Consider the following 55,394-nt stretch of genomic DNA (forward strand, 5'->3'; position numbering starts at 1 on the left):
CGATGTTCGTGCGGTCGATGTAGCTGACGACGTAACACAGCACCAGCAGCGGCATGACGCGCCGGGCGATCGTGCGATAGGTCGCTTTGCGGTCGCCACAACGCACACCGGCCCGCCCCGAAAGTCATGGGGGCGGGCCGGTGTGCGTTCAGGCGAGACTCAGTCGTCGTCTCCGCCGCCGAGCGCGGTCTTCGAGACCTGCATCAGGAATTCGATGTTGGTCTTCGTCTTGCGCAGACGCGAGATCAGCAGGTCGATGGCCTGCTGCGAGTCCAGCGCGTGCAGCACGCGGTGCAGCTTGTGCGTGACCGCGAGCTCGTCCGGCGAGAGCAGCAGCTCTTCCTTGCGGGTGCCGGACGGGTTGACGTCGACCGCCGGGAACACGCGGCGCTCGGAGATCTTGCGGTCCAGCTTGAGCTCCGCGTTGCCGGTGCCCTTGAACTCCTCGAAGATCACCGTGTCCATCGTGGACCCGGTCTCCACCATCGCGGTCGCGAAGATGGTGAGCGAGCCGCCGTTCTCGATGTTGCGCGCGGCGCCGAGGAAACGCTTCGGCGGGTACAGCGCGGTCGAGTCGACACCACCGGACAGGATCCGGCCCGACGCGGGCGCGGCCAGGTTGTAGGCCCGGCCGAGACGGGTGATCGAGTCGAGCAGGACGACCACGTCGTGACCCATTTCGACCAGGCGCTTGGCCCGTTCGATGGACAGCTCGGCGACCGAGGTGTGGTCGGACGGCGGGCGGTCGAAGGTGGAGGCGATGACCTCGCCCTTCACCGACCGCTGCATGTCGGTGACCTCTTCCGGGCGCTCGTCGACCAGCACGACCATGAGGTGGGCCTCAGGGTTGTTCGTGGTGATCGCGTTCGCGATGTCCTGCATGATCGTCGTCTTACCGGCCTTGGGCGGGGACACGATCAGCGCTCGCTGGCCCTTGCCGACCGGCATGATCAGGTCGATCACACGGGTGGTGAGCTTGTGCGGCTCGGTCTCGAGGCGCAGCCGCTCGTTCGGGTACAGCGGGGTCAGCTTGGTGAAGTCGGGACGGCGCTTGGCCTCGTCCGGCTCCAGGCCGTTGATCGAGTCGACGCGCACCAGCGGGTTGAACTTCTGCCGCTGCTGCTCACCCTCGCGCGGCTGGCGCACGACACCGGTGATCGCGTCGCCGCGGCGCAGGCCGAACTTGCGGACCAGCGACAGCGACACGTACACGTCGTTCGGCCCGGCGAGGTAGCCCGAGGTGCGCACGAACGCGTAGTTGTCGAGCACGTCCAGGATGCCGGCGACCGGCAGCAGGACGTCGTCCTCGCGGATCTCGGTGTCCGGCGCGCCGCCCTCGCGCTGGCCGCCACCGCTGCCCCGGCGGCGACGGTCGCGGAAGCGACGGCCGCGGCGGCCGCCTTCCTCGTCGTCGTCCTGCGGGCCGTTGTTCCGGTTGTCGCGGTTGTCCTGCTGGTTCCGCTGCCGGTTGTCGCGGTCCTGCCGGTTGTCCTGACCGCCGCGGTTGTCGCGGTTGTCCTGCCGGTTGTCGCCGCCGCGGTTGTCGCGGTTGTTCTCCCGGTTGTCGCGGCCGCCGTTGTCCCGGCTGTCGCGGTTGTCCCGGTTGTTGTCGCGGTTGCCGCCCTGGCGGTCGCCGCGCTGGCCGTCGCCCCGGTTCGCGCCGCCGCGACGACGGCGGTTGCGGCCGCCTTCCTCGGACTGGCCGTCGGACTGCTGGCCCTCGGAACGGTCGTGGCGCTCCGGGCGCTCCTGCGCGGCGGGCTTGCCGTCCTGCGCGGTCTCCGCCTTCGGGGCCTCGGCCTTGGGAGCCTCCGCCTGCACCGGCTCGGCCTTCGGCTCCGCCTGGGGAGCGTCCGCCTTCGGCGCGTCGGCCTTGGCCCGGCGAGCGGGTTTGTCGGCCTTCTCCGCCTTGACCGGCTCGCCGACGCCGTCGAGCGGCAGCGTCTCGGCCGTCGCGGCGGTGCGCTTCTTGCTCTTGCCCTGGCGCTCGCGGATCGCGGCGATCAGGTCCCCCTTGCGCATGCCGGTGGTCTCGCCCACACCCAGTTCGCCCGCCAGCTGGCGGAGCTCGGCGATGACCATTCCGGACAGGCCCCCGGTGCGGCGCTTCGGAGCGGCCGCGGCCCCATTGGTCTCAGCGGCCGCGGCGGGGGTCTCCACGTCGCCGCTCAACAGATCGGTGTTGCTCACACATGTCCTTCCTGACCGATCCACGTTCCAGGTGGATCAGCGGACTGCCGCCGGTAGCGAGACGGCTTCTGCCTCCGATGCGGACGGCTCGCGCCCAGCCGTGCGAGACACAGCGAAGCGCCGCCAGCACAGGGTGTTTGCCCCCTCCGGACGGAGAAAGCGGAATTCGGCACCGCCGGAACCGGAAACCCGCCTGCGTCCCTCCGCCTCCCGCGTGCCGGGCGGTGCGGAATCGGCGGATCGACGAAGGATGCGGACCGGAGCCGCCGCTAGGGGCGAACAGGCCCGGCATCGGGTGCGGAAACGCACGGTGATCGAACGCCCCCGAGGGTAGACCGCGCCCTGTCCGGGTGCAACAACCACCCCCCGCGTGGCGCACGCTGCCGTCCAGCCTGTGACCAGGTCGTCACCTGGCCACAACCTGCACGCCATCGCGGTCGACGGGCAATTCGGCGACGTCGAAGCCCGTAACGTCCACGCCCGCCGGGAGTATTCCCGTCAGCGTGAGAGCGAGCACAGTCGGACCGGCCCCGGAGATGGTCGCGGGAACGCCGTGGGCACGCAGCGTGCGCACCAATTCGGTGCTCGCCGGGTACGCCTCGGCGCGGTAATCCTGGTGCAACCGGTCCTCGGTCGCGGCCATCAGCAGTTCCGGCCGCTCGGTGACGGCCAGCACGGCGAGCGCCGCCCGTCCCGCGCTGTGCGCCGCGTCGGCGTGCGGGACCTGGGGCGGAAGCAGGCCGCGCGTCGTGTTGGTGGACGACTTCTCCGCGGGCACCGCGACTACCGGCCGGATCGCCGCGTTCGGCTCCACGCGTTCGGCACGGAACCGGCCGTTTTCCGACCACGCCACCACGAGCCCGCCGAACAGGCTCGCCGCCGCGTTGTCCGCGTGGCCCTCGAACTCGGCTGCGAGCTGGATCGCGTCGGCGTCGAGCGGACGCTCCGCCAGCGCGTAACCCAGCGCCACGCCGGTCACCACCGCGGCCGCCGACGACCCAAGGCCGCGCGCGTGCGGAATGCTGTTGTGGCAACGAAGGTGCAGACCGGGCGGCCGGACGTCCAGGTGCTCGCAGGCCCGCCGGAGCGCGCGGACCACCAGGTGAGACTCGTCGGTCGGCACGTCCTCGACGCCGCCCGCTCCTGCGTCGAGCACTTCGATTTTCAGGCCGCCCTCGGTGACCTGCAGTTCGACCACGTCGTAGCGGGCGAGGGCGAGGCCGAGCGCGTCGAATCCCGGGCCGAGGTTGGCGCTCGACGCCGGGACCGTCGCGCGGAATCCGCTCAGCGCCGTCACGACCGCGCCCCAATGTGGCGTTCGGTGCGTGAGATCGCCCCAATGTGGCATTGGGTGCATGCGACGCACCCAATGCCACATTGGGGCGCTGTGATCGGGGCGAGTGGCGCGCGGGTCATCGCAGGTCCAGCGCCGCCGCCACGGCCGTCGGGTCGACCGCGAGCGGTTCCACCTCGACGTTGCCTTCCAGCGCCGTGGCCGGGTCTTTCAGGCCGTGCCCGGTGACCGTGCAGACGACCTTCGAGCCCTTCGGCAGCCGTCCGTCCGCCGCGGTGGCCAGCAGGCCGGCCACGCTCGTCGCGGACGCGGGCTCCACGAAGACGCCCTCGCGACGGGCCAGCAGCCGGTACGCCTCAAGGATCTTCTCGTCGGTGATCGCGTCGAACAGGCCGTTGGATTCGGCGCGCGCGTGCACCGCGCCGTCCCACGAAGCGGGGCTGCCGATGCGGATCGCGGTCGCGATGGTGTCCGGGTCCGAGACCGGTTCGCCGTGCACCAGCGGCGCGGCGCCGGCGGCCTGGAAACCGAACATCCGCGGGGTGTTCTTGACCACACCGTCGGCCGCGTACTCCGAATAGCCCTTCCAGTACGCGGTGATGTTGCCCGCGTTGCCGACCGGGAGGCAGTGCACGTCCGGGGCCTCGCCGAGGACGTCGCAGATCTCGAACGCCGCGGTCTTCTGCCCGGCGATGCGCACCGGATTGACCGAGTTGACCAGGGTGACCGGATAGTCCGCCGCGGTCTTGCGGGCGAGTTCGAGGCAATCGTCGAAATTGCCGTCGACCTGGAGGATCCGCGCGCCGTGCAGCACCGCCTGGGCGAGCTTGCCCATCGCGATCTTGCCTTGCGGCACCAGCACCGCGCAGGTGAGCCCGGCCCGCGCGGCGTACGCGGCGGCCGAGGCCGAAGTGTTGCCGGTGGACGCGCAGATCACCGCTTTGAGGCCGCTTGCCAGCGCGTGCGTGATCGCCACGGTCATCCCGCGGTCCTTGAACGAGCCGGTCGGGTTCGCGCCCTCGACCTTCAGGTACACCTCGGAACCGGTCAGCTCCGACAAGTGCGCGGCGGGCAGCAGCGGCGTGTTGCCCTCGCCGAGCGTCACTACGTGAGCCCCGTCGGGGACCGGAATCCGGTCGCGGTACGCCTCAATGATCCCCGGCCAGGAACTCATGCGTCTTCGCCTTCCACCCGCATCACGCTGACAACCTCGTGCACCACATCGAGTTTCGCGATTTCGTCCACAGTGGACTGCAAGGCCGCGTCCGGCGCAAGGTGCGTCACCACGACGAGGCTCGCCGTGTCGTTCGCGTCGCGCTGGCGCACCGCGGCGATGCTCACGCCGTGCGCCGCAAACGCTTGCGCCACCTGGGCGAGCACACCCGCGCGGTCCGCGACGTCGAGGCTCACGTGGTAGCGCGTCGGCGTCTGGCCCATCGGCCGCACCGGCAGCGCGGCGTGCGCCGATTCGCGCGGGCCGCGGCCGCCGAGCACCTGGTTGCGCGCCACCGCGACGAGGTCGCCGAGCACCGCGCTGGCGGTCGGCGCACCACCGGCGCCCTGGCCGTAGAACATCAGCTCGCCAGCAGCGTCCGCCTCGACGTAGACCGCGTTGAACGCGCCGCCGACGCCGGCCAGCTGGTGGCTGCGCGGAATCATCACCGGGTGCACGCGAGCGGAGACCGACTCCGCACCGTCGTCCGCCGTCACCCGTTCGCAAATCGCCAACAGCTTCACCGTGCGGCCAAGCGTGCGCGCGGCGGCCAGATCGGACGCCGTGACGTCCGCGATGCCTTCGCGGTGCACGTCTTTCGCGGTGACCCGGGAGTGGAACGCCAGCGAGGCAAGGATCGCGGCCTTCGACGCGGCGTCGTAGCCGTCGACGTCGGCCGTCGGGTCCGCCTCCGCGTAGCCGAGGCGGCTCGCCTCGTCCAGCGTTTCGGCGTAGCCCGCGCCGGTGGCGTCCATCGCGGAAAGGATGTAGTTGGTGGTGCCGTTGACGATCCCCATCACGCGGGTGATCCGGTCGCCCGCCAGCGATTCGCGCAGCGGGCGCAGCAGCGGGATGGCCCCGGCCACGGCGGCTTCGAAGTACAGATCGACGCCCGCCGCGTCGGCCGCCTCGAACAGCTCGGCCGAATGCTCGGCGAGCAGCGCCTTGTTGGCGGTGACCACGGATTTGCCCGCGTTCAGCGCGGTGACCAGCCAGCTGCGCACCGGGTCGATCCCGCCGACCAGTTCGACCACGACGTCGACGTCGTCCCGCGCCACCAGCGCGGCGGCGTCGTCAGTGAGCAGTTCGGCGGGCAGCTCCGGGTGCTTGTCCGGACGCCGCACGGCGATGCCGACCAGTTCCACCGGCGCGCCCGCGCGGGCGGCCAGTTCCCCGGCCTGTTCGGTGAGCAGCCGGGCGACCTCGCTGCCGACCGTGCCGCAGCCGAGCATCGCGACCCGGATGGGCGCACGGTCCGCCGGAGACAGGCTTTTTGGAGACACTGTGGACACTTCTCAAACCTCCAGGCGCAGCATGTCGTCCGTCGTCTCCCTGCGCAGCAGCAGCCGGGCGGCGCCGTTGCGCACGGCGACCACCGCGGGCCGCGGCAGCCGGTTGTAGCCACTGGCCATCGCGTAGCAGTAGGCGCCGGTCGCCGCGACGCCCAGCAGGTCGCCGGGAGCCAGCGTGTCTGGCAGCCAGCAGTCTCGGACGACGATGTCGCCGGACTCACAGTGTTTTCCCACCACGCGAGACAACGCCGGGGTCACCGGCTCGTCGCCGTCGGAGGCGGACCGCGAAACCACGCGGCAGTCGTACACCGCGTCGTAGAGCGCCGTGCGGATGTTGTCGCTCATGCCGCCGTCGACGCTGACGTACCGGCGGGCGGTCTCGTCGCCGAGCGCGACGTCCTTGATCGTGCCCACTTCGTACAGCGTGAACGTGCCCGGACCGGCGATCGCGCGGCCGGGTTCGCCCGCGATGCGCGGCACCGGAAGATCGGCGTACGCGCATTCCTTGCGGACGATCTCGCGGATCTGCGTGATCATCTGCGAGGGTGGCGGCGGGTTGTCCTTTTCGGTGTAGGCGATGCCGAAACCGCCGCCGAGGTCGACGACGTTCATCTGCTCCAGCAGTTCCGGGCCGTGCTCCTTGGCCAGTTCCGCGAGCAGGCCGACGACGCGGCGCGCGGCCACCTCGAACCCGTCGGCGTCGAAGATCTGCGAACCGATGTGGCTGTGCAGGCCGATCAGTTTGAGCGACGGAGCGTTCAGCACCCGGCGCACGGCCTCGGCGGCGTCGCCGGAAGCCAGCGAGAAACCGAACTTCTGGTCCTCGTGCGCGGTCGCGATGAACTCGTGGGTGTGCGCCTCGACGCCGACCGTCACCCGGACGAGGACCTTCTGCTCGACCTCGTGCGCGGCGGCGACTTCGGCGAGCCGGGCGATCTCGTAGTACGAGTCGACCACCACGGTGCCGACGCCCGCTTCGACGGCCGCGTCGAGTTCGGCGACCGATTTGTTGTTGCCGTGGAACGTGATCCGCTCCACCGGGAAGTTCGCGCGCTGCGCGACGGCCAGTTCGCCGCCGCTGCAGACGTCGAGGCTCAGCCCCTGTTCGGCCACCCAGCGGGCGACCTCGACGGACAGGAACGCCTTCGACGCGTAGTGCACGAGCGCCGGGTCGTCGAACGCCTCGGCGTAGTCGGCGCAGCGGGACTTGAAGTCCGCCTCGTCGACCACGAACAGCGGCGTGCCGTACGTCTGCGCGAGGTCGCGCACGTCGACGCCGGCGATCCGCACGACGCCGTCCGCGGCGCGATATACGTTGCGCGGCCACACTTTCGCGGGCAGCTGGTCGAGTTCGCCCGCACTCGCGGGCGGGAACCCGGAGGCGTCGGCATGGGGGTAGACGTCGGCGTGGCGGGGGCCCGCGGGGTGCGCCATTGTTTACATCCGTTCCGGAGCGGAGACACCGAGCAGCGACAGGCCGTTCGCCAGAACCTGGCGCGCGGCTTCACACAGAGCGAGCCGGGCGTACGTGAGGGGGGTGGCCTCCTCGTCGCCCTGCGGGAGGACCCGGCCCACGGTGTAGAACTTGTGGTACGCGCCGGCCAGTTCCTCGAGGTAGCGGGCCACGCGATGCGGTTCGCGCATCTCCGCCGCCCGCCGCACCACGGCGGGGAATTCGCCGATGGTGCGGATCAGGTCGCCTTCTGCAGGCAGGGTGAGCAGTCCGAAATCGACGTCCTCGCCGGACCCGTCGGTCTTCAGGCCGAGGTCCGCCGCGCCGCGCCGCAGCGACGACAGCCGGGCGTGCGCGTACTGCACGTAGTAGACCGGGTTGTCGTTGGAATGCTTGCGCAGCAAGTCCAAATCGATGTCCAAAGAGGAATCGACGGAGTAGCGGATCAGCTCGTAGCGGGCCGGGTCGACGCCGACCGCCTCCACGAGGTCCTCGAGCGTGATCACGGTGCCCGCTCGCTTGGACATCCGCACCGGTTTGCCGTCGCTGACCAGGTTCACCATCTGGCCGATCAGCACCTCGACCGTGGCCGGGTCGTCGCCGAACGCCGCGGCGGCCGCCTTGAGCCGCGCGATGTAGCCGTGGTGGTCCGCGCCGAGCATGTAGATGCACAGGTCGTGGCCGCGGTTGCGCTTGTCCTTGAAGTAGGCCAGGTCGCCCGCGATGTAGGCGGTGTTGCCGTCCTTCTTGATGACGACCCGGTCCTTGTCGTCGCCGTACTCGCTGGACTTGAGCCACCAGGCGCCGTCGGCGAAGTAGAGGTTGCCGGAGTCCTTGAGCTGCTGCACCGCCGCGTCGACCGCGCCCGATTCGTGCAGCGAGTTCTCGTGGAAGTAGACGTCGAAGTCGGTGCCGAACTCGTGCAGGCTCTGCTTGATCTGGCTGAACATCAGCTCGATGCCGATGCGCCGGAAGGTCTCGTTCCGCTCGTCCTCGGGCAGGCTCAGCGCGCTCGGCTCGGCCTTGATCACCTCGGCCGCGATGTCGCTGATGTACCCGCCCGCGTAGCCGTCCTCCGGCGCGGGCTCGCCCTTCGCGGCGGCGATCAGCGAGCGCACGAACCGGTCGATCTGCGCGCCGGCGTCGTTGAAGTAGTACTCGCGGGTGACGTCCGCGCCCTGCGCGCCGAGCACCCGGCCCAGCGCGTCGCCGACCGCGGCCCAGCGCGTGCCGCCGAGGTGGATCGGGCCGGTCGGGTTCGCCGAGACGAACTCCAGGTTGATCCGGCGCCCGGCGAGCGCGTCGCCCCGGCCGTACTCCGCGCCCGCGGCCAGCACCTGGCGCACGACCTCGCCCTGCGCGTCCGCGGCGAGCCGGAAGTTGAGGAAGCCCGGCCCGGCGACCTCGGCCGCGGCCACGCCGTCCGCGCCCGCGACGACCTCGGCGAGCGCCTCGGCGAACTCGCGCGGCTTCAGCCCGGCTTTCTTGGCCACCTGCAGCGCGAGGTTGGTCGCGTAGTCTCCGTGGTCCGGGTTGCGCGGGCGTTCGATGGTCACGGTCTCCGGCAGCACGGCGGCGTCGACGCCTCGTGCGGCGAGGACCTGCACGGCGGAGCTGCGGACCAGATCGGCGAGAGCGGCGGGAGTCACTCGCCGGATTCTAGGTGCGCTTCGGCCGCGCGGTTCCGGCGGTACAGGCTGGCGAGACGGCGGGCACACCGGAGGCGGATGTTCCGCTCGCCGGGGCGCCTCGCGGGTGTTCACGGTGATCGCACGCCCGGTCTCTACACTGGGCTACCGGCAGGGTTCCGTCCGGATCCCTCCCCCGCTCTCACGAGGAGATCTCGGCAATCATGGCCAACGGGACCACCAAGAAGAAGGGCTCGTCCGCGGCCGCGCTGAAGGCGGCGAAGAACCGCTCGGTCGTCGCGGGCAAGCGGACGCCCTGGGGCACCATCATCGGCGTCGTCGTGGTGGTCGCCCTGCTGGCCGGCGTCATCGTCTACTACCTGCAGGCCTCCGCGCCCAAGCGCGACCAGGCCTCCCGGGACGAGGCCGCCGCCGCCTTCGCGCCGACCGCGAGCAATCCGGACCCGTCGAAGAAGATCCCCGGCGTGATCACCAAGCAGTACACCGGTTCGGTGCACATTCTGCCCACCGAACGGGTGGCCTACGACCAGAGCCCGCCGTTCGGCGGCCCGCACGACGGGTACTGGGCCACCTGCACCGGCGTCGTGTACCCGGAAGCGGTGCGCAACGAGAACATGGTGCACTCGCTCGAGCACGGCACGGTGTGGATCGCCTACAACCCGGACAAGGTCAAGGGCGACCAGCTGCCGCTGCTGGAGGCGCGGGTCAAGGGCAAGCCGTACACGATGATGTCGCCCTACCCCGGCCTGGACAAGCCGATCTCGCTGCAGTCGTGGGGCCACCAGCTGAAGCTGGACAGCGCCGACGACCCGCGCATCGACCAGTTCATCGCCGCGCTGCGGACCAACCCGAACGGCGTGTACCCGGAGATCGGCGCCTCGTGCGACGCGCTCGGCAAGGGCATGTTCGACCCGAGCAACCCGCCGAAGTTCGACCCGAGCAAGCCGGGCAAGGACGCGAAGCCGATGGACTACAAGGGCAGCACCGGGGCGCAGAACGAGCAGCAGCCCGGCATGCCGGGCACCCCGCCCGCGGGGCAGTGACCGTGGGCGGCTCCGAAGAAGACCGGGCCGGGACGGGCGGCGTCGAATCCGTCCCGTCGGCCGCCGAGGAGTCCGCTCCGGCGGAGCGGACCGGCTGGTCCCGGTGGGTGGTCATCGGCGGCACGCTGATCGCCGTGCTGCTGGTCGGGGCCGCGATCGGCGTCTTCGCGACGCGGCTCACCGACGGCAGCGACGCGGTGCCGGCGACGCCGGGCGCGGGTTCGGTCGAGGTCGGGTTCGCCCAGGACATGTCGGTGCACCACCTGCAGGCGGTCACCATGGCCGGCTGGGCGCGCGACCACTCGACCGACCCGGAGATCCGCCAGCTCGCGTTCGACATCGAGCGCACGCAGACCGAGCAGGTCGGGCGGATGAAGGGCTGGCTCATGCTCTGGGACCAGCCGGAGCAGGCGACCGGTGCCTACATGACGTGGATGACCGAGCCGATGGGCCACGCGGGCATGCAGATGCCGACCAGCAGCCCGGCGGGCGGCGCGCCGATGCCCGGCATGGCCACCGACGCGGACCTCGCGAAGCTGCGCTCGCTGTCCGGGCGTGCGCTGGACGTCGAGTTCCTTCAGCTGATGCTGCGCCACCACCAGGGCGGCGTCGCGATGGCCGAGTACGCGCAGGACCACACGTCGGTCGACGCGGTGAAAGCGTTGTGCCGCAGCATGTTGGTGTCGCAGGGCGCCGAGATGGACCAGATGAAGCTCATGCTGAAGGGGCGGAACGCGCAGCCGCTGCCCGCTCCCTGAAATAGCTCGTGAGTGTTGATCACGGTTCTAACCGTGATCAACACTCACGAGCTTTTGTACGTGGGCCGTGCCAATTCTTTGATGTCGCCCAGCGTGCCCCATTCGTCGCGGCCCAGCCGGGACAGCGGGCGCAGCCGGTCGATCATCGGGTGGTCGCCGTCGAGGACGTCCTCGTTGACCGCGAGGTGCACGACCCGGCCGAACACCACTGTCGAACGGCCGAAACCGACCGTGCTGTGCAGTTCGCATTCGAACGCCACCGGCGATTCCGCCACGCGCGGCGGGCGGACCTTCAGGCTCGGCTCGCGGGTCAGCCCGGCCTCGTCGAATTCGCTCATCTCCGGCGGGAAATCCGCGCCGGTCGCGTTGATCTGCTCGAAAAGCGGCTCGGGCGCGAGGTTGACCACGAATTGCCGCGTCGATTCGACATTGCGCAGGGTGTCTTTCCGCCCGACCGAGGTGAACTGCAGGACCGCGGGCGCGGCCGACGCGACGGTGAAGAACGAATGCGGCGCGAGGTTGTCGACCCCGGCTCGCGAGGTGCTCGACACCCAGGCGATCGGCCGCGGCACGACGGTCGCGGTCATCAGGTGGTAGAACGCGTTCGGGGCGAGCTGGGCGGGGTCGAAGTCCTTGCGCATGGTCCCCGGTCTACCAGGACAGCTCCGCGCATCGGCGGGCGCATTGCGGTCCCTCGACCTGAAGCGTCGCGTGTTTGATCTCGTAGCGGACCGACAGCAGGTCTTGCGCCTTGGTGAGCACAGTGGACTGTTCGGCTTCGGCGCTCACCGTCAGGTGGGCCGAGGCGACCTCCATGCCCGAGGTCAGCGTCCAGACGTGCAGGTCGTGCACGTCCGCGACGCCCGGGAGCGCGGCGAGTTCGATGCTGATCTCGCCGACGTCGACGCCGGCGGGCGCGTGCTGGAAGAGGATCCGCAGCGCGCGGCGGGCGAGCGTCCAGGTGCGCGGGAGGACGAACAATCCGATGGCGACACCGATGATCGGGTCGGCGTAGCGCCAGCCGGTGGTGAGCGTGATCGCGCCGCTGAGCAGCACGCCGACCGAGCCGACGAGGTCAGCCAGCACCTCGAGGTACGCGCCGCGGACGTTCAGGCTTTCCTTCGCGCCTGAGCGCAGCACCAGGAAGGACACGATGTTCGCGCCGAGGCCAGCCGCGGCGGCGAGCAGCACCGGCAGGCCAGGCACCTCCGGCGGATCGGTAATCCGCCCGATCGCCTCGACCGCCACATACCCGGCGACCCCGAACAGCAGCACCGCATTGGCAAGCGCGGCAAGGACTTCCGCCCGGTACATGCCGAACGTACGGCTGGGCGTCGGCCCGCTGCGGCGCGCGAGCACGATCGCGGCGAGCGCCATTCCGACGCCGAGGACGTCGGTGAACATGTGCGCGGCGTCGGAGATCAGCGCGAGCGAGCCCGTGGCGAAGCCCACGGCGAACTCCAGCACCATGAACCCGGCACCGACCGCGAGAGCGATCAGCAGCGCGCGGACGTAGCGGCCGGACGCGCTCGCCGGAGCGGCGGTGTGCCCGTGGCCATGCCCGTGTCCCATCGCTCGCCTCCCAAGTTTCGGTGTCGAGAGGAATATATAGTGACATGCGCATATGTGCAATACAGGGTAGCCTAACTTCACTCTAATGCCTGGTGACGCGTTTCTCCCAGCCCTGTTCCGCGAGGTGGGAAAGATCAGCGCACGAGCCGGAAGAAGCCGCGAATCTGCTCGACGAGCGATGCCGGTTGTTCCATCGCCGCAAAGTGCCCGCCCCGGGGCAACCGCTCGAACCAGCGCAGATCGGTGTACTTCAGCTCCGCCTGCCGCCGCGACGGGCGAATGATGTCGCACGGGTAGACGGAGATTCCGGACGGCGCGGTGACGAGATCGCCAAAGCTGCGGAAGCTCTCCCAGTACAGCCGCGCGGACGACGTCGCCGACGCGGTGAACCAGTACGCCGAGATCGCGTCGAGGAGCTGCTGCCGGGTGACGGCGTCCTCCGGGTGGCCGTTGTTGTCGGTCCAGGCCCAGAACTTCTCGGCGATCCAGGCCGCCTGTCCCGCCGGCGAGTCGGTGAGGCCGTAGCCGAGAGTTTGCGGACGCGTGCCCTGCTGCCCCGAGTAGCCCTGGCCAGTGCGCCGGAACTCGGCCGCCGCCCGCGCGCCGTCGCGCTCCTCGTCGGTCTCGTCCTCGAACTGGCCTTGAGGCGCAGCCGCCATGTTGACGTGCACGCCCGCGACCCGCTCCGGCGCCACCTCTCCGAGCGCGCCCGAGACCGCCGAACCCCAGTCCCCGCCCTGCGCGCCGTACCGCTCGTAGCCGAGGGAGACCATCAACTGATCCCAGGCGGTCGCGATTTTCCGGACGCCCCAACCGGCCTGGCTCGGCTTGTCGCTCCAGCCGTACCCCGGCAACGAAGGCGCGACGACGTGGAACGCGTCCGCCGGATCGCCGCCGTGCGCCCGCGGATCGGTCAGCGGGCCGAGGATGTCGAGGAATTCGAGCACCGATCCCGGCCAGCCGTGCGTGATCACCAGCGGAAACGCGTCCGGCTCCGGCGAGCGGAGGTGGACGTAGTGAATCCCGAGGCCGTCGATCTCCTGGCGGAACTGCGGGAAGACGTTGAGCCTCGCGGCGAACCCGAAGTCATAGTCCTCAGCCCAGCTCCGGCAGAGCTCCTGGCCATACGCGAGCGGCAGCCCTTGCGACCAGTCGCCGACGGTCTCCGCCTCCGGCCACCGGGTGCGCCGCAACCGCGCCCGCACGTCGTCGATGTCCTCGTCCGCCACCCTGACCTGGAACGGCTCGGCGCTCACCGCCGCCTCCCTCCGCGTCGACGGTTCGACGCTACCGCGCTAAGCACCCTCTGTGCGCGGTCGTGAGAGGGCATGCGCTAGGCTTTGTTCAGTTCGCGCAAGCGAGCCCTCGTAGCTCAGGGGATAGAGCACTGCCCTCCGGAGGCAGGTGTCGCAGGTTCGAATCCTGCCGAGGGCACATCATCGGCCGATACTCGAAATCGCCTTCACGGTGCGGGTATCGGCCAGTTTTATTTATCCCGCCGGGTGGATGAGGCGGCTTTCGTAAGCGAAGATCACGGCCTGGATCCGGTCGCGGAGTTCGAGTTTGTGCAGGATCCGCCCCAGGTGGGACTTCACCGTCGCCTCCGCGAGGTGCAGCGCGGTGGCGATCTCGGCGTTCGAAAGACCGGAACCCACCTGGACGAGCACCTCGCGCTCGCGGGCGCTGAGTCTGCTCAGGCGCTCGTCGCTGGCGGCGTCTGCGTCGGGCAGGTGCGGGCGGAATTTCTCCAGCAGGCGGTGGGTGACGCGCGGGGAGACCACCGCGTTGCCCGCGGCCACGGTGCGGATCGCGGCGAGCAACTCCTCGGGTCTGGCGTTCTTGAGCAGGAAGCCCGAGGCTCCGGCTTTGAGCCCGGCGAAGGCGTATTCGTCGAGGTCGAACGTGGTGAGGATCAGGACTCTGGTCTGCGGGCGGCTTCGGAGGATCTGCCGGGTCGCCTCGATTCCGTCGACCGTCGGCATGCGGACGTCCATGAGGACGACGTCGGGGCGGAGGTCGACGGCTAGGCGGGTGGCGTCGGCGCCGTTCGCCGCTTCACCGACCGGTTCCAGGTCCGGCTCGGCGTCCAGAACCAGGCTGAATGCCATACGCAGCAACGCTTCGTCGTCGGCGATCAGGATGCGGATCGTCATGCGGACTCCGCTGAGGCACCGAAGGCGAGGCGGGTGTGCACTCCCCAGCCGCCGCCGGGAAGCGGTCCGGCCAGCACCGTGCCTCCATAGACTGCCGCGCGCTCGCGCATGCCGGTGATGCCGTTGCCGGAGCCGGGGGACGTCGGCGGACCGGTGTCGGTGACATCCACGGTGACGGTGTCGGCGGCGCATTCGATCCGGACCTTCGCGTGCGTGTCGGCGGGGGTGTGCCTGAGCGTGTTGGTCAAGGCTTCCTGGACCAGGCGGTAGACGGTCAGTTGCGCGGTCGCGGGGATGTGCGTGTGGCTGCCGTCAAGGTCGAGGCTGGTCGGGAGTCCGGCGGCGGACATCTGCTCTGCGAGGGTTTCCAGTTGCGCGATGCCGGGCAGCGGGTGGCGCGCTGCGTCGGGTTCGTCGGTGCGCAGGAGGCCTAGCGAACGGCGCATGTCGGTCAGGGCCTGTCGGCCGGTTTCGGAGACCTGGAGCATCGCGGTGGTGGCCTTGTCTGGCGACCGCGGCTGGGCGGAGACGGCAGCGTCGGTGAGCGCGACCATGACGGACAGGTTGTGGGTGACGATGTCGTGCATCTCCCTGGTGATCCGGGCTCGTTCCTCGGCGACGGCCCGTTCCCGCACGGCTTCCAGGTAGGCGCGTGCGGTCCGCTTGTTCACCCCGAGGACGGCCGCGGCGATGACCATCGCGGTGAGCGCGGCGAACGGGGTCAGGAACGCACCGTCGCCCGCCCAGCGCAGGCAGGCGAGGACGGCCCCGATCTCCACCACGGCGACCGCGACGAACGTGACGCGCTTGCCCGAGTTCGCGGCCACTGTGTAGAGCGCCACCAGCAATGCGATGTCCGCGGGGAGCTGGATGCCCACCAGCCACTGGACTGCGGCCGCGGTTGCCACCGCGCCGAACACCGTGAGCGGGGCTCGGCGTCGCCACACCAAGGGCAGCGCGAGTGCGGCGGTGAGTGTGGCGGCCACCGGTAGCTCCGCGGGTGTCCACATGGTCAAGACGTGAAGCAGGAGAAGCGCGGGCAGCAGGGAATCCCGCACCCGCTCGGTCGTCATCTGGCAAGCGTAGGCGGACGGCCCGCCGCGCACATGAGCCTGACGTCTGACCGCCACGGGCCGGATTGCGACTGCGGAAGGACTTCCGATACCTCCTGTGGTCGTAGTGCGGCCGCTGGTCCGGGTGCTCGATTGCCACTGGGGACGGGGTGGAGATCGGGTCCGGAGAGCGATGTGGCCGGGCTGGTCCGGCACCGAATATGGCGGCATGAACCTGCTGGAAATCCTCACGGCGCTCGGCGCCGTCGCGCTGGTGGCAGCGCACTGGCTACCCGCCGCTGCCCGCCCGCGCTTCACCGTCGCGGCGGGGGCGGTGTTCGTGCTGTCCGCTATCGCGCTCTGCGTGACTGGGATCCGCTGGCAGCTGCTGCCGGTGCTGGCGGGCGGTCTTGTCGCGGTGCCCTTCGCCTTCTCCCCGCTGGTGCGGGCTCGTTGGTGGCTGACGTTGCCGGGATCGGTGTTCTGCGTCTGCCTGATCACCGCCGGACCCGTGACCGCGTGGGCCTTTCCCGTCCCCGTCTTCCCTACGCCCTCCGGCAGCTTCGCGGTCGGCACCCGGGTGCTGCAGTGGACCGACCCGGACCGTCCCGAGACCTTCACCGCCGATCCGCGGGACCACCGCACGGTCGTGGCCCAGCTCTGGTACCCCGCTAACGCCCCAGCGGACGCGCCGCGTGCCCAGTACCTCGGACGCACTGTCTCCGAAGCACGCACCGTCTCCGAAGCCCTCGCCGGCGGAGTCGGCCTGCCGGGTTTCCTGTTCGACGGTGTTCCGCGCGCCCGCACCCACGCGATCCCCGACGCCCCGGTGGCCGTCGAGGGCGGACGGTTCCCGGTCGTGCTGTTCTCGCCGGGGTCGAGCGGGGTGCGCACCCAGAACACCGCATGGGCGGAGGAAATCGCCAGCCACGGCTATGTGGTCGTCGCGCTAGACCACCCGTACGACTCCGCCGCCGTCGTGCTCGCCGACGGCCGGACGATCACCAGCGCTACGTCCTCCACCGGCGACCGGGATGAGGACGACAGGTTGGCTGACGACTGGACCTCGATCCGAGCCGCCGACCTCAGCTTCGCACTGACCCGGCTCGGCACCGACCCGCTGACCGCCCGCCTCGACACCAGTCGGGTCGCCGTGACCGGACACTCGATGGGTGGCGCCGCCGCGCTGCTGGCGGCCAGGCGGGATCACCGGTTCACCGCCGTCATCAATCTGGACGGTTACCCTCGCGGGCCTTTGTCGCCGTTGCTTGATCAGCCGACGCTCGCGCTCACCCAGGCCGTCACTCCGGCCACCGATCCGCGCTATCTGCCTCGGCTTACCGAGGTGCTCACGCGGGGTACGGCGACGAACTACCGACTCACCATTCCTGGTGCCGCGCATCTCACCTTCACTGATGGCCCGTTGTACCTGCCGCCGGTGCCTTCGATCGTCGGGTCGCTGGGTCGCGTTGAGAGTCCGCGTGTGGTGGCCGCTGCCAGTCTGGCTTTTCTGGATTCCGTGCTGCGCAAGGGATCTGGTGATCTTGCGGGCGCTTTGTCGAGCTACGGGGAGCTCACGGTGTTTCGTCCTGGCAACGGGCGCTGATCGCCCGTGATCAGCGGTGCGATTCGGCTCGTTCGCGTGCCCAGCGCACGAATTCCAGCGCGTTCTCTCGCTGCGATTCGGTGGCGGCCAGGTCGAGCAAGCGTCCGCTCGCGATCAAGGAGCGCGGTCAAAAACGGCCAGCTGTCGTCGGCCAAGCGGGTCCAGTTCAGCGACAACGGGACCGCCGACCACCGGTGGAGGTTGCGTTAGACCGGCCGCGAGGTCTTCCCGCTTTCGGCGACCCGCAGCAACGCCTTCCCGATCACCGCCGCCTCCTCGTCGGTGACGTGCGCTGAGAAATGCCGTTCGATGCTCCGCAGGTAAACCGGCGCTGTCTTGCGCAGCGCGCGGACCCCGTCATCGGTGATCACCGCCCAGCTGACCCGGCGGTCGTCCGGTTCCGGGCGCTTCGTCACCAGCTCGGCCCGCACCATCTCGTCGATCAGCCGGCTCACCCGGGTCCGGCTGAGCACCACCCGGTCGGCGACCTCCGCCATCCGCAGCCCGTTCTTCCCCGCCGCGTTCAGTTCCAGCAGGACGTCGTACCAAGCCAGGGGCACAGTTCCGCCCCGTTGCACGTCGGTTTCGATGGCTCGCACCGCGGCACTGTGCGCGAGCAGCATCGCCCGCCAGGCCTCCAGTCCGATCTTCGGGTCGCTCACCCGCCCAGTGTAGTTCATTGCGTGCGGGCGCACCTAATGTATAGAGTGCGTGCGTACGCACATAAATTCTTCGAGGAGGTCCGATGGTCAAGCCCATCACGCGGGACGAGGTCAAGCGGCGAATCGACGCCGGGTCGGCGATCGTCGTCGAGGCGCTGCCCGCCGACTATTACGCGAAGGCGCATCTGCCCGGCGCGCTGAATCTGCCGGTGGACGACGTCGAGAAGCTCGCCCCTGCCCTGTTGCCGCGCAAGGATTCCGCGGTCATCGTCTACTGCGCCGACTCGCCCTGCCAGAACTCGGGCAACGTCGCGAAGCAGCTGTCGGAACTCGGATACACCCAGGTCTTCGACTACGACGAGGGCAAAGCCGACTGGATCGCAGCCGGACTGCCGACCGAATCCGGGAACTGAGAGGACTGGTACTCGACATGGCAGACGCGACATCCGCCACCCGCGTAGTCGCCGGGGTGGAACTTCCGGCGGCGGGCACGTGGAAGGTGGACCCCGGGCACGCCGAGGTCGGGTTCGTCGGCAGGCATTTCCTGCTCACCAAGGTTCGCGGCCGGTTCATCGGCGTGGACGCGACGCTGGAAATCGGCGAGCGGATCGAAGACACCACAGTGCGCGCGGTCATCGAGATGGCCACAGTGGACAGTGGCGACCAGACCCGGGACGACCATCTCCGTTCCGGCGATTTCTTCGACGTGGAACATCACCCGCGAGCCACGTTCGAATCGGTCTCGGTCACCGCGACCGGAAGCCACGCGACCATGGTCGGAAACCTGACCATCAAAGAAGTTTCGCGTCCGGTCACGCTCGCTGTGGAGTATCTCGGGCACGCGCGCGACCCATGGGGAAACGATCGCGCGGTGTTCTCCGCTCGAGGCAAGATCAACCGCGAGGATTGGGGTCTGGTCTGGAACATGGTGCTTCAATCGGGCGGGCTTCTCGTGTCGAAGGAAATCGAACTCGTCCTGGAGATCGAGGCGATCCGCTCCTCCTGATCGGACAGATCCCGCGCGCTGAACCGGCCGGGTTGGCCGTCGTTGCCAACCCGGCCGGGCGGCTTAAGCCATCACCGCAGCGGCCAATTCGAACTGTTCCCGCGCCGCCGCGTCGTCACCCCGGGCCTGCAGGCAAGCCCCCAGCCGATTACGAACCTCGATCTCCGCCCACGGCGACATTTGATCTGTCAACGCGCCTAACGCCCGCCGATGATACGAGAGCGCCACATCCAAACTCCCCAAATCCTGTACCGCGGAACCAAGCCGAGACAGCGAACTCACCAGCAACAGCCGATCCTCGACCCGCTCCGCCAATCCGACTGCCTCGCGCAAGGCTTCCGCCGCTTCCGCCGAACGGCCCAGATGCAGCCGGACGCTGCCGATGTGGCTGGAGACCCGACCCAGCATCGCCGGATTGCCCGTCGCCACCGCGACTTCCCGCGATTCGGCGAAGCAGGCGAGCGAGAGTTCGTAATCGCCCTGTTTGAAATGCACGTAACCGAGTCCGGAAACCGCCCGTTCGACCAGCCAGCTGTCCGCTACCTCGGCGGCCAGCGTTCGCGCCTCGGTCAACACTTGCTCCGCTTCATCGAGCGGTCCGGCGAGCATCGTGACCATTCCCAGCCCGCACAAACCTCGCGCGGTTTCGCGCCGGTCACCGTTTTCGCGGCTGATTCGCAGTCCTTCTTCGCACCATTTCCTGGCCTGGGCGGAATCTCCCAGCGCGAGGTGTGCCCAGCCGAGCCCGAAGCGCAGTGCCGTCGCCATCCGCCGGTCCGCCACGTTGTCCACTTCGGACAGCACGACTTCCAGCAGGGCAAGGCATTCCCGGTAGCGGATGCGCCGCACGAGATAGTCGACGGCGCCCTCGGCGATCCAGCACGCGTAGTCCGCGTGCCCGGCCGCGACCGCGGACGAGACCACTTCCACGAGGTCGCCCGCCTGGTCCAGCCAGGCCGAAGCGTCCGTTAGCCTGGCGAACGGCGAGTCGGGGAGTTCCGGACCCGTGGGGAAACCGGGTTCGCCCCATTCGCTCGCGCCGCGGCAGGCCTGCAGGTACACCCCGAGTCCGCTGGCGACATCGGGTTCGTCCCCGGCGAGGCGGCGGGCGTAAACCGCGACCAGGTCGTGCATTCGGTACCGGCCCGCGGCGAAAGCCTGCACGAGGTTCGCGTCGACCAGGTCCTCCAGCACGCTTTCCGCGGCACGCCGGGAGCAGCCGAGCATCGCGGCGAGGACCAGTTCGTCGAATTCAGGCGCCGGCGCGCGGCCCAGCGTGCGGAAGGCGCGTTGCGCGTCAGCCGGAAGCTGATCGTAGGAAAGCCGGAATGCGGCCTCGACGCTGCGTTCCTCCGCAGTCAGTTCGCTGAGCCTGCCGGTGTCGTCGGCGAGCCGGTCCGCCAAATCCCGGAAAGTCCACATCGGACGGTTCTGCAGCCGGGCTCCCGCGATGCGCAGGGCGAGCGGAAGCCGTCCGCAAAGGCTGGCCAGTTCGCGCACCGCCTCGCGTTCCTGACCTGCGCGAGCTGGGCCGACGATCCTGCTCAATAGGCCAGCCGCGGCGTCGGAAGTCAACGGCCCCAAGGAAATCCGGCGTTCAACGTCCAAACCGGGCAGTCGGCGGCGGCTGGTGATCAGCACCCGGTTGCCGGTTCCGCCGGGCAGCAGCGGGCGGACCTGTTCGGCGCTGACGGCGTCGTCCAGCACCAGCACCAAACGCAGCGGAGCGGTCGCGGCGCGCCAGTTCGCGGACAGTTCGTCCAGGTCGTCCGGAATGTTCTGGTCGTTGACGCCCGCCGAACGCAGCAACCGGCGCACGACCCGCACCGGCGCGAGCGGAGCCCGGCTGGTGCTGTGCCCGTGCAGGCCAACAAACAAACACCCGTCGGGATGTTCCTCGCGCAGCAACTGGGCCGCGCGCACCGCCAGCGCCGTCTTTCCGGCCCCGGGCACACCGTCCACCGCGGACACCGCGCTCCCCGGCGAGGCGAGCCGGGCCAGTTCGTCGTCGCGGCCGGCCAACTCTCCGACGTCGTGCGGCAGTTCGTCCCGGATTCGCGGCGGCGATGCGGGCCGGGACGCGACATCGAGCGCACCGTCATCGCCGCGCAGTACCGCTTCGTGCACGCGACGCAGGTCTTCGCTGGGTTCGAGCCCCAGCTCATCGCGCATCCGGACGCGGAACTCGCGCCAGGTGTCGAGCGCGTCGGACTGCCGGCCAGCGCCGTAGAAGGCCCGCATGAGCAGCCCGGTCAGCGATTCGCGATCCGGATGCTCGGCGAGCAGCGCCGACACCTCGCTGATCGCCGATTCGTACTCCCCCAGCCGGATCAGCGCGTCCGTGCGGCCTTCGACCAGCCCGACGCGGCGTTCGCCGAACCGGCGCCGCTCCCGTTCGGCGAACGGGCCGGGCAGTCCGGCCAGCGGAACGCCCTCGTAGAAGGCCAGCGCCTGGCCGTATCCGTCCGCCGCCGCGGCGAGCGCACCGGCCGCGGCCGCCTTCTTGGCGCGAGCGGCGAGCTCCTCGACCCGCACGGCGTCCACCCCGACGCCCGCCCCGGCGAACCGGTACCCGCCGGGGTCGGTCCGCAGCACCGATTTCGCGTCCGCACCGGCCGCGGCCAGGGATTTCCGCAGCTGATAGATGTAGCCGGGCACGCCGTCGCTCTCCGGCGGACGCTCGCCCCACACCCGGTCGACCAACTCGGCTCGGCTGACCGTGACGTCCGGCCGCAGGAGCAGCGCGACCAGCACCGTCGTCCGCAGCACCGGCCCGAACTCCAGCGGTTGCCCGCCGTACCAGCCGCGGACCGGTCCGAGCACGGCGAACTCCAGCCGGGACCCGGGCTCGCGCTCCGCCGCTGCCCGGCCGGTTCGCGCGGCACCCGATGACATACCGAGAGTTTAAAGCAGCTCTCCCGGTGTCCCCCAGGAGAGCTACCCGCAGGTGTCCACTGCGCGGGGACGATTCCATACGGCCGAATCAGTAGCGTTTCCCCGTCCCGGCACGGCCTTTCGTGAACCGGGTTCTGCCATGGAGGAGTATTCGATGCGCAAGTTCGGGGGAACCGCGGCGGCGATCGCGGCCTGTCTGCTATTGGCAGGATGCGACGAGGAAACGGACCCGGATCCGGCACCGAGCAGCGCACCGGTCAGCCAGGCCGCGTTCACCGGGGCGAAGAAAATCACCGTCGACGGCAAATCGGTGAACGTGTCCTGTTCTGGAGCGCTCGAAAAAGGCAAACCAGTAGTGATTCTGCTGCACGGCGGCGGCGACGCACTGGACAAATTCGCCAGCCTTCAGGAAACACTCGGCAAGAAGAACCGGGTGTGCTCCTACGACCGGCTCGGCGCGGGCGGCAGCGACCAGCCCGCCGGTCCGCAGACCTTCGAGACCACCGGAAAGGTGCTGACCGGCGTCCTCGGCCAGCTCGCCGCGGACTCCCCGGTCGTGCTGGTCGGACATTCGCTCGGCGGGCTGATCGCCGCCCGCTACGCGCCCGAACACCAGGACAAGGTCAAGGGCCTCGTGCTGATGGACGCCACTTCGCCGACGCAGAACGCCGATCTGGTCAGGGAAATCCCGGCCGACGCCACCGGGGACGCGGCCGATCTCCGCGCGCAGACGATGGCGGTGTTCAAGGGCGAAAGCCCGGAAAAGCTGGTCGTCGCCGACGCGGACGTGAAATCCGCCGGGGACATTCCGGTCGAGGTGATCAAGCACGGCCAGCCGTACTTAGCGCAACTTCCCAGATACGGACCGGGCTTGGAACGAGCGTGGTCCGAGGGTCAGGAGAAATGGCTCGCGATCTCCAGTCGCAGCAAACTGACTGTCGCGAAAACCAGCGGGCACTACATTTACGTGGATCAGCCGGACGTCGCCGTCCAGGAAATCGAGAACGTCGCCGCGCGAGTCGCGGGCTAATCGACCAGTCCGTTCCGATAGGCGTAAACGACAGCCTGTACCCGGTCGCGGACGCCGAGTTTGGCGAGCATTCGCGAAACGTAAGTCTTCACTGTCTCCTGGCTGAGCACGAGCGTCGTGGCGATTTCGCTGTTGGAAAGGCCTTCCGCGACCAGGCGGAGGACTTCCAGCTCGCGCGGGGCCAGCGGGAGGTCACCCGGATCCGCGGCAGCGGGGCGGATCCGGGTGGCGTACCGGCCGACGAGCTGACGCGTCACCTCGGGATCCAGCAGCGCCGCGCCGGACGCGACCGTCCGGATCCCGTGCAGCAACTGGTCCGGCGGAGCGTCCTTGAGCAGGAACCCGGCGGCCCCGGCGCGCAACGCCTGGTAAACGTTCTCGTCGAGGTTGAAGTTGGTCACCACCAGCACTTTCACCGGTGCCGCGACGCCGGCTCCGGACAGCAGCCGGGTCGCGGCGATGCCGTCGAGCACCGGCATCCGCACGTCCATCACGACGACGTCCGGGCTCAGTTCCCGGGCCAGCTCGACCGCGGCCTGCCCGTCGCCGCATTCGCCGACGATCTCCAGGTCCGGCTGGGCGTCGATGATCGTCACCAACCCGGTCCGGACGAGCACCTGGTCGTCGGCCACGAGGACCCGCAAGGGCGCGCTCATGCCGGAATCCGGGCCCGGACGCAGAACCCGCCGCCCTCGCCGCGGCCGGCGCTGAAGTCGCCGCCGACGTCGTCCACCCGATCCCGCAGCCCGGCCAGCCCGCGCCCGCTGCCACGGACGGCCAGGTCGGCCTCGCTGTCGGTACGGACTTCCACGGTGATGTCCTCCTCGCCGTGCCGGACCTGGACCGACGTCGGGCTGCCGGGCGCGTGCTTGAGCGCGTTGGTCAGCGCCTCCTGCACGACCCGGTACACCACCGGCACCGCGCCCGATTCCGCGGGAGTGCCCACCTCGGTGAACTCCACCGGCTGCCCCGCGCGCCGCGTCTGCTCGACCAACGTGTCCAGGCCGAGGTCCTTGTGCGGGCCGGGATTGAGCACGTCGAGCAGATTCCGCAGCTCAGCGATGGCTTGGCGCCCGGTGTCGGTGACTGTGGAGAGCGTCTGGCCGAGCCGGTCGCCGGTGAGATAGCGCGCCGATTCGGTCTGCACGACCATCGCCGTCACGTGATGGGTCACGACGTCATGCAGCTCGCGAGCGATCCGCGCCCGCTCGGCCGCACGCGTTTCCTCAGCGACCCGACGGCGCCGCTCGACCTCCGCGGCGCGGGTGGAGCGCAGCCACGCCCCGATCCCCCACACGACGACCAACGACAGGTAGAACGCGGCCACTCCCGCCGCCGATTCACCGCCGCCACGCAGCGGAAACGCCGCCACGAACAGCAGATACGCCACCGTGAACGCGATCGCCGCCGCGCGCCGCCCCCGATCCGCCCGCCATCCGGCGTTCAGCACCGCGACCGGCAACGCCGAACCGGCGAACGAGTGGTACCCGCACAGCTGGTCGATCGCGAACCCGGCCGCCACCAGCGCGAGCACCGCGACCGGCCACCGGCGGGCTCCCGCGAGCGACAACGACTGCAGCGCGACCGCCCCGACCGCCAGCGCGTCGAACGGCCGCGACGGCAACCCGCCGAACTGCGTCCCGAACGTCTGCAGCGACGGGAGCAGCGATCCGGCGAAGAACGCGAGGCCGAGCAGGGGGAACCACACCGCGTGCCGAGATTTCGAGACCCGCCGGAGGTTGATCACCCGGCGAGTCTATTCGGGACGAACAGGACGCCGGATCCGCTCACGCCGCACCATGGACGGCGGGGCACGAGTCCTGCCCTGGTTCAGCCTGAATCGCGGCGCCCGGGTCAGCCTCGGCGTTTGGCCACCCACTCGTCCCTGGTCAACGCGTACTCGACTTCTCCGTGTTCGGTGCCCGGCAACGGATCGTCGAAGTGGACGTGGAACGTGCGGACGTAAGTCAGCCCAGCCCGCTGCATCACCCGGCGCGACGGGGTGTTCACCGCCATCGTCTGTGCCCACACCCGTCGCATGCCGAGTTCGGTGAATCCTTTGTGGATCACCGCCCGCGCGCCTTCCGTCGCGTAGCCGCGGCCCCAGGCTTTCGCCATCAACCGATAGCCGAGTTCCAGCTCCGCTGTGCTGCCGTCTTCCGGCGGGTCCAGCGAAATCCAGCCGACGAACTCGCCGGTCTCCCGCTCGGTCGCCGCCCACCGCCCGGCCGGTCCGTTTTCGTAGTCCCGGAGGATGGCGGGGAGGATCTTGTCCTCGACCTCGGCGCGGGGCGTCGGCTCGCCGGTCAGGAACCGCATCACCCGCGGGTCGCTGTCGAGCTGGACCAGGTTCTCGGCGTCGGCTTCGGTGAATCGCCGCAGCAGCAACCGATCCGTCTCCAGGACTTTCACTGGCCCGCCAATCCGGCCGCCGTCGCGATCCGGTCGCGCGATTCCAGCAGTCGGGTCCTGAGCTTCGGCAGATCAACGCCCAGCAGTTTCCCGTCCCGCTTAACTGCTTTTCCCCCGACGAAGACGCTGTCCACCAACCCCGGATGCGCAGCAGTGACCACTGTGGACACCGGGTCGTTGACTGGAAACACCGACAGATCCTCCGCGTCAATGAGCACCAGATCAGCGTCCTTCCCGACGCTGATGCTTCCCGCCCGGCCCTCTCGCCCGCAAGTTCGAGCACCGTCCACAGTGGCGAACTCGAGCACATCGCGCGCGACAAGACCGCCGTCCAGACCGCGCTGTGCCGCGAATGCCGTGCGCATAGCCGAAAACATGTCACCCCCCACTGACGGACAGTCGTCAACCGACAACGACGGCCGGATCCCGGCGGCCAGCAGACGTCCGGTTTCCGGCCACCCGAACCCCATTTTGAGCTCGACGTCCGGACTGACCGTCACCGAGCAGCCCGCGTCCGCGAGGATCGCCAACTGCTCGTCGGTGAGGCCGTTGCCGTGCACAATTGTCGTCCGGTCGTCAAGCAGTTTTCGTTCATGCATCTCGGGAATCGAGTCGCGACCCGAGCGGTGGAGGTGCATGCTCACCCTGAGCCCGAGTTTCCGCGCCAACGCGACGTCGGCGGCCGTGGTGTCCATTGTGGTCAACATCGGCCCACGCAGCCCGAACGCCATTTCGTCGCCGGACAGCCGATTCCGCACTCGGGCGGTGTCGGCGGGGTCCATCGCGCAGTAACAGAAGATCGACCTTCCGGGTGCCTCTTGGAGCGCATCGATCGCCGCGTCGGCGTTCTCCGGACGATCAGAGCAGTGGAACCAGTCGAGCATGGTCGTCACGCCCGAGTTCAGCGCCTCGAGCCGCCCCAGCAGATTGCCGAGATACACGTCCTCCGGCCGGTAGTGCGGCCTCAGCTTCTCGTGCATGGTCTCGCGGTACTCGGCGAACGTCCAGTCCGCGCCAAGCCCGCGAAACGCCGTCTGCCAGGTGTGCCGATGGGTGTCCACGAACCCCGGCAGGACGATCTTGCCCGTCGCGTCCACGATCTCGGCGTCGGCTTCGAGCGCGATGCCGACCGCCGCGATCCGGCCGTCCTCGATCAGCACGTCCCCGTGCGGCAGATCCCCGACCGTCGGATCGAGACTGACCACAATGCCGTTCCGCAGCAACGTCCGCATGAACCCTCCCCGCAGTTGATGCATCAACTCTAGGGCCGATGGAGTTGATGAGTCAACTGTCGAGGTACGCTCCCTGCCCATGACGCCCGACGACTGGGAGCTGTGGAACGCCTGGGTGCGGGCCCAACGCCTGCTCACCCGCGAACTGGACCGCGGACTGCAGCGTGCCTGCGGCATCTCGAAGGCCGAGTTCAGCGTGCTCGTGACCCTGTGGCGAACCCCCGGCCGAGAGGCGCGCGTCGCCGATCTGGTCGAGGCGCTGGGCTGGGAAAAGAGCCGCCTCTCGCACCAGCTGACGAGGATGGAGTCGCGCGACCTGGTCGCCCCGACCCGCAGCGGCCCCAGCGGCCGGCGCACCGGAATCAGCCTCACCGCGCACGGCCGCACGGTCATCCAGGAGGCCCTGGTGGTCCACGGCAACAACATCCGCCGCCACTTCCTGGATGAGCTGACCCCCGCGCAGGCCGCCGCCATCCGGTCCTGGGCCGAACAGACGATCGAGCGTATCGAGCCAGCCGGCTGACCGGACGCTACCGTGTTCCGAAGATGAGTACAGGTATCCGAAAGGTTGGTGCCATGAGCGACGCACCGGGCAAAGCAGCGTCGCCGGCCGCGGACCGGACGCTGACCGTGCTGGAAGCCCTCGTGCGGGCCGAGGAACCGCTGACGCTGACCGCTCTCGCCAAGGCTGCCGGGGTGCCGCTCGCGACCTGCGCTTCTATCGCTTACACGCTTGAGCAGCGGGGGTATGCCGTGCGGCGGGTCGTCGGCCGGAGCCATTTCTGGCGTCCTACGCTGCGGCTCTACGGGTTGGCCATCGAGCTGGTGCGGAAGGTCGACCTGCCGTCCATCGTCCAGGCCGACTTGCGGCGTCTTGCGGAAAGTCTGGGAATGCCTGCGCATGTGGGGATCTTGGAGGATGCTTCGGTTGTTTATGTGGCTAAGGCTTCTACGCCTGGGTTTGTGCAGTTCGATACTTATCGGGGGAAGGTCGCGCCGTTTGACCTGACTGCGCTTGGGCGGGCGATTGCTGCGCATCTGCCGGAGGCTGAGTTGAAGCCGTTGTTGTCGCGGCTTTCGCTCGGGGCTGGGCCGAAGGCTGCTGCGCCGGATGCTGGTCAGTTTCTGGCTTTGCTGGCGAAGGTGCGGGCTGATGGGTATGCGATTGAGAGCGAGGAGGAGCAGGCTGAGATCGCTTGCCTTGCTGCGCCGTTCTTCGATGCCGAGGGGGCTGTCGCAGGGGCCGTTGGGGTGACGGGGTTTGCGCGGCAGTTGGTTGGGGAGAAACGGAAGGCTGCGGTGCGGGGCGTGGTGCAGGTGGGGCAGGAGGTTTCTCGGCGACTGGGGTTTGTGGTGTAAGGCTCCACCGGAGGCGGCTCTCTGCTGCACATCATCAGCAGGGAGGCCGCCCGTTCGCATCAACTGCTGGCGAAGACTTGATCCATCGCCCGTTCCAGTCTCTCCCAGTCCTCCGCGCCGACTTCTAAGTCAATGCTCTGATGGACCGGCAAGCTGAGGATGCTTGCAGCTTCTTCGCTGAGCGTTACCTCCAAAGTGCTTCTGTTAAGCACGAATCCAATGATCCCACCGTAGCAAGTCGCGCCGTCTTCGGTGATTAAACAGTAGGTGTCGTGCCCCAGTTCCACATCCTGCTGGGAGACCTCACCGAGCTGCCGCTGGATTAACAGACTTCTTCCCGAGCCATCCGCTTCTTCACTGAAGCCGATCGTGAGAATCTTGGACTCCTCATCCCATTGTGCAACAGTCAATCTTGCTGTACGCATTCCCGCCTCTGATCGCCAACCTTGCCGCTCAAGATCATAAATCGCGAATAAACACCGTACGGTAAATCGACCCGTCAAAGAGCGGCAGGAAGTCGTCGCCAAGCTCGCCGAATGCGTCGTCAAAACCGCCGAAGCAGACAACTGGAGATCATCCGGGAAGCCACCGCTCCTCTTTCAGTACATACTGAGCCCAGTAAATTCGCGAAGAAAATCGACTGCGCCAGTGAATACTCCGACACCAGTGCACGCAAGTCATCTGAAATGTCCACATCGCGGCCGCGAGCCCAGCCAGCCTGCCTCAGCGATTGGATCGAAGTTCACTCCTTATCTTTTTCCAACGCAGAAACGTAGACGGTTATCCCAAAACGGTATCAGAATTCCACTTCTCACCTGAAACGCGGGCGAGGCTCGCAAGCCCGTCAGGGCTGCACTGCGCTCATCAGGTTTCTTCACGTCATCCCAGGCAGGCGAGTTGTGGACAAGCAGTTTAGCCTCGCCGAGCGAAACTCCAGCAATCCTGGACAATACATCCATGCAGCCAATCTTCGGGCAACCTATTCTGCGCAGTTCAGCTATGACCTCATCAAGCTCGATGCCTTGACCGAGCAAACGCCGCGCATCATCATCGTATTCATAGAAGTCGATTTCTCTCATCTCAAAAAATCTGCCATCCGCCATCATTGCATCCTACCTTCATTCGCGACAGAAAGACGAGCAGCGGGCGTTGTCGTAATCAACTACGCCGATTGGGCGCACGAGAACCGTCGACAGCCGGTTCGGGGCGTCCGCCCTGGTTCTCCCGACTGGAGGCGAGCACACGTCGTACGTCGCGTGCTCGCCTCCGGCGATGCGATCGACACCACCGCTCGCCGCCCACCGGAGCCAGACCCGCCCTGCAAACATCACTCGCACTGGCAGCGTCGTATGGTTCGGCGACGGATGCGAGGAATCCTGGAACGGCGCTTTGAAAGCGCGGCACCGCTGCCACCCCGCCGGCAGTCGCTCTCGACCAGCAGGACGCGAACGTCTGATTCCACCAGGCACCACTAGTCGCATCTCAGGCTTCGGAGCCAGCGTTGCGGGTACTCAAGGATCCGACCGACCGGTAAGCCTTTTCTGCACGTCCACGGCCCGGCCGCAGCTTCATCGGCGGTCGGGCTGCTTCTTGCCGTCCGGTCAACGGCATTGCTTCTCTCCTCCGGATCGACTATCTTCCTAAATCAGGAAGACTTCTACGAAATACCGGAAGATAGGCCAACCGGAGTATCGGGGAGACGTCGTGGGCGCACTGTTGCGCTGGGCGGAGGCCGACCGCGCCGCGGTGCGGGGTGTGCTTTCCGAGGCGCTCGTCTTGGTGCCCATCGGCGCGACCGAGCAGCACGGGCCGCATTTGCCTACGGGGACGGACGGGTTTCTCGCGGCTGCGGCGTGCGAGCGCGCGGCTGAGATCGCGGCACCGCGGGCCGAGCGGGCGTTGTTGCTTGCGCCGCCGATTCCGTATGGGGCTTCTGATCATCATCTTCCCTTCAACGGCACGCTTTCGCTGTCGGCGCAGACCTTGTTGCACGTGCTTGACGATCTGGCTCGCTCGATCGCGGTGCAGGGCGGGAAGCGGATGGTCGTGGTCAACGGGCACGGGGGCAACGTGGGGGTTTGCCACGCGTTCGCTGGAGGTGCGTCGACTCGGCATGGGCTTGCGGTGGCGCATACCGATTACTGGCGGGTCCTCGAGCCTGAGGACATCGTTCCTGGGCATGCTGGCGAGTTCGAGACCTCGATGATGTTGGCGGTTCGCGGTGAGCTGGTTCAGGAGAGAGCAGCTCGGGAGAAGCCGCCGCAAACCCGGGTGTCTGATGTGGACATCCACTCTGGACAGGTCTGGCGGGAGATCGACGGGTATACCGACCAGCCCGCGTTAGCTACGGAGGATCAGGGGCACAGGTGGTTCGAGAGGATCACGAACGGGCTCGCGGACCGGTTTGTAGCGCTGGCGAAGGTGTTGTGAAGCGATGATCGTGGACGTGCACACTCACACTCCGACCCATCGGGCCGCGGTGCCGGAGGACGAGTTGCGCGTTTACGAGGGGTGGCGTACCGACCGGGCCGTGGTCACCACCAATTCCTGGGACGACTACGACAAAGCCACCGCGGCGGCCGATCTGTCCATTGTGTTCAACATCGCGGTCGAGAAGCCCGAAGAGGCCACGGGGTTGCCGTATCGGGCGGAGGACACCAATACGGCCACGGCGGCATTCGCGGCGGACGATCCCGAGCGGCGGATCGGGTTCATGTCGGTGAATCCGACTGCGCCTGACGTGTTCGAAGAGGCTGATCGGTGTCGTGAACTGGGGCTGGTCGGAGTGAAGCTCGGACCGAACTATCAGAATTTCGATCCGCTGTCGCAGGCCGCGTTGGATTTTTACGGTTACTGTGAGCGGAACGGGTTGCCGATCTTGTTCCATCAGGGGGCATCGCCGATTCGGCAGGCACCGCTCCGCTACACGTATCCGCTCGTCACGGACGAGGTTGCGTTGCAGTTCCCGGAACTCCGGATTGTCATGGCGCACATGGGACATCCGTGGGGGCGCGAGACTGTGGTGACGATCCGCAAGCATCCGCACGTCTACGCCGACGTCTCCTCGATCTACCTCCGTCCTTGGGTCTGCTACGAATCGCTGCTCGCGGCGCAGGAGTGGGGTGTGCCGCACAAGCTGCTGCTGGGGTCGGATTTTCCGATCGCCACTACGGCGGAGGCGATGGCGGGCATCCGGCGGGTCAATGACATCGTCGAGGGCACGGCGTTGCCCAAGATTTCCGCGGAGCTGATCGAGGGAGTCATTCACGCGGACGCGGTTGCCGCGCTTGGCCTGGAGAGGAATCGTCGATGACGCCGATCCGGGGAGTTTCTCCCGTTCTCGAAGTGCCTTTTACTGACGACGGCGAGATCGACGTTTCCGGCTTTCGGCGCGTGGTCCGGCATGTGCTCGGGACCGGCGTCGGCAGCGTGATGTTCCCTGGGTTCGCGTCGGAGTTCTACAAGCTGACAGAGGACGAACGGCAGACGCTCACTCAGGTGTTGCTGACGGAAACCGCGCTGCGGCCGGATGTCTTGGCCATCGTCGCGGTTCAGGATCACGCGACGCGGCTTGCGGTGAAGCGGGCTACCGAGGCGGTGGACGCGGGCGCTGATTTGATCAATCTTTTGCCGCCGCACTATTTGCAGCCCTCCCGGAAAGCGCTGGTCAAGCATATTAGGGAGGTGCTTGACGCGGTGGATCCGACTCCGGTGGTGGTGCAATACGCGCCCGCCGAGACCGGCACCCGGCTTGATGCGGACGTCCTTCGCACGATCGCGGCCAAGCACGCCAATCTGCGGCTGGTCAAGGTCGAGTCGAGTCCGCCGGGGCCGTTGATCGCCGAACTGGCTGCTGGGGATCCGCCGATTCCGGCGGTCGAGGGGTACGCGGGGGTGCAGCTGCCGGACGCGATCCGGCGGGGTGCGGTCGGGACGCAGCCTGGGTGTTCGTTCACTGAGATTTACGTGGAGATCTGGCGGCGGTTCGAGAGCGGGGACGACGCGGGCGGGGACGAGTTGCACCGCAGGCTGCTCCCCTATATCTCCTACTGGATGCTCGACACTGAGCGAATTATCGCCACTGAGAAGCTGATTTCGGTCCGCCGCGGGCTGTTCGCCAGCCCGTACTGTCGTGCGCCCGCGCACCGGCTCGACGCCGAGGACATCCGGATGATCGACCGGTTTCTAGCGGAGTTCCGTGAGTTCCTGTGAGTACAGTCGAAGACATCGAGGTCGTCGCGATCAGTCCGGTCGTGCGGCCGGAACTCGTCGTGGCCGGGGCTCGCGGGACGCATGATCGTTCCGACTTCTTGCTGGTCCGGGTGACCACTTCGGACGGTGCGACCGGGCTGGGCGAGGTCAGCGCGACGCTTCAGTGGAGTGGCGAAGACGCTGGTACGGCGGAGTATCTCATCAGAAAAGCCCTTGCTCCGGCGATCCTCGGCCGGCCGCTCGTCCCGGTCGCTGATCTCGAGCGGCGGATGGACGACGCGGCGGCTGGTGCGCCGTTCACCAAAGCGGGGATCTCGACGGCATTGTGGGACGCGTACGCGCGCACGCTCGACGTTCCGCTCGCGACCGCGCTCGGTGGTCCATTAAGGACCAAAGTGCCGGTGAAGTGCTCACTCAGCGGCAGCGGGCAAAGACTCCACGACGTCTACCAGGCAGCCTACGAAGCGGGTTTTCGCAGCTATAAACTGAAAATCGGTTTCGACCCTGAAGAGGACGCCCGTAGGCTCGCAGAGACCCGCGCGCTCGTCGGGGTGGACACGTTCCTCGGGCTCGACGCGAACGGCGGCTACCGGCCGGCGGACGCCGCGAGGGCGATTGAGTTGATGCGCGACCAGGACCCGGCGTTTCTCGAGCAGCCAGTGGCGCCCGGGGATCTCGCCGGGATGCGCGACCTGCGCGGACGCGGTCTGTCCATTGTGGCGGATGAAAGCGTGTTCGGCACTGACGATCTGGTGTCCGTGATCCGAGCCGAAGCGGCGGACGCGGTCAGCCTCTATATCGGCAAAGCGGGCGGGCCAGGCCGAGTGGTGTCGATGGCGCACCTCGCGAACGCGTTCGGACTGGACGTCGTGCTCGGGTCCAATGGGGAACTGGGCATCGGCGCGGCGGCCCAGCTGCACGCGGCCTGTGCCGCGCCAGGGCTGTCGACCCGGATTCCCTCGGACATCATCGGCGCGCACTACTACGAGCGCGACATCCTCAAGATCCCGTTGCGCAGCGACGGCCGCAAGGTCCGGCTCGGCGACGCACCTGGCTTGGGCGTCGAGGTAGCCGACGATATCGCCGCTGGGTTCAGGAGCGTCCGATAAACCGGTCGAGGACGTTCGCGGTCACCGCCGAGACTCCGTCGTCCACCAGCACCGACGACGACCAGGTAATCGAGCCGACCGAGAACACCTCGCCGCCGCTGGCTGTCGAGTAGCAAGCGATCTCGCCGCCGCCGTCACCGGGGTTGCGGCCGCGCGCGAGTACGTGAGTCCCTTGTGGACTGTGCGGGCCGGTCTTGTCGGTTTCATGCCCGGAAGCACCGCCGGGGCAGCGTTCGTGCAGGCTCCGGGCGCCGAACAGGTCTCCCTTGGCCAATCCGGTGCCACGGAATGCCCAGTGGCCGGGGTCGAGCACCTCGTACGGCGCGCCGGTCATCGCACCCGCGCTGGTGAAGACCACGCCGAACAGCTCCGACGCCGGCCGGAACGTCCGGTGCATCCGGCTCTCGTATGGACCGTCCTCAATGGCCTGGGTGCGGAAGTGCAGCGCGTCAGCAGTGAAAGCCACCTCGCAGTCGGCGACATTGCCGCCGAAGTTGGCGAGCTTTCCGCCGCGGTCGTGGACCCAGGAGTAGACCGCGGAGTACATCTCGCGGGACCAATACTCCGGATGCGTGCTCAGGACCAGCACGCGGTAGCTGTCCAGCGGAAGGGTGCCGTCGTGCAGGTGGGCGTCGGAATAGAGGTCGTATTCGTAGCCGTTGCGTTCGAGCCAGCTGAGCAGTCGCCATTCCGCGGCGGCCAGGTGACATGGCTGCCTGCCGCGGATCGGATCCGCTGGCTGATCGTCCGCGCTGAGTTGGTTCAACGGCTCCGGACGCTCGAAGGACAGCGGCGGGTACGCGTCATCGGGCAGCGCGTGTTCGCTGAAGCTTGATTCGAGGTACCGGGGCATTTCCAAGCGGGGCACCAAAACTGGCGCGGACGGCAGTCCGGAAGCGTTGATGTAGTTGCTGCGGCCGCCGAAGTTGTTGTAGGCGTTCCAGGTGTTCGTGGAGGCGACGACGGCGATCGGCGCGGTCGGCTGGCGCGGCGCGACCACCCAGGGGAACGAAAACCGCGCCCCAGACTCGCCTTCGACGTGAAAGTAGTACAGGCCACTGCGGTCCGGAGCCGTCACGTATTGGCGGTGCGAGGGATCGACGTAGCCTTTTTCGTTGAATCGCACACCGGTTTGCGTGTAGTCTCCGTCGGGCGTCACCTGCACTGTGGCGCGCGGCGCGTGTTCGTCGAACCAGCCGATCAGCGCCGTCTCCTCGGCCGCGGCCCCGTGTCGCCACAGGCTCAGCCGATACGGCTCGGGGCTGTGGATCCGGAACTCGCCCTCGTCGCCGCTGCGGGCCCATTTCGGCCAGATATAGCCGAAAATCCGGTCGGACAGCAGCCGGAATTGATGTGGTTCGCCGGGGCCGAGCGCGACGTCTACGTGTTTGGCTCCGTAGCCGTCTTTGGCGAGGGTGACACGGTAGTCGCCGGGCGGGACGTCGGCGTGGATCGCTCCGGTCGCGGTGGAACGGGCAGTCCAGTGATCGCCGATCTCGACGAGCACGTCCGGCAAAGCGAGATAGCGTTCATCGCTGACATATCCCAGCAAGGTCATACCGTCGCGGCTTTCGGTTCAACGGCTGGCTCCGGCAACGGTTGTCCGGCGCGTTCGGGCAACATCAGCATCGCGACCGCGCTGAGCACGCAGCCGGCGATCACGTAAATGCCGACGCCCCACACCGCGCCGGTCGCGCCGACCAGCCACGCGCTGAGGTACGGCGCGAATCCGCCGCCGAGCACGGCGGTGAGCTGATATCCCAGGTTGACGCCGGTGACGCGCGAGCGAGTGTCGAACAATTCGGACAGAATCGTCTGGGACAGCGCGGACATCGCCATCACGAACACCGAGAAGCCCAGCACCATCGCGACCGCCACGAGCACCGAGTTTTTCGTCTCGAACAGCCAGAACACCGGGAAGATCACGACGGCGAGCCCGACGCAGCCGCCGAGGAACACCGGTTTCCGGCCGATCCGGTCCGACAAAGCACCCCAGGTCGGCGCGAGAACGATCTGTGCGCCGGCGGCGACCATTGTCGCGGTGAGCGCCACCGACGCGGGCATGCCGAGATCTTTCTTGACGTACGACGCGCCGTACGTGGTGATCACGTAACCGCCGATGCTGTTGGCGAAACCGAACAGAACGCCGTAGATCAAATTGCGTGGACGACGCAGTACGGAGACCAACGGAATGCGCGCGCCGGAATCGACCTTGCGCGCGCGTTCGAACTCCGGCGTTTCGCCCACCCGCAGCCGGATGACCAAGCCCGCGACCAGCAGCACGAAGCTCAGCAGGAACGGGATCCGCCAGCCCCAGGCCAGGAAATCCCGATCGGGTAGCGTCGCGAACAACGCCATCAATCCGGAGGAAATGAGCAGCGCGACTCCCGCCCCGGAAAGGAGCAGCGCACCATAGAGACCGCGTTTGCGCGGCGGGGCGTGTTCGACGGCCAGCGAGATCGCGCCGCCCATTTCGCCGCCGGTCGAGAATCCCTGCAGCAGCCGCAGGATGACGAGCAGAATCGGAGCCGCGACGCCGATCTGGCGGTACCCGGGCAGCGCGCCGATGAGAATCGTGGCGATGCCCATCAGCACGATGGTGAGGATCAAAGCCTTCTTGCGCCCGAACCGGTCCGCGATGTGGCCGATCATGACGCCGCCGACCGGGCGCAGCACGAATCCGACGGCGAAGGTGGCGAACGACGACAGCTGCCCGGTGAGCGGGTCCGCGGACGGGAAGAACACGGCCGGGAACACGACGGCGGCGGCTAGGCCGAACAGGTAATAGTCGTAATACTCGAGCAGCGTGCCGATGCTGGAAGCCAGCACCGCGGACCGGCGCGCCGATCGAGGCGGGGCCGAACCGGCCGAGCCGGAGCCGTCCGAGTGAGAGCTGTCTGCGCCCATGCCGACCGCACCTCCTGATCCGATGGTGGACCAAGGCCGGTCGACCTCGACCCGACAACCCCCCGAATCACGTATTTCCGAGATACCGTAGATACGTCTTCTATTTCGGAAAGATTAGTCTATGCTGGCGCCGTCGGACAAGGGGAATCTCGGGCGGGCGCCGGCGGTTTCCGCAGCACGCGCCGTGGAGGGGTCGACCATGACGTTGAGCCGTCGTCGTCTTTTGCAGTTGTCCGCGCTCGCGGCGGGCACGGCCGTGGTCGGGGCCGGAACCGTTGCCGAGGCCGCCGGAAAGGAGCCGGACTGGGCCGCGTTGCGCAGGCGGCTGCACGGCGCGCTGCTGCAGCGAAATCACGCTGGCTACGAGGAAATCCGCCCGCCGTTCAACATCCTTTACGACGACCGCTACCCGCCGGCGATCGCCCGCTGCGCCGACACCGACGACGTCCGGAAGTGCCTGGCTTTCGCCGGGGAAAACAAAATCGCCTTCGCGGCCCGCAGCGGCGGCCACAGTTATGTCGCCTATTCCACTCCGGGCGACGGATTGGTCGCGGACCTCAAGCTGATGAACCGCGTGGAGGTCCGGCGGAACGGCACCGCGGTCGTCGGCCCCGGCACGCGGTTGATCGACGTTTATCACGCGCTCGCCGCCGAAGGCCGCGCATTGCCGGGCGGCACCTGCGGTTCGGTCGGCATCGCCGGGCTCGCGCTCGGCGGCGGGATCGGCGTGCTGATGCGGAAGTACGGACTGACCTGCGACCACCTGGTCGGCGCGAAAGTCGTGACACCGCGCGATCTGCGGGTGCATTCGGTCGACCCGGGTTCGGACCTCGGCTGGGCGCTCACCGGCGGAGGCGGCGGGAACTTCGGCGTCACCACGGAATTCACCTTCCGCACGGTGCCCGCGCCGCCGCGGGTCACGGTGTTCGTGGTGAACTTCCCCGAGGGGTCCGGCACCGACGTCTACGGTGCCTGGCAGGACTGGATCACCGCCGCGCCACGGGAATTCTGGTCGAACATCTCGGTGCTCGGCGGCCCGAACCCGGCCGCGGGCGTGCCCGGCTGCCTCCTCGGCGGGGAGCAACAGGCGCGCGAACTCATCGCCGATCTGGAGCGCCGGGCCGGGGTCAAGGGCACTGTCAGCGGCTTCCAGGAGACCGACTATCTCGGTGCGATGGATTTCTGGTCCGGAAGCCTGGGACGTCGTCGATTCATGGCGGCCTCCCGGGTTCTGGCGCGAAAAGCGGATCCGGCGCAGCTGAGCGCGCTCGTCACCGGCGAGACCAAGATCGCGCTGGAAGTGAACCCGCTCGACGCGGCGGTCTCCGATATCCGCCCCACCGACACCGCGTTCGCCCACCGCGGTGTTTTCGGCGACGTGCAGGTTTACCTCAGCGCCGCCCCGGACGTCGACCGGGAAACCGCGAAGCACGAGGTGAACGACGTCCAGGCACGGCTGGCGAAATTCGCCACCGGCGGCGCGTACGTCAACTACATCAACGACGACCAGAAGGATTGGGCCACCGCGTACTACGGGGTGAATCTCGGGACGCTCCGGGCGGTAGCGGCGAAGTACGACCCGAGTGGGGTGCTCGCGTTCGAGCAGGGTCTCTCGCCGCGCCCGGTGTGAAAGCCGGTCTGCGGCCGGCGCAGGACTCCGGCCGCAGACCGGCGGGCTAGGCGGCGACCTGCAGGATCCAGGTCACCCCGAAGCGGTCCCGGAGCATGCCGAACGCCGGGGCCCACTGCGACGGGCCGTACGGCTCGATCACCGTCGCGTCCTCGGACAGCTTCTTCCAGAACTCGCCGACCTCGTCGACGGAATCGCCGCTGACGGACAGGAAGAACTTCTCCGTCGTAATGGTCGTCCCGTTCTCGCGGGTGGTCTCCCCGACCGGCGCGGCGGCGGCGAGGCCGGGAACGTCGTAGGCCATCACCTGGAACCCGTTCTCGCCGATGACCTGCCCGAAGACGACGTGGTCCGCGCCGGGCGCTTCCTTCGGCATGCCGAAGTCGCCGTAGGTGGCGATCCGGATCTCCCCGCCGAAGACCGACCGGTAGAACTCGAGCGCCTCCCTGGCCTCGCCCCGGAAGTTCAAGTGGGCGACGGCGTGCACTGCCATGATTTCGACTCCTCGATTCCAGCGCCGGACTCGTTCCCGCGCTCGGCACCGAGACTCGCACCAGTAGCGGTCAGGCAGTGGCCGCTACTTCCGGCATGATCGAAACCATGCGAAAGGTGACCGACGACGAGCGACGAGACCGCATCGGACTGCGGCACGCATTGACGACCGCCGCACCCGGGGTGGAGGACGCCGTCCGCGCGGTCACGTGTTTGCACGCGACCGAGGCCAGCAGCATCTATCTGTCCGCGTACGCCCGGTCCCGCGCCGATCGGGAGTCCATTTCGGACGCATTGTTCGGTCGACGCACTGTGGTGCGGCAGTTGGCGATGCGCCGGACGGTGTTCGCGTTTCCGGTCGATTTGTTCGCTGCGGCAAGGGGAAGCGCGTCAGCTCGGGTCGCTCGGCAGCTGACCGCACGGCTGGTGAAAGATGTCGGCGATGATCCGGCCTGGGTCGCCGCCCGCTGCTCCGAGGCGCTCGCGGCAATCCGCGAAGAACCCGGGACCGCTGCCCAGCTCCGTACCCGGGTTCCCTCGCTCAACACGCGGATCGCCGCCGAAGGACGGCCCACCGTCCTCGCCCCCGTGGGATCCCGCATCCTCTCCGTGCTCGCGGCCAGCGGCGCGGTGGTACGCGGGGAGAACGCCGGTCGCTGGCAGACGTCGCGTCCAGTGTGGACAGCGGTTGAGCAGTGGTTAGGCGAGGATCCGGGCGTCCTGGACGAACCGGAGGGCTACCGGGAGCTGGTGCGGCGGTGGCTGTGGTCGTTCGGGCCGGGGACCGAGGACGACCTGGTGTGGTGGCTCGGCGCGACGAAAACCGCGGTCCGCCGCGCGCTGGAGGACGTCGGCGCGGCGCCCGCCCTACTGGAGGACGGCACCCCGGCGTGGCTGCATCCTGACGACGAGGAGAAAGTCCGCCTCGACGGGGACTGGGCGGCGCTCCTCCCGACCCTCGACCCGACCACCATGGGCTGGCGCCGCCGCGACTTCTACCTCGGCGACCACGGCCCGCATCTCTTCGACGGCGCGGGCAACGCCGGTCCGACCGCGTGGTGGAACGGGCGGATCGTCGGGACCTGGACGCAACAGGCGGACGGGACGGTGGAGGTCGTGGCGATCGATCCGTTGCCCCGGGCCGCGGTGCGGGCGTTGGACGAGGAGGCCGCGAAGCTCACCGCCTGGTTCGACGGTGAGCTGGTCGCGACCGGTTACGTGCCGCCACTGATTCAGGGCCGGGTCAGTCGCGGCGGCGGAGCTTAGGGTCGGTAAGCGAAGGCGGGACGTACGACACGTCGATCGGCCCCACATCGGTGCCCGGCGCGACGATCTCGTCGATCCGGTCCAGGACCTCGTCGTCCAGCCGGGTATCGGTGCCAGCCAGCAGGTCGTCCAGCTGCGGCAACGTCCGAGGCCCGATGATCGCGGACGTCACGGCCGGATGGTTGACCGCGAACGCCAGCGCCAGATGCGTCAGCGAAAGCCCGGTTTCCTCGGCCACCCGCGCGAGCTGTTCGACCGCCGCGTGTTTGCGCTCGTCGCTCATGTGCCGCGGCACGAACCGCAGCTGCGCTTCCCGCAGCTGCTCGCCACCGGGCCGATAACGGCCGGTCAGCAGGCCCATCGCGAGCGGGCTCCACACCAGGACCCCCATGCCGTACCGGTCGCACACCGGCAGGATTTCGCTCTCGATCCCCCGGTTGAGCAGCGAGTACGTCGGCTGCTCGGTCCGCAGCCGGGCCAGCCCCGCGCGCTGCGACACCCATTGGGCTTCGACGATCTCGGACACCGGGAAGTTCGAGGACCCGACGGCGCGCACCTTGCCGCTGCGCACCAGGTCAGTGAGCGCGGAGAGCGTTTCCTCCAAGTCAGTCTCAGGATCGGGGTGATGGAGCTGGTAGAGGTCGAGGTGGTCCGTCCGCAAGCGCCGCAACGACTGTTCGACCTCCGCGACGATCCAGCGCCGGGAGCTTCCGCCGCGGCCCGGGCCCATCGAGCCGTTGACCTTCGTGGCCACCACGACCTCGTCCCGGCGGCCCTTCAACGCCGCGCCAAGGATCTCCTCGGACTCCCCGCCGGGCCCGTAAACGTCAGCGGTGTCAACGAAATTGATCCCCGCGTCGAGCGCCCGGTGCACCATCCGGACGCACTCGCCGTGGTCGGGATTGCCGATCTGCCCGAACTTCATCGTGCCGAGGCAATAGGCGCTGACCTTGATGCCGGTCCGCCCTAAAAGCCGCATCTGCATGTGCCGGTTTCCTTTCCTGAGCAAAGCCACGCTGGCAGAGGAAGCGGCCAGCCAGTGACCGCTACCGCGCACAATCTGCGAAAGTGATCAGGTGACCGACGTCGTGCTGCCGCCCCGACTCCGCCGCGGAGACCGCGTCCGGCTCGTCTCCCCGGCGAGCTGGCCCACCGACGAGATGCTCGCGGAATCCGTGCGGACGCTGGAAAACTGGGGCCTGACCGTCGAAGTCGGCAAGCACGCGCTCGACCGGCACGGGTACCTCGCCGGACTCGACGAGGACCGGTTAGCCGACCTCAACGACGCCTACCGCGACCCCGGCGTGCGCGCGGTCATCGCGACTCGCGGCGGGGCCGGGGCGTACCGGATCGCCGACGGGATCGATTTCGCCGCCGTCCGCGCGGATCCCAAACCGCTCATGGGGTTCAGCGACATCACCAACCTGCATCTCGCGTTGTGGCGGCACTGCCGGATCGCCGGGATCCACGGCTTCCTCGCCAGCGAGCGCTCCGCCGAATCAACCCGGCGGCTGCTGTTCGAAACTGAGCCCACGACCCTGCACCGCGACCCGAACGCGCTCACCGCAGCGGTCTCGTTTCCCGGGACGGCCACCGGGAACCTCGTCGGCGGCCATCTCGGCACCATCATCGGGTTCATCGGAGCCGGACTGCCCAGTCTCGACGGCGCGATCCTGTTCCTCGAAGCCCCGCGCGCGATCGGGCTCGGGCAGGTCGACCGGCAACTGACGCACCTCATGCGGTCCGGGTCGCTGCGCGGTCTGCGCGGGGTCGCGCTCGGCCGGTTCCCCGGGTTCGAGGACTACACCGACCGCGGCTGGACCGTCCTCGACGTGCTGCGCGACCGGCTCGGCGCGCTGGACGTCCCGGTGCTCGGCGGCATCGACGTCGGCCACGGCACCGCCCCGCTGTCGGTCCCGCTCGGGCCGGTCGCGACGCTCGACGCGGACACGCTCACCGTCTGGCCTGCGGTCCGCTAGGAACCCCAGCTCAGGTGCCGGAAGTGCAGCCCGTTCTTCGACTCCTGCCACTCCCCGACGGTGTCCGGCTCCCGGCCGATCTCCGGCGCGTAGACGTCGCCCTCGAAGGACTCGCGGAGTTCGGTCACCTCGATCCGGTCCGCGAACGGCAGCGACTCCTGGTAAATCCGCGCGCCGCCCATCACCCACACATCCCCGTCGGCGGCCGCAAACGCTTGCTCCAGGCTGGGGAACGTCTCCGCGCCGTCTTGGGGCGTGCGCGACACCACCAGGTTGCGCCGTCCGGGCAACGGCCGGACGCGCTCCGGCAGCGACTCCCACGTACGCCGACCCATCAGCACGGTCGCGCCCGCGGTCACCGTGCGGAAGTGCTTCATGTCCTCCGGGATGTGCCACGGCAACGCGTTGTCCCGGCCGATGACGCGGTTCGCCGACTGCGCCCAGATGAGTCCGATCATCAGACGGCCACCGGAGCCTTGATGCCGGGATGCGGGTCGTAGCCCTCCAGCACGATGTCCTCGTATCGGTAGTCGAACAGGCTCTCCACCGGCTTCAGCCTCAGTGACGGGAACGCTCGCGCGTCCCGAGAGAGTTGCTTATACACCTGGTCGACGTGGTTGTCGTAGATATGGCAGTCTCCGCCGGTCCATATGAATTCGCCGACGCGCAGGCCCACCCGTTCGGCGATCATGTGCGTTAGCAGGGCGTAGCTCGCGATGTTGAACGGGACGCCGAGGAACAGGTCCGCGCTGCGCTGGTACAGCTGGCAGGACAGTTCGCCCTCGGCCACGTAGAACTGGAAGAACGCGTGGCACGGCGGGAGCGCCATCTGCGGGATATCTCCGACGTTCCATGCCGAGACGATGATCCGCCGGGAATCCGGGTTCTCCTTCAGGGTGCTCAGCACCTCGCTGATCTGGTCGACGTGTCCACCGTCGGGCGTCGGCCAGGAGCGCCATTGTACGCCGTACACCGGACCGAGGTCGCCGTCCTCGGCGGCCCACTCGTCCCAGATTGTGACGCCGTGGTCACGCAGCCAGTTGACGTTCGAGTCGCCGCGCAGGAACCACAGCAGTTCGTACGCGATCGAGCGGAAGTGCACCTTTTTCGTGGTGATCAGCGGGAATCCGTCGGCCAGCCGGTAGCGCAGCTGGTGCCCGAAAATCGACCGGGTGCCCGTACCGGTGCGGTCCCCCTTCTTGGCTCCGGTGTCGAGCACGCGCTGAAGCAGGTCTTCGTACTGCGTATCCGGCATGCCCGAATCGTAATCCAGAGAAGCTGGCAGGCCACGCACCCCCATATCAGCGGAATGTCAGCCGCCGCGGTGACCCTTGGTCGCACCACCACACAGAGGGGGATTTCGATGACACGCCCACCCGGCCTGCCGCTCGAGCGCGACGCAGGCCCGTTCGCCCCTCCGTCCGCCATCACCCGGCTGCGGGAGTCCCGGCCGGTGAGCCCGCTGAAGTTCCCGGACGGGCACGACGGCTGGCTGGTCACCGGCTACGACGCGGTCCGCCAGGCGCTGGCCGACCCGCGGTTCAGCTCGCGCCAAGACCTCGGCCCGGTCCACGTTCCCTACGAGACGCCGAGCATGCCGGAAGCGCAGGAGGACTTCGAACCGTCGCCGCAAACGCCTGGCCTGTTCATCACCATGGACCCGCCGGACCACGGCCGGCTGCGCAAGAAGCTCACCGGCACGTTCACCGTCAACCGGATGAAACGGCTCGAGGAACGCATCACCGAAATCGCCGAACAACAGCTGGATCACCTCGCGGACTGCCCTAAACCGGTCGATTTGGTGACGGAATTCGCGCTTCCGGTGCCGTCGCTGGTGATCTGCGAAATGCTCGGGGTGCCGTACGCGGACCGGGAAATGTTCCAGAAGAATTCCTCGCAGATCATGCTCCGGGACCAGAGCATCGAGGACAAGATGGCCGCCTGGACGGCGATCTCGTCGTACCTCGCCGAACTCGCGGTGAGCAAGCGCGCGGAACCCGGGGCGGACATCCTCTCCGACCTGGCCCGCGACGAAGATCTCAGCATCGAGGAACTCGTCGGCATCGGGTTCCTGCTGCTGCTCGCCGGGCACGAAACGACGGCGAACATGTTGGCGCTCGGGACTTTCGCGTTGCTGGAGAACCCGGCGCAACTCGCGGCACTGCGCGCCGATCCGGACCTGATTCCCGGCGCGGTCGAGGAACTGCTGCGCTATCTCGCAGTGGTCGACGTCCTGTTCCGGTACGCGGCCGAAGACCTCGAACTCGGCGGCGAAAAGATCAGCAAGGGATCGACCGTGCTCATTTCGATGGCGGCGGCCAATCGCGATCCCTCGCATTTTCCCGACGGCGACGACCTCGATGTCGAGCGGAAAGCGCGTACCCATCTGTCGTTCGGGCACGGCGTGCACCAATGCCTCGGCCAGCAGCTCGCCCGGATCGAAATGCGCGCCGGGTTCGCCGGACTGCTGCGCCGCTTCCCGACGCTCGCGCTCGCGGTCCCGCCGGAGGAGATCCCGCTGCGGACCGGCATGAACATCTACGGCGTCCACGAACTGCCCGTGACCTGGTAAAACTGCACGCGTCAACAGATCAGTTGACGCGTGCGCACGTCAACGTATACGTTGACACTCATGGCAGACTCCGTGCAGGAAATGGCCGCCCGATACTTCCGGCAACGCAGAAACCCCTTCCTCGACGAACTGGTGCGCACGGCGAGATCCGGACGCCAGCCCGGCGAAGACCTCAGCGCCGAGGACGCGGCAGGGGCACTGCACCTGGTCCCGGACGTCCGCGGCGACCTGGACCGGGCGGAGGTCACGCTGATCGAATCGGTTCTCGACCGCGGCTGGACCTGGGAACAGCTGGGGGCGGAGTACGGGAACCGGTCCAAACAGGCGATGCAGCAGCACTACCGGCGGCGCGGCGGGAAACGTTCCTGGCCGGCCGGGGAACGCCCGCCGCGCACCGGATCACCGCACCGCCTCGGCGACGAAGACCTGGACCCCGCCGACGTGGAGAAGGTGCGCGAGGCGATCAGCGCACTGCTGGCCACCGCGCACGACGTCGCCGAAACCCACACCGTCGACGGGGCGTGGACCGCGGGCGAACCGATCCTGGAGGAGATCTCCGCGGTCGGACTGGATCCGTTGCCCCGCTTGGAAGTCGCGTGCCGCGCCGCGGCCGGTGCCATCGAGGACATGGTCATCGCGGGATGGGAACGCCGCGATCCGGGACGGGAGGCGCGGCGGAGGCAGTCGTGGACGGTGCGGCTCGAGGACGAGATGCGGGACATGGCGTCCTGGCTCGACCGGGAACCGCAAGGACGGTTTCTCCCCCGAGCCGACTGCCCGCTGACCGTCGGGACGACAACTGCCCAACGAGCGGACCACGTCGAGATCGCCGCCGAGGACGTCGAGCAGGTGCGGGAATCGATCAGCCTGACGCTCGACCGGCTCGAAGCCCACCGCGCAGTGTTCGACCAGGTCATCGACGAGCTGCGGCGACGGCAGGCCGAATTGTCCTGAGCCGTCAGCGAACCCGGGACAGCAGCTTGCCCCATGGCCGTTCCTTGTCCTTAGCGAACGGCACGTCCGACCGCAGCCCGCGCGGGATCAGCACCAGCGCTTCTCCCGCGAAGCTGATGCCGATCGCGAGCTGATAGGGCCTCGCCTGTTCGTGCATGCCGAATTTCACTGCCAGCACAGTGAATCCGAGCGACACGGCCACGCCGAGCACGAACAGCGCGAGGCTCGACTTGCGATAGCGCTGCCACAGCTCGCCTTTCTTCGCATACAGCCGGATCGTCGCCCCGCGCGCCGCGCCGAAGCCGAGACCGACCACGCAGCTGCCGACGATCCACCACACGTCAGCGCTGGTCAGCCCCTTGAACCCGACCACCCCCGCGACGCCGATCGCGATCAGCACTACCGGCGGCGCGACCGTGTCGCGCCAGTTCAACGGCTCCCCGAGCATCCGGAACACCAGCATCACCACGACACCGACGACCAAGCTCCCCAGCACCCACCCGCTCATCGCAGCTCCCCCTTCGCCGGACCTCGTGCGTGTTTATGCCGGTGAGAACCGGCATAGGCGCGCACGAGCCCCAGTCATCCTCTTATTTAGCATGAACTTGCTAAATACAGCGTGGCACCGCCGTGCTATAAACGCAACCATGCCGAAGATCGTGGTGCCGGAAGACCGTCGGACGGCCGTCAGCGAAGCCGTGGTCCGGGTGGTCCGCCGCGGCGGCGTCGAGGCCGCGACGCTCGGCAACGTGGCCAAGGAAGCAGGCCTCGCGATCGGGTCGATCCGGCATTACTTCGCCGACCACGAGGCGATGATGATCTTCACCATGGACCAGCTCGGCCGCCGGATCGGCGAGCGCGTCGCGGTCCGCGCGGACCGGCTCCTCAAGGCCGATACCGATCGCCGCACGCTGGTCGAAGACCTGCTCGCCGAATTCCTCCCACTCGACGACGACCGCCGGGACGAGGCGGTCGCCTGGCTGGCGTTCGCCGTCGCCGCCCGCACCCGTCCAGCGTTCCGCGCGAGCGCCGACGCCCAGCACCAGTACCTGCGCGACCTGATCACCCGGATCCTGCGCGAGGCCGTCGCGCTCGGCAGGCTGCCGGAGGAACTGGACCTGACCGTCGAGTCGGTCCGGCTTTCCGCGCTGCTCGACGGATTGACCATGCAAGCGGTGCTGCACCCGGAATCGACGTCCCCGGACTTGCTCCGGGACGCGTTGCGGCGAAGCCTGCCGTAACCCCGGGTCCCTTGTGGACCAAAGTCCCTCCAGCGCGATTCATCGGTTGTGAACGCGCTGTGAATATTGCGAATTACCTGTCGCCGCGATGCGCGAAACCGCGGCGGTGCCAGTCGTTTCCCCGCAGAACCGGATGTGAACACTCACACCGCGTGCCGGAGCCGTTGCTCTGCGGGAGTGGGCGAGCACACAGTGATGCTCGGCCGGGTCACCCCGGCAAGCTCCCTTCCCCGTCTGGCACAAGGAGATTCGATGGATTACCGACCCACCCGGCGGACAGTCCGGATTACGGTGGCGACCGGGGCAGCCGCGCTTGCCGTGGCGCTGCTGCCGGGCACCGCGCTGGCCCAGTCGACCAACGACGCCGGGCAGCCGAACGGCCTCATCAAGACCGCCACCCACACGAAGGTGGTCGAAGTCCAGCCGCTCGGCGCACACCTGAACCGCGCCGCGCTGCCCGCATCGAAGCAGCTCACGTACAACCAGCAGGTGCAGGAAAACGACCAGTGGTGCTGGGCCGCGGACGGCTCCAGCATCGAGCAGTCGCAGGGCGGCACCGCCTCGCAGGCCGATTTCTGCGCGGCGGGCAAGGGCACCCAGTCCGGGTACTGCCCCAACGAAGGCGGGCAGATCTCGGAGATCGTGCAGGGCTTCATCGGCACCGGGTTCAACGCCGAGAGCGCGAACGGACCGATCAGCTACGACTCGGTCCAGAACCAGGTCAACTCCGGAATCCTGAACCTGACCGGCATCTACTGGACCTCCGGCGGCGGCCACGCCGAGGTGATCTACGGATACGACAGCGCGAACAACTCGATCATGGTCGGCGACCCGTGGCCGAGCTACGAGCGGTACCAGACCTGGGACTACACCCAGTACCAGAGCAACGCCCAGTTCACCTGGAACGACACCATCGTCAACATCAAGAAGGGCTGACGAGCCGCCATGGGTGAGATCTGCCGGAAGTTCGCCGCCGGCGCGGCGATCGCGGTCGCGGCGCTCCTGTCCGCCGGTCCCGCCGAGGCCGCCGGGGCCTCGTGGGTCGCGCCGCCGTCGGAGCAGGACGTCGCGGCCGCGGTCAAAGCCGCGGAAACGGCGCGTGCGATCAGTTTCGCCACGTCGAACTTCCGGCAGGTCGGCCACGGCGAACCCGGCCGGATCACGGTCGGGCACAAGGGAATCCCGGTCTACACGCTCAATCCCGATTTCGTCGCGGCGAAGCCGGGAGCACCGGCCGGGGTGCTGCGGTCGATCGCGGTCACGGCCACCGCGGCCACCGGCGCGAAAGCCACCCTCCGCGCCGCGCCCGACCGCGCCGCGCCGAGCGGCTGGTCGGTCGGGAACGTGTTGTCCGGCAACGACGAGGAGACGCTCAGCGCCCGGCTGCGCCCGGGTTCGGTGCTGCTGAACGAACCGCAGATCAACGGCTGGTACGACCTCGGCCGCGACGGCGTCGTGCTCCTGCAGGCCAGCCTTCCCCAGTCGCCGGTCGGCCAGTTCACGCCGATCGCCGATTACGAGCAGCAGGTGCACTCCCGCTACGCCGACAAACTGCCCGGTTCCGATTACCAGCGCGGCGGCGGCATCGGGTTCAAGCAGACCCTCCAGCGCGACACCGGACCGGCCGGTTCGCTGACCGTCGGGCTGATCGTGTTCGGCTCCGCGGTGGCGGCGGGCGGCGCGTTCCTGTTGTGGCGCTGGACGAAACGCCGGATCAGTCCCAAATGAGATCGACTCCGGCGATGCCTACGCCGAGTTCCTCGAAGTAGGCGCTGACCGTGTTCCCCGGCCCGCAGAACAGCGGCTCGCGGACCAGCAGCTCCAGGTCTTCCCTCGGCCGGACGGTCCGCAGGCAGCGCGCGGGCAGCGCGGCCGGGTCGAAGCGCAGCCGCAGCAGGTACGCCGACATGCGGGAGCGCACGACCCGGTGGAAACTCCCCGGCCGGACCGAGGCGGAGGGACGCAGCGTGAAGCCGAACGTGTGCGTCTCCCCCTCGGCGAGGCCGCGGTCGAAAAGCACCTCGAACACCATTCCCGCCGACCGCATGCTGCGCCGCACCCGCCCGACCCGGCAGCCGTCGACCGCGATGATCTCCGTCGCGGTGACATCGCTGCCTTCCTCGTCCTGGTGCGTGACCAGGAAACTGTCCGGCCCGGATCTTCGGGCCCGCACCACCATGGTCGACGAGATCTCCTCGGTCCGGCCCTGCGCGCCGAGGGTCAGCACGTCGACGACCGTCGCGACGTCGAGGTCCGCGTTCTCCTCGACGCCGGGCGTTCCGCTCAGCTCGTCGCGCAGCGCGAACGTTTCCGCCCAGCTCTGCTGGAGTTCCGGCAGCGAGGGCCTGCGATCGGCGTCGGTGGTCCGGTGCGGCCCGATCAGCACGACCAGGCTGTCCGGCGGCAGGTTCAGCACCGACTCCAGAGCGCGCACGACGTCGAGCGACCGCGGCGCGGACGGACTGCGCAGCCCGCGCTGCCAGTAACTCAGCGTGGACTCGGCGACCGAAACCCCGTGCGCGGCGAGGTGCGCGCGAAGCCGCGAAAGGGACAGCCCGCGCCGGTCGACAGCCTCGGACAACGCGCGGTGAAACGGACCGGACCGGACTGTTCGCGACGACCACCGGACCGCCAAGCTCTGCTGCTGCATCTGGCTTCCCCTGCTCGTGCCGAATAGCTGTTCAGCATGAGCAGTTCGTGACCGGGCAACAACCGTCCATGGTCGAGAATCGGACATTTCCCCCGGCTTGGGGAGGCTCAGGTGTCCTCGAGAGTCCGCCAGATGCCCGCCAGAAGGCGCAGCTGCTCGTCGTCCAGCCGGTCGAAGAACAGCGTCCGCAGGTCTTCGTGGTGCCGGCGGCGGGCTTTGCGGATCAGCGCGCGGCCCTGCGGGGTCAACACGGCGTCAAAGCTGCGGGCGTCTACCGCCGATTGGCGGCGTTCGATCAGTCCGCGGCTGACCAGCCGGTCAGCCAGCCGGGTGAAGCCGCCGGTGGACATCAGGCGGCGCTGCGCGAGGTCGGTCATCCGCATGCCCGCGTCGCCGGCTTGGGCCAACAGGGCCAGCACGCTGTACTCCGCCATGCTCACGTTGAGCGGCGCGAGCCCGTCCGCCAGCGCGCGCCACAGCCGCTCGTGCGTGAAGAGGAACCCGCTCCACGCCTCCTGTTCGAGGTCTCGCAGCCCGTCGCTCGCCATGGCGACACCGTAGTCCGGGCCCGGCAAACGGGTGATCACAGCCACCGCTGGAAATAGTTGCCTGCGCAGACAGGTTAATTCCGGCAGGCTCGGCCGCAGCGTGTGGCCGGGCGTCGGAAAGGAGCACCGACCATGGCTGAACCGCAGACCGCCGCTGATGCGCGGCCGTTCGAAATCGGCATCCTGACCTTCGGAGAACTCACCAAGGACCCGGTTTCCAGGACGCTCCCCTCGCCGCGGCAGCGGACGCGCGAGACGATCGAGCAGGCACAACTCGCCGATGAGGTCGGACTGGACGTCTTCGGCGTCGGCGAACACCACCGCAGCGATTTCGTCGGGTCCGCGCCCACGATCCTGCTCGCCGCGGCGGCCGAGCGCACCGAACGGATCCGGCTGACCAGCGCGGTGACCGTGCTGAGCTCCGAGGACCCGGTGCGGGTGTGGGAGCAGTTCGCGACCATTGATCTGCTGTCCGCGGGCCGCGCCGAGATCATCGCGGGCCGCGGCTCGTACACCGAGTCTTTTCCGCTCTTCGGCTACGACCTCGCCGATTACGCCGATCTCTTCCGCGAAAAGCTCGACCTCCTCCTGTCGATCCGCGAGCAGAATCCGTTGACCTGGAAGGGAAAGTTCCGCGCACCGCTCGATGACGCCGACATCGCGCCGCGCGCAGACGGCTTGCCGATCTGGGTAGGCGTCGGCGGGTCCGCGGCGTCAGCGATCAGCACCGGACGGCGCGGACTGCCGATGGCGATGGCGTTGCTGCTGGGACCGTTGACCCAGCATGAGCAGACCGCCGCCCTCTACCGGCAGGCGGCGCGGGAGGCCGGGCACGATCCGACGTCGATCAGCATCAACGTGCACGGATATGTCGGGCGCACCAGCCAGGAAGCGCGCGAGACCATGTATCCGTACTTCGCGCAGGGCATGCTGGAGAACAACCATCAGCGCGGCGAAGGGATGCTGCTGTCCCGGTCCGCCTTCGACGCACAGGCCTCGCCCGGGTCAGGACTGCTGGTGGGAAGTTCGGCGGAGCTGATCGAGAAACTGCTTGCCTATCACGAGTTTTACAACCTGAACCGGGTCTTGGTTCAACTCGGCTTCGGCGGGATGCCGCAGAAAGCACACCTGGAAGCGATCGAACGGCTAGGCACCGAGGTCGCCCCGGTCGTGCGACGGGAGATCGCGTCGTGAGCGAACTGCGGGTGGCGGTCGTGAACGGAAGCCCGAGCCGGCCGTCCAAGACGGTGGGGCTGGTGGACGTCATCCTGGAAACCCTCGGCGGGCTGCTCCCGGTCTCGGCGACCCGGATCGACGTGTACCGGTTGGGGCTAGCCGGAACGATCGAGCGCACGGGCGTGCCGCCGGACGTCGAGGCCGCCCTGCGAAGCGCCGAAGGGGCCGACCTGCTGATCGCGGCGACGCCGGTGTTCCGCGGCTCGTATCCCGGGATGTTCAAGCAGTTCTTCGATCTTGTCGACCAGTACGCCTTGGTCGACAAACCCGTCCTGCTGGCAGCTACTGGCGGGGGCGACCACCACGCACTGGTGCTGGAGCACGCGCTGCGGCCGTTGTTCGGGTTCTTCCAGGCCCTGACGCTGCCGGTCGGGATTTTCGCTTCCAGCGGGGATTTTGACGGGACCGCACTGTTGAATCCGCGGGTGCACGGGAGAATCCAGATCGCGGTCGAGTCCGCGATGCGGTTCCTTCCGGCACCGGCCTGAGTTGAGTTCCCGGCGGCCAGGAACGGCAGCACCACGGTCAGGAGCCCGCAGCCGTTCCGCCGCCGTTCGGCATGAGCAGTTCGCGCCGCATGTCAACCGTTCACGGCCGGCAACTGGACATTTCCCCGAGCCTTCGGACGCCGCCACCCCTGCAGCGCACAGTGCACGAACGCCGTCACGTACTGTCCACCTGCGGCAATCCGCAGGCCGCGGCCAATTTGACACTGATACTTTTCACCTGTCAGTCTAGACTGACAGCTCAAACGAGGGGGTGGAACCTGACCAGCGAAGAGCTCCTCACCGTGCTCGCGGCGATCGGGCACACCCAGCGGCTGCGCATCATCGCGGAGCTGGCGAAGGGCCGCGTGCACGTCAGCGAGCTGGCCCGTCGGCTCGAGCTGTCCCGCCCGCTGCTCTACATGCATCTCGAACGTCTGCAGAAGGCCGCCCTCGTCACCGGCAGTCTCGAACTGTCCGAAGACGGCAAAGCGATGAAGTACTTCGAGATCACGCCCTTCGAGCTGACCCTCGACGTGGGCACCATCGTCGCCGCGTTGGCCGAGGATGAACAGAACAGCGGAATGCCGGAAGGATCGGACGAGGTGAAGGGGGTGAGCACATGAGCGGCGGGTTGACAGCCCTCGCCATCGTGCTGGTGTCCATCGGGGGAGTCACCGCGAGCGTGGTGTCTTACTTCCGGTTGCAACGACACCGGGCCGATGCGGTGGCACTGGCCGGGTATCGCAAACTCGCGCAGCAGGCGATCGCCAATCAGCAGGCGATCGAGACCCGGCTGACGCAGCTCGACGACAGGCTGTCGGAGGTCGAGAACCTCCTCCGGAGCGTGGGGTGACCCCGACGGCGGACCGGTTGCGAACGCACCGCAATCCGTTCCGCACCCTCTTTTCGGCCAGCCCGTGGACGGCCACCGCCTACCTGCTCAGCTATCTGCCGGTGGGCACGTTCCTGTTCTGCGCGGCGACAGTCGTGGTGGTCGTCGCCTACGCCGCGAACATCACCTGGCTCGGCCTGCCGCTGTTGGTCGGTGCGGCCGGAATCGTCCGCGGCTGCGCGGAAATCGAACGCGCCCGGACCGCCCTTGTCGCCTCTCGCATCGACGGGCACTACCGGATCGTCCACGGCAGCGGCGTCTTCACGCAGATGAAGACCCGCTGGACCGACCCGGCGACCCTGCGCGACTGCGTTTATCTCATCCTGCTCTACCCGGTTCTTCTGCTGCTGGACAGCGCCACGCTGCTGATCTGGCTCACCACGATCGGCCTGATCACTGTTCCGCTGTGGTACTGGGCCGTCCCTCAGCACCTGGGCAGCGGCGACACCGCGCACGGTCTGATCGGCAACGGCTCCAATGGCGTGTGGATCGGCGACCTAGCCAGCGCGTTGCTTGTCGCCGCAGGCGCTTTCCTGCTCTCGACAGCGACTGTGTATCTGGTCATCGGCACCGCCAAACTGCATCTCAAGATCGCCCGCACAATGCTCGGAAAGCCCGCGGACCCGCTCGCCGCGGCCCGGCGCATGCTGGCCGAACCGGGACCGCTGCCCGCGATGACAGACAAGTAGTCAGCTTCCGGTCAGCACTTCGTCAGCTTCGGCCGTGAGCATGTCCTCATGGCTCAGCACACTGTGCACGACCGGCACAGTCAGCTGCGACGAGACGAACCGCTGCGCCTCGGCCCCTCATCGCGAGCGCTGAACCCGGCCTCAAGCGGCACGCGGGTCGGCCGCTGCGCGCAAAGTCGTCCGGCTTGGGCTGGATGGCCTGTCGAAGAAATCGGACCGCGCGATCTGGATTCGGCTCAGTCCAAACGTCCTGGCGGAGCCACCGCCGATCTGCCCGGGAAGGTCTTCTCCGAATGGCACGGCGTCGTCGACGATGCCGACCGCTGCTTGCTCGCAGAGCCTTCCGTGTCTCTGGCGGAACCCGCGGCAGACGCACGGAACTATCGGGGACGGAATCTCTCGACATGCCCGTGATCAGCCAACCGCACGAGTTCAACGTCCCCGACCTGTTTGTCGACCTGCGACCGGACATAGCGCTGTACCTCAAGGTCGAAGGACTCAACTTCGCCGGATCGGTGAAGCTGAAAGCCGCGGCCGAGATGATCGCGGCGGCCGAGCGCGACCGTCTGTTGTCCCCGGGGGCCGCCATCGTCGAAAGTTCGTCGGGCAATCTCGGCATCGCCTTGAGCCTGCTTGCGTTGAGCAGGGGCTACCGCTTCACCTGTGTGACCGACCTCCGGTGCAACAACGCGGCGATCAGGCTGATGCGCGCGCTCGGCGCCGATGTCGAGGTGATCGACCGGCCGCACCCCGACAGCGGTTTCCTCGGCGCTCGGCTCGCCCGCGTCGCCGAGTTGTGCGCCGCGGGCACCGGATATGTCTGGCTCAACCAGTACGCCAACGAGGCGAACTGGCTGGCGCATTACCAGACAACAGGCCCCGAGATCATCAAGAGCTTCCCGGAATTGGACGTACTGTTCGTCGGCACGGGGACGACCGGCACCTTGATGGGATGCGCGCGGTATCTGCGGGAGGTCAAGCCGTCCAGCCGGATCGTGGCCGTCGATGCCGAGGGGTCGGTCGTCTTCGGCGGGCCCGCCGGATCCCGGCTGATCCCCGGCATCGGGGCCGGGGTGCGACCCGCGCTGCTCGACGAGTCGTTCGTCGACGAGGTCCTGTTCATCTCCGAAGCCGATACCGTCCGCGAGTGCCGATCGCTTGCCGCGCAAGGTTTTCTGTTCGGCGGGTCAACCGGAACTGTGATCAGCGGAGCACGTGCCTGGTTGGCTCGCAACGCGCACGCGCGAGACCTGACCGCTGTCGCCATCGCCCCGGATCTCGGCGAGCGCTATCTCGACACTGTTTACGCTCGGAACTGGCCAATCTAGCCACCCGCCGAATATCAGAGCGGCGGCAATGGTGCCGCCAGCGTCACGACGGACGCTGGGATTGCCGTCCCGGACGCAGCCTCGATGTGCGCAGTCAGCAGGAAGTCAGTGTTGTGTCAGGGATGCTGGAGACGATTAAAATCGTGGCAGGCGAGCGAACAACAAGCGGTCCTCGTGCCTACGTGCCGTTGACCGACGAGGAACGGGCGGCAAAGGCTTCGAAAACCGGCGGAGGTCCGCTCCTGGATTTCGGAGTCGGCAGCGCCCGGCCCGAAAGCACCGCCTATATCGACTATCACAATGTCGACGTCCTGCTCGGCCAGCAGCATCCGCGTTCGGCCGAATCCGCCGAACTGACATTCCTGACCGTCGGACAGATCCAGGAACTGCTGTTCAAGCTGTTGTTCACCGACCTCGGCCGCACCAGGGACCTGCTGTTCGCCGACCGGATCGGCGACGCTCTCCGGCAGCTGCGCCGGATCGAGCGCAGCCAGCGCCTCCTCGTCGCAGCCTGGGAACCAGTCAGCGCGATCAGCCCCGCCGAGTTCGCGGGGTTCCGGGACCGGCTGGGCGACGCGTCCGGACTTCAGTCCTTCATGTACCGGCAGCTCGAGTTCGTGCTCGGTCGCAAAGATCCAGGTCTCGCCGAGGCGCACCGGAGTGTTGCCTGGGTGTACCGACAAGTCGATGCCGCACTGCGCGCGCCGAGCGTGTACGACGCCGCGATCTCGTTACTGCGCAGGCGCTTCGACTTTATTCCGGAAAAATGCTCCGTGCGGAACTACGCGGAGCCGTACCAGCCGCATCCGTCCGTCGAACGAGCTTGGGCCGAAGTCTGCCACAGCCCTGAGGCGCACCGCGAACTCCACTTGCTGGCTGAAGCTCTGACCGACCTGAGCTACCAGCACGCGCGATGGCGCTACACCCATCTGCTGGCTGTCGAGCGCATTATCGGAGGCAAGCCAGGCAGCGGGGGAACCTCAGGCGTGGCCTGGCTCGCAGGCGTCGCCGAACACCGGTTCTTCCCTGAACTGTGGACCGCCCGCGCGCACGGGTGAATTCAAGGAGCGTCGCGTGGGCTTTCGATATCGCGGATACAGCCGAACGGAACTCGACAACCAGTACTCGCCCAGCACCCGGACCGCGAACATGCGAGAGATCCTCACCGAGTACGCCGTCCGCAGCGCGCGCGCCCGGGCCGCGCGCCCAGGGCACTCGCAGCTGCGATACGGACCCGAACCACGCGAGGCACTCGACTTGTTCGCCGCGGACCAGCCGGACGCTCCGCTCCTGGTCTTCGTGCACGGCGGCTACTGGCAGGAGCTGAGCA

The 55,394-nt window shown here is 68.1% G+C and carries 56 protein-coding genes and 1 tRNA gene (1 of these 57 running past the window's edge); 29 read left to right on the forward strand and 28 right to left on the reverse strand.

From position 1 onward, the window contains the following. Positions 1-159: 159 nt before the first annotated feature. The 6 genes from rho to argS form a co-directional block, all read right to left on the reverse strand. Positions 160-2,190, reverse strand: coding sequence for a transcription termination factor Rho (gene rho / locus ACWDNU_RS13035; protein WP_449668955.1), 2,031 nt, complete (start codon positions 2,188-2,190; stop codon positions 160-162). Positions 2,191-2,596: 406 nt separating this feature from the next. Beyond that, on the reverse strand, positions 2,597-3,478 hold the full coding sequence (gene thrB / locus ACWDNU_RS13040; RefSeq protein ID WP_449669039.1) for a homoserine kinase: 882 nt from the start codon (positions 3,476-3,478) through the stop codon (positions 2,597-2,599). A 124-nt stretch (positions 3,479-3,602) separates the two neighbouring features. Beyond that, positions 3,603-4,658 (reverse strand): threonine synthase, encoded by a 1,056-nt coding sequence (gene thrC / locus ACWDNU_RS13045; RefSeq protein WP_449668956.1) that lies wholly within the window; start codon positions 4,656-4,658, stop codon positions 3,603-3,605. Beyond that, positions 4,655-5,929, reverse strand: a complete 1,275-nt coding sequence (locus ACWDNU_RS13050; protein ID WP_370940684.1) for a homoserine dehydrogenase — start codon at positions 5,927-5,929, stop codon at positions 4,655-4,657. Before ACWDNU_RS13050 ends, thrC begins: the two co-directional genes overlap by 4 nt. Positions 5,930-5,992: 63 nt before the next feature. Then, the gene (lysA, locus tag ACWDNU_RS13055) at positions 5,993-7,423 is read right to left on the reverse strand and encodes a diaminopimelate decarboxylase (RefSeq protein ID WP_370934630.1); all 1,431 of its coding nucleotides are present in this window, start codon (positions 7,421-7,423) and stop codon (positions 5,993-5,995) included. A 3-nt stretch (positions 7,424-7,426) separates the two neighbouring features. Beyond that, positions 7,427-9,091 carry an arginine--tRNA ligase gene (gene argS, locus ACWDNU_RS13060; RefSeq protein ID WP_370934629.1) on the reverse strand — a complete coding sequence of 555 codons (1,665 nt, stop codon included), beginning with the start codon at positions 9,089-9,091 and terminating at the stop codon, positions 7,427-7,429. Between the two features lie 203 nt (positions 9,092-9,294). Between argS and ACWDNU_RS13065 the strand changes: the two genes are divergently transcribed. Both ACWDNU_RS13065 and ACWDNU_RS13070 read left to right on the forward strand, forming a co-directional pair. Continuing rightward, a complete protein-coding gene (locus ACWDNU_RS13065) occupies positions 9,295-10,134 on the forward strand; it encodes a DUF3105 domain-containing protein (RefSeq protein WP_449668957.1) in 840 nt (279 codons plus the stop codon). Positions 10,135-10,241: 107 nt separating this feature from the next. After that, the gene (locus tag ACWDNU_RS13070; RefSeq protein ID WP_370940683.1) at positions 10,242-10,892 is read left to right on the forward strand and encodes a DUF305 domain-containing protein; all 651 of its coding nucleotides are present in this window, start codon (positions 10,242-10,244) and stop codon (positions 10,890-10,892) included. 44 nt (positions 10,893-10,936) lie between these two features. On the opposite strand, the gene ACWDNU_RS13075 is transcribed toward ACWDNU_RS13070, so the two are convergent. The 3 genes from ACWDNU_RS13075 to ACWDNU_RS13085 all read right to left on the reverse strand — a co-directional run bounded on the left by ACWDNU_RS13075 (position 10,937) and on the right by ACWDNU_RS13085 (position 13,720). Further along, entirely contained in the window at positions 10,937-11,533 is a 597-nt protein-coding gene (locus ACWDNU_RS13075) for a flavin reductase family protein (RefSeq protein WP_449668958.1), read from the reverse strand. Positions 11,534-11,543: 10 nt separating this feature from the next. Next, positions 11,544-12,464 (reverse strand): cation diffusion facilitator family transporter, encoded by a 921-nt coding sequence (locus tag ACWDNU_RS13080; RefSeq protein WP_449668959.1) that lies wholly within the window; start codon positions 12,462-12,464, stop codon positions 11,544-11,546. Between the two features lie 134 nt (positions 12,465-12,598). Then, positions 12,599-13,720, reverse strand: coding sequence for an epoxide hydrolase family protein (locus ACWDNU_RS13085; RefSeq protein WP_449668960.1), 1,122 nt, complete (start codon positions 13,718-13,720; stop codon positions 12,599-12,601). Positions 13,721-13,825: 105 nt separating this feature from the next. On the opposite strand from ACWDNU_RS13085, the gene ACWDNU_RS13090 reads away from it, so the two are divergent. Continuing rightward, positions 13,826-13,898 (forward strand) — tRNA-Arg (locus ACWDNU_RS13090). A 56-nt stretch (positions 13,899-13,954) separates the two neighbouring features. Here ACWDNU_RS13090 and ACWDNU_RS13095 read toward each other — a convergent pair. Together ACWDNU_RS13095 and ACWDNU_RS13100 are read right to left on the reverse strand one after the other, a co-directional pair. Continuing rightward, positions 13,955-14,617, reverse strand: coding sequence for a response regulator (locus ACWDNU_RS13095; protein ID WP_449668961.1), 663 nt, complete (start codon positions 14,615-14,617; stop codon positions 13,955-13,957). Beyond that, a complete protein-coding gene (locus tag ACWDNU_RS13100; RefSeq protein ID WP_449668962.1) occupies positions 14,614-15,690 on the reverse strand; it encodes a sensor histidine kinase in 1,077 nt (358 codons plus the stop codon). The genes ACWDNU_RS13095 and ACWDNU_RS13100 overlap by 4 nt, the downstream gene beginning before the upstream one ends. 208 nt (positions 15,691-15,898) lie before the next feature. Here ACWDNU_RS13100 and ACWDNU_RS13105 point away from each other — a divergent pair, with 208 nt between their 5' ends. Further along, positions 15,899-17,275, forward strand: coding sequence for an alpha/beta hydrolase family protein (locus ACWDNU_RS13105; RefSeq protein WP_449668963.1), 1,377 nt, complete (start codon positions 15,899-15,901; stop codon positions 17,273-17,275). 206 nt (positions 17,276-17,481) lie between these two features. Here ACWDNU_RS13105 and ACWDNU_RS13110 read toward each other — a convergent pair whose 3' ends face one another. Beyond that, positions 17,482-17,937 (reverse strand): MarR family winged helix-turn-helix transcriptional regulator, encoded by a 456-nt coding sequence (locus ACWDNU_RS13110; protein WP_370934533.1) that lies wholly within the window; start codon positions 17,935-17,937, stop codon positions 17,482-17,484. Between the two features lie 83 nt (positions 17,938-18,020). On the opposite strand from ACWDNU_RS13110, the gene ACWDNU_RS13115 reads away from it, so the two are divergent. Both ACWDNU_RS13115 and ACWDNU_RS13120 read left to right on the forward strand, forming a co-directional pair. Beyond that, positions 18,021-18,350 carry a rhodanese-like domain-containing protein gene (locus ACWDNU_RS13115; protein ID WP_449668964.1) on the forward strand — a complete coding sequence of 110 codons (330 nt, stop codon included), beginning with the start codon at positions 18,021-18,023 and terminating at the stop codon, positions 18,348-18,350. A gap of 17 nt (positions 18,351-18,367) precedes the next feature. After that, positions 18,368-18,943 carry a YceI family protein gene (locus ACWDNU_RS13120; RefSeq protein WP_449668965.1) on the forward strand — a complete coding sequence of 192 codons (576 nt, stop codon included), beginning with the start codon at positions 18,368-18,370 and terminating at the stop codon, positions 18,941-18,943. A gap of 63 nt (positions 18,944-19,006) precedes the next feature. Here ACWDNU_RS13120 and ACWDNU_RS13125 read toward each other — a convergent pair whose 3' ends face one another. Further along, positions 19,007-21,838, reverse strand: coding sequence for an AfsR/SARP family transcriptional regulator (locus tag ACWDNU_RS13125; RefSeq protein ID WP_449668966.1), 2,832 nt, complete (start codon positions 21,836-21,838; stop codon positions 19,007-19,009). A 154-nt stretch (positions 21,839-21,992) separates the two neighbouring features. On the opposite strand from ACWDNU_RS13125, the gene ACWDNU_RS13130 reads away from it, so the two are divergent. Beyond that, positions 21,993-22,868, forward strand: a complete 876-nt coding sequence (locus tag ACWDNU_RS13130) for an alpha/beta fold hydrolase (RefSeq protein WP_449668967.1) — start codon at positions 21,993-21,995, stop codon at positions 22,866-22,868. On the opposite strand, the gene ACWDNU_RS13135 is transcribed toward ACWDNU_RS13130, so the two are convergent. The 4 genes from ACWDNU_RS13135 to ACWDNU_RS13150 all read right to left on the reverse strand — a co-directional run bounded on the left by ACWDNU_RS13135 (position 22,865) and on the right by ACWDNU_RS13150 (position 26,512). Continuing rightward, complete coding sequence (locus ACWDNU_RS13135) at positions 22,865-23,524, reverse strand: response regulator (protein ID WP_449668968.1); 660 nt, start codon at positions 23,522-23,524, stop codon at positions 22,865-22,867. The two genes, ACWDNU_RS13130 and ACWDNU_RS13135, sit on opposite strands and share 4 nt — an antisense overlap. After that, the gene (locus ACWDNU_RS13140; protein WP_449668969.1) at positions 23,521-24,615 is read right to left on the reverse strand and encodes a sensor histidine kinase; all 1,095 of its coding nucleotides are present in this window, start codon (positions 24,613-24,615) and stop codon (positions 23,521-23,523) included. Before ACWDNU_RS13140 ends, ACWDNU_RS13135 begins: the two co-directional genes overlap by 4 nt. A gap of 107 nt (positions 24,616-24,722) precedes the next feature. Beyond that, positions 24,723-25,280, reverse strand: coding sequence for a GNAT family N-acetyltransferase (locus tag ACWDNU_RS13145; RefSeq protein ID WP_449668970.1), 558 nt, complete (start codon positions 25,278-25,280; stop codon positions 24,723-24,725). Continuing rightward, positions 25,277-26,512 carry an amidohydrolase family protein gene (locus ACWDNU_RS13150; protein WP_449668971.1) on the reverse strand — a complete coding sequence of 412 codons (1,236 nt, stop codon included), beginning with the start codon at positions 26,510-26,512 and terminating at the stop codon, positions 25,277-25,279. The genes ACWDNU_RS13145 and ACWDNU_RS13150 overlap by 4 nt, the downstream gene beginning before the upstream one ends. A 79-nt stretch (positions 26,513-26,591) precedes the next feature. On the opposite strand from ACWDNU_RS13150, the gene ACWDNU_RS13155 reads away from it, so the two are divergent. Continuing rightward, the gene (locus tag ACWDNU_RS13155; protein WP_449668972.1) at positions 26,592-27,035 is read left to right on the forward strand and encodes a MarR family winged helix-turn-helix transcriptional regulator; all 444 of its coding nucleotides are present in this window, start codon (positions 26,592-26,594) and stop codon (positions 27,033-27,035) included. A gap of 53 nt (positions 27,036-27,088) precedes the next feature. After that, entirely contained in the window at positions 27,089-27,871 is a 783-nt protein-coding gene (locus tag ACWDNU_RS13160; RefSeq protein WP_449668973.1) for an IclR family transcriptional regulator, read from the forward strand. A gap of 59 nt (positions 27,872-27,930) precedes the next feature. Here ACWDNU_RS13160 and ACWDNU_RS13165 read toward each other — a convergent pair whose 3' ends face one another. Then, complete coding sequence (locus tag ACWDNU_RS13165; protein ID WP_449668974.1) at positions 27,931-28,437, reverse strand: Imm10 family immunity protein; 507 nt, start codon at positions 28,435-28,437, stop codon at positions 27,931-27,933. A 183-nt stretch (positions 28,438-28,620) separates the two neighbouring features. Next, a complete protein-coding gene (locus ACWDNU_RS13170; protein ID WP_449668975.1) occupies positions 28,621-28,950 on the reverse strand; it encodes a hypothetical protein in 330 nt (109 codons plus the stop codon). Between the two features lie 625 nt (positions 28,951-29,575). Between ACWDNU_RS13170 and ACWDNU_RS13175 the strand changes: the two genes are divergently transcribed. From ACWDNU_RS13175 to ACWDNU_RS13190, 4 genes are read left to right on the forward strand one after another with little or no spacing between them, the layout of a single operon-like run. Next, positions 29,576-30,301 (forward strand): creatininase family protein, encoded by a 726-nt coding sequence (locus ACWDNU_RS13175; protein ID WP_449668976.1) that lies wholly within the window; start codon positions 29,576-29,578, stop codon positions 30,299-30,301. Between the two features lie 4 nt (positions 30,302-30,305). Then, on the forward strand, positions 30,306-31,184 hold the full coding sequence (locus ACWDNU_RS13180; RefSeq protein WP_449668977.1) for an amidohydrolase family protein: 879 nt from the start codon (positions 30,306-30,308) through the stop codon (positions 31,182-31,184). Next, positions 31,181-32,083, forward strand: coding sequence for a dihydrodipicolinate synthase family protein (locus ACWDNU_RS13185; protein ID WP_449668978.1), 903 nt, complete (start codon positions 31,181-31,183; stop codon positions 32,081-32,083). The genes ACWDNU_RS13180 and ACWDNU_RS13185 overlap by 4 nt, the downstream gene beginning before the upstream one ends. Further along, entirely contained in the window at positions 32,080-33,192 is a 1,113-nt protein-coding gene (locus tag ACWDNU_RS13190; protein ID WP_449668979.1) for a mandelate racemase/muconate lactonizing enzyme family protein, read from the forward strand. The genes ACWDNU_RS13185 and ACWDNU_RS13190 overlap by 4 nt, the downstream gene beginning before the upstream one ends. Here the strand turns inward: ACWDNU_RS13190 and ACWDNU_RS13195 are convergent. Together ACWDNU_RS13195 and ACWDNU_RS13200 are read right to left on the reverse strand one after the other, a co-directional pair. Continuing rightward, positions 33,176-34,750: a N,N-dimethylformamidase beta subunit family domain-containing protein gene (locus ACWDNU_RS13195; protein WP_449668980.1), complete on the reverse strand. Its 1,575-nt coding sequence runs from the start codon at positions 34,748-34,750 to the stop codon at positions 33,176-33,178. The genes ACWDNU_RS13190 and ACWDNU_RS13195 overlap by 17 nt on opposite strands. Continuing rightward, positions 34,747-36,099 (reverse strand): MFS transporter, encoded by a 1,353-nt coding sequence (locus ACWDNU_RS13200; RefSeq protein ID WP_449668981.1) that lies wholly within the window; start codon positions 36,097-36,099, stop codon positions 34,747-34,749. Before ACWDNU_RS13200 ends, ACWDNU_RS13195 begins: the two co-directional genes overlap by 4 nt. 199 nt (positions 36,100-36,298) lie before the next feature. Here ACWDNU_RS13200 and ACWDNU_RS13205 point away from each other — a divergent pair, with 199 nt between their 5' ends. Then, positions 36,299-37,729, forward strand: coding sequence for an FAD-binding oxidoreductase (locus tag ACWDNU_RS13205; RefSeq protein WP_449668982.1), 1,431 nt, complete (start codon positions 36,299-36,301; stop codon positions 37,727-37,729). A gap of 46 nt (positions 37,730-37,775) precedes the next feature. Here ACWDNU_RS13205 and ACWDNU_RS13210 read toward each other — a convergent pair whose 3' ends face one another. Then, positions 37,776-38,222: a VOC family protein gene (locus ACWDNU_RS13210; protein WP_370934512.1), complete on the reverse strand. Its 447-nt coding sequence runs from the start codon at positions 38,220-38,222 to the stop codon at positions 37,776-37,778. Positions 38,223-38,329: 107 nt separating this feature from the next. On the opposite strand from ACWDNU_RS13210, the gene ACWDNU_RS13215 reads away from it, so the two are divergent. Beyond that, positions 38,330-39,487, forward strand: a complete 1,158-nt coding sequence (locus ACWDNU_RS13215; protein WP_449668983.1) for a winged helix DNA-binding domain-containing protein — start codon at positions 38,330-38,332, stop codon at positions 39,485-39,487. Here ACWDNU_RS13215 and ACWDNU_RS13220 read toward each other — a convergent pair. Next, positions 39,465-40,472 carry an aldo/keto reductase gene (locus tag ACWDNU_RS13220; protein WP_449668984.1) on the reverse strand — a complete coding sequence of 336 codons (1,008 nt, stop codon included), beginning with the start codon at positions 40,470-40,472 and terminating at the stop codon, positions 39,465-39,467. The genes ACWDNU_RS13215 and ACWDNU_RS13220 overlap by 23 nt on opposite strands. A gap of 91 nt (positions 40,473-40,563) precedes the next feature. Here ACWDNU_RS13220 and ACWDNU_RS13225 point away from each other — a divergent pair, with 91 nt between their 5' ends. Further along, positions 40,564-41,466, forward strand: a complete 903-nt coding sequence (locus ACWDNU_RS13225) for a S66 peptidase family protein (RefSeq protein WP_449668985.1) — start codon at positions 40,564-40,566, stop codon at positions 41,464-41,466. Here ACWDNU_RS13225 and ACWDNU_RS13230 read toward each other — a convergent pair. Beyond that, the gene (locus ACWDNU_RS13230; RefSeq protein WP_449668986.1) at positions 41,463-41,924 is read right to left on the reverse strand and encodes a dihydrofolate reductase; all 462 of its coding nucleotides are present in this window, start codon (positions 41,922-41,924) and stop codon (positions 41,463-41,465) included. The genes ACWDNU_RS13225 and ACWDNU_RS13230 overlap by 4 nt on opposite strands. Next, the gene (locus ACWDNU_RS13235) at positions 41,924-42,721 is read right to left on the reverse strand and encodes a thymidylate synthase (protein WP_370934507.1); all 798 of its coding nucleotides are present in this window, start codon (positions 42,719-42,721) and stop codon (positions 41,924-41,926) included. The genes ACWDNU_RS13230 and ACWDNU_RS13235 overlap by 1 nt, the downstream gene beginning before the upstream one ends. A 108-nt stretch (positions 42,722-42,829) precedes the next feature. Here ACWDNU_RS13235 and ACWDNU_RS13240 point away from each other — a divergent pair, with 108 nt between their 5' ends. Further along, entirely contained in the window at positions 42,830-44,038 is a 1,209-nt protein-coding gene (locus tag ACWDNU_RS13240; RefSeq protein WP_449668987.1) for a cytochrome P450, read from the forward strand. Between the two features lie 60 nt (positions 44,039-44,098). Next, positions 44,099-44,992: a hypothetical protein gene (locus tag ACWDNU_RS13245; RefSeq protein WP_449668988.1), complete on the forward strand. Its 894-nt coding sequence runs from the start codon at positions 44,099-44,101 to the stop codon at positions 44,990-44,992. A gap of 4 nt (positions 44,993-44,996) precedes the next feature. Here ACWDNU_RS13245 and ACWDNU_RS13250 read toward each other — a convergent pair whose 3' ends face one another. Continuing rightward, positions 44,997-45,500 carry a DUF1453 domain-containing protein gene (locus tag ACWDNU_RS13250; protein WP_449668989.1) on the reverse strand — a complete coding sequence of 168 codons (504 nt, stop codon included), beginning with the start codon at positions 45,498-45,500 and terminating at the stop codon, positions 44,997-44,999. 139 nt (positions 45,501-45,639) lie between these two features. Here ACWDNU_RS13250 and ACWDNU_RS13255 point away from each other — a divergent pair, with 139 nt between their 5' ends. The 3 genes from ACWDNU_RS13255 (at position 45,640) to ACWDNU_RS13265 (ending at position 47,961) form a co-directional block, all read left to right on the forward strand. Continuing rightward, positions 45,640-46,233, forward strand: a complete 594-nt coding sequence (locus ACWDNU_RS13255) for a TetR/AcrR family transcriptional regulator (RefSeq protein WP_370934503.1) — start codon at positions 45,640-45,642, stop codon at positions 46,231-46,233. A 252-nt stretch (positions 46,234-46,485) separates the two neighbouring features. Beyond that, a complete protein-coding gene (locus ACWDNU_RS13260) occupies positions 46,486-47,169 on the forward strand; it encodes a papain-like cysteine protease family protein (protein WP_370934502.1) in 684 nt (227 codons plus the stop codon). A 9-nt stretch (positions 47,170-47,178) separates the two neighbouring features. Then, the gene (locus tag ACWDNU_RS13265) at positions 47,179-47,961 is read left to right on the forward strand and encodes a hypothetical protein (protein WP_449668990.1); all 783 of its coding nucleotides are present in this window, start codon (positions 47,179-47,181) and stop codon (positions 47,959-47,961) included. On the opposite strand, the gene ACWDNU_RS13270 is transcribed toward ACWDNU_RS13265, so the two are convergent. Beyond that, positions 47,948-48,883: an XRE family transcriptional regulator gene (locus ACWDNU_RS13270; RefSeq protein WP_370934500.1), complete on the reverse strand. Its 936-nt coding sequence runs from the start codon at positions 48,881-48,883 to the stop codon at positions 47,948-47,950. The two genes, ACWDNU_RS13265 and ACWDNU_RS13270, sit on opposite strands and share 14 nt — an antisense overlap. Before the next feature lie 107 nt (positions 48,884-48,990). Further along, positions 48,991-49,431: a MarR family winged helix-turn-helix transcriptional regulator gene (locus tag ACWDNU_RS13275; RefSeq protein ID WP_449668991.1), complete on the reverse strand. Its 441-nt coding sequence runs from the start codon at positions 49,429-49,431 to the stop codon at positions 48,991-48,993. Positions 49,432-49,563: 132 nt separating this feature from the next. Between ACWDNU_RS13275 and ACWDNU_RS13280 the strand changes: the two genes are divergently transcribed. From ACWDNU_RS13280 to ACWDNU_RS13315, 8 genes are all read left to right on the forward strand, one after another. After that, positions 49,564-50,625 carry an LLM class flavin-dependent oxidoreductase gene (locus tag ACWDNU_RS13280; protein WP_449668992.1) on the forward strand — a complete coding sequence of 354 codons (1,062 nt, stop codon included), beginning with the start codon at positions 49,564-49,566 and terminating at the stop codon, positions 50,623-50,625. Beyond that, positions 50,622-51,155, forward strand: a complete 534-nt coding sequence (locus tag ACWDNU_RS13285; RefSeq protein WP_449668993.1) for an NAD(P)H-dependent oxidoreductase — start codon at positions 50,622-50,624, stop codon at positions 51,153-51,155. The genes ACWDNU_RS13280 and ACWDNU_RS13285 overlap by 4 nt, the downstream gene beginning before the upstream one ends. Before the next feature lie 302 nt (positions 51,156-51,457). Beyond that, on the forward strand, positions 51,458-51,778 hold the full coding sequence (locus ACWDNU_RS13290) for an ArsR/SmtB family transcription factor (protein WP_370934496.1): 321 nt from the start codon (positions 51,458-51,460) through the stop codon (positions 51,776-51,778). Next, complete coding sequence (locus ACWDNU_RS13295) at positions 51,775-52,008, forward strand: hypothetical protein (protein ID WP_370934495.1); 234 nt, start codon at positions 51,775-51,777, stop codon at positions 52,006-52,008. Before ACWDNU_RS13290 ends, ACWDNU_RS13295 begins: the two co-directional genes overlap by 4 nt. Beyond that, the gene (locus ACWDNU_RS13300; RefSeq protein WP_449668994.1) at positions 52,005-52,736 is read left to right on the forward strand and encodes a sensor domain-containing protein; all 732 of its coding nucleotides are present in this window, start codon (positions 52,005-52,007) and stop codon (positions 52,734-52,736) included. Before ACWDNU_RS13295 ends, ACWDNU_RS13300 begins: the two co-directional genes overlap by 4 nt. Positions 52,737-53,140: 404 nt before the next feature. Beyond that, positions 53,141-54,064, forward strand: a complete 924-nt coding sequence (gene sbnA, locus ACWDNU_RS13305; protein WP_449669040.1) for a 2,3-diaminopropionate biosynthesis protein SbnA — start codon at positions 53,141-53,143, stop codon at positions 54,062-54,064. Positions 54,065-54,186: 122 nt separating this feature from the next. Then, complete coding sequence (locus tag ACWDNU_RS13310) at positions 54,187-55,122, forward strand: tryptophan 2,3-dioxygenase (RefSeq protein WP_449668995.1); 936 nt, start codon at positions 54,187-54,189, stop codon at positions 55,120-55,122. Between the two features lie 16 nt (positions 55,123-55,138). Beyond that, on the forward strand, positions 55,139-55,394 hold the start of the coding sequence (locus tag ACWDNU_RS13315; RefSeq protein ID WP_449668996.1) for an alpha/beta hydrolase. 623 nt of this gene lie beyond the right edge of the window; only the first 256 of its 879 coding nucleotides appear in the window; the start codon lies at positions 55,139-55,141; its stop codon lies off the right edge, out of view.

The sequence above is a fragment of the Amycolatopsis sp. NPDC003676 genome (assembly GCF_053587275.1).

Coding starts and splice junctions, on each gene's coding strand:
- thrC (WP_449668956.1), bottom strand. CDS start 4,658: ATGAGTTCCTGGCCGGGGATCATTGAGGCGTACCGCGACCGGATTCCG.
- ACWDNU_RS13050 (WP_370940684.1), bottom strand. CDS start 5,929: ATGCTCGGCTGCGGCACGGTCGGCAGCGAGGTCGCCCGGCTGCTCACC.
- lysA (WP_370934630.1), bottom strand. CDS start 7,423: ATGGCGCACCCCGCGGGCCCCCGCCACGCCGACGTCTACCCCCATGCC.
- ACWDNU_RS13065 (WP_449668957.1), top strand. CDS start 9,295: ATGGCCAACGGGACCACCAAGAAGAAGGGCTCGTCCGCGGCCGCGCTG.
- ACWDNU_RS13075 (WP_449668958.1), bottom strand. CDS start 11,533: ATGCGCAAGGACTTCGACCCCGCCCAGCTCGCCCCGAACGCGTTCTAC.
- ACWDNU_RS13080 (WP_449668959.1), bottom strand. CDS start 12,464: ATGGGACACGGGCATGGCCACGGGCACACCGCCGCTCCGGCGAGCGCG.
- ACWDNU_RS13095 (WP_449668961.1), bottom strand. CDS start 14,617: ATGACGATCCGCATCCTGATCGCCGACGACGAAGCGTTGCTGCGTATG.
- ACWDNU_RS13100 (WP_449668962.1), bottom strand. CDS start 15,690: ATGACGACCGAGCGGGTGCGGGATTCCCTGCTGCCCGCGCTTCTCCTG.
- ACWDNU_RS13105 (WP_449668963.1), top strand. CDS start 15,899: ATGAACCTGCTGGAAATCCTCACGGCGCTCGGCGCCGTCGCGCTGGTG.
- ACWDNU_RS13115 (WP_449668964.1), top strand. CDS start 18,021: ATGGTCAAGCCCATCACGCGGGACGAGGTCAAGCGGCGAATCGACGCC.
- ACWDNU_RS13120 (WP_449668965.1), top strand. CDS start 18,368: ATGGCAGACGCGACATCCGCCACCCGCGTAGTCGCCGGGGTGGAACTT.
- ACWDNU_RS13125 (WP_449668966.1), bottom strand. CDS start 21,838: ATGTCATCGGGTGCCGCGCGAACCGGCCGGGCAGCGGCGGAGCGCGAG.
- ACWDNU_RS13130 (WP_449668967.1), top strand. CDS start 21,993: ATGCGCAAGTTCGGGGGAACCGCGGCGGCGATCGCGGCCTGTCTGCTA.
- ACWDNU_RS13135 (WP_449668968.1), bottom strand. CDS start 23,524: ATGAGCGCGCCCTTGCGGGTCCTCGTGGCCGACGACCAGGTGCTCGTC.
- ACWDNU_RS13150 (WP_449668971.1), bottom strand. CDS start 26,512: ATGCGGACGTTGCTGCGGAACGGCATTGTGGTCAGTCTCGATCCGACG.
- ACWDNU_RS13155 (WP_449668972.1), top strand. CDS start 26,592: ATGACGCCCGACGACTGGGAGCTGTGGAACGCCTGGGTGCGGGCCCAA.
- ACWDNU_RS13160 (WP_449668973.1), top strand. CDS start 27,089: ATGAGCGACGCACCGGGCAAAGCAGCGTCGCCGGCCGCGGACCGGACG.
- ACWDNU_RS13170 (WP_449668975.1), bottom strand. CDS start 28,950: ATGAGAGAAATCGACTTCTATGAATACGATGATGATGCGCGGCGTTTG.
- ACWDNU_RS13180 (WP_449668977.1), top strand. CDS start 30,306: ATGATCGTGGACGTGCACACTCACACTCCGACCCATCGGGCCGCGGTG.
- ACWDNU_RS13185 (WP_449668978.1), top strand. CDS start 31,181: ATGACGCCGATCCGGGGAGTTTCTCCCGTTCTCGAAGTGCCTTTTACT.
- ACWDNU_RS13195 (WP_449668980.1), bottom strand. CDS start 34,750: ATGACCTTGCTGGGATATGTCAGCGATGAACGCTATCTCGCTTTGCCG.
- ACWDNU_RS13200 (WP_449668981.1), bottom strand. CDS start 36,099: ATGGGCGCAGACAGCTCTCACTCGGACGGCTCCGGCTCGGCCGGTTCG.
- ACWDNU_RS13205 (WP_449668982.1), top strand. CDS start 36,299: ATGACGTTGAGCCGTCGTCGTCTTTTGCAGTTGTCCGCGCTCGCGGCG.
- ACWDNU_RS13210 (WP_370934512.1), bottom strand. CDS start 38,222: ATGGCAGTGCACGCCGTCGCCCACTTGAACTTCCGGGGCGAGGCCAGG.
- ACWDNU_RS13215 (WP_449668983.1), top strand. CDS start 38,330: ATGCGAAAGGTGACCGACGACGAGCGACGAGACCGCATCGGACTGCGG.
- ACWDNU_RS13220 (WP_449668984.1), bottom strand. CDS start 40,472: ATGCAGATGCGGCTTTTAGGGCGGACCGGCATCAAGGTCAGCGCCTAT.
- ACWDNU_RS13230 (WP_449668986.1), bottom strand. CDS start 41,924: ATGATCGGACTCATCTGGGCGCAGTCGGCGAACCGCGTCATCGGCCGG.
- ACWDNU_RS13235 (WP_370934507.1), bottom strand. CDS start 42,721: ATGCCGGATACGCAGTACGAAGACCTGCTTCAGCGCGTGCTCGACACC.
- ACWDNU_RS13240 (WP_449668987.1), top strand. CDS start 42,830: ATGACACGCCCACCCGGCCTGCCGCTCGAGCGCGACGCAGGCCCGTTC.
- ACWDNU_RS13245 (WP_449668988.1), top strand. CDS start 44,099: ATGGCAGACTCCGTGCAGGAAATGGCCGCCCGATACTTCCGGCAACGC.
- ACWDNU_RS13250 (WP_449668989.1), bottom strand. CDS start 45,500: ATGAGCGGGTGGGTGCTGGGGAGCTTGGTCGTCGGTGTCGTGGTGATG.
- ACWDNU_RS13255 (WP_370934503.1), top strand. CDS start 45,640: ATGCCGAAGATCGTGGTGCCGGAAGACCGTCGGACGGCCGTCAGCGAA.
- ACWDNU_RS13260 (WP_370934502.1), top strand. CDS start 46,486: ATGGATTACCGACCCACCCGGCGGACAGTCCGGATTACGGTGGCGACC.
- ACWDNU_RS13265 (WP_449668990.1), top strand. CDS start 47,179: ATGGGTGAGATCTGCCGGAAGTTCGCCGCCGGCGCGGCGATCGCGGTC.
- ACWDNU_RS13270 (WP_370934500.1), bottom strand. CDS start 48,883: ATGCAGCAGCAGAGCTTGGCGGTCCGGTGGTCGTCGCGAACAGTCCGG.
- ACWDNU_RS13275 (WP_449668991.1), bottom strand. CDS start 49,431: ATGGCGAGCGACGGGCTGCGAGACCTCGAACAGGAGGCGTGGAGCGGG.
- ACWDNU_RS13280 (WP_449668992.1), top strand. CDS start 49,564: ATGGCTGAACCGCAGACCGCCGCTGATGCGCGGCCGTTCGAAATCGGC.
- ACWDNU_RS13295 (WP_370934495.1), top strand. CDS start 51,775: ATGAGCGGCGGGTTGACAGCCCTCGCCATCGTGCTGGTGTCCATCGGG.
- sbnA (WP_449669040.1), top strand. CDS start 53,141: ATGCCCGTGATCAGCCAACCGCACGAGTTCAACGTCCCCGACCTGTTT.
- ACWDNU_RS13310 (WP_449668995.1), top strand. CDS start 54,187: ATGCTGGAGACGATTAAAATCGTGGCAGGCGAGCGAACAACAAGCGGT.